At 57.3% G+C, this 57671-nt stretch carries 47 protein-coding genes and 1 pseudogene (1 of these 48 running past the window's edge); 20 read left to right on the top strand and 28 right to left on the bottom strand.

Annotated elements, in window-relative coordinates; all coding sequences use genetic code 11:
• Nucleotides 1-980, bottom strand: partial view of a glycosyltransferase family 2 protein gene (locus tag AC0L23_RS27590; protein WP_473297985.1) — the 5' portion only. The gene continues 28 nt to the left of window position 1, outside the view; the window shows 980 of its 1008 coding nt (coding positions 1-980); the start codon lies at nucleotides 978-980; the stop codon falls past the left edge of the window.
• Between the two features lie 491 nt (nucleotides 981-1471).
• Here AC0L23_RS27590 and AC0L23_RS27585 point away from each other — a divergent pair, with 491 nt between their 5' ends.
• Both AC0L23_RS27585 and AC0L23_RS27580 read left to right on the top strand, forming a co-directional pair.
• A complete protein-coding gene (locus AC0L23_RS27585; protein ID WP_473297983.1) occupies nucleotides 1472-2224 on the top strand; it encodes a class I SAM-dependent methyltransferase in 753 nt (250 codons plus the stop codon).
• Nucleotides 2225-2350: 126 nt separating this feature from the next.
• A complete protein-coding gene (locus AC0L23_RS27580; protein WP_473297981.1) occupies nucleotides 2351-3244 on the top strand; it encodes a class I SAM-dependent methyltransferase in 894 nt (297 codons plus the stop codon).
• Nucleotides 3245-3418: 174 nt separating this feature from the next.
• Here AC0L23_RS27580 and AC0L23_RS27575 read toward each other — a convergent pair whose 3' ends face one another.
• The 19 genes from AC0L23_RS27575 to rfbC form a co-directional block, all read right to left on the bottom strand.
• Nucleotides 3419-4324 carry a glycosyltransferase family 8 protein gene (locus tag AC0L23_RS27575; RefSeq protein ID WP_473298017.1) on the bottom strand — a complete coding sequence of 302 codons (906 nt, stop codon included), beginning with the start codon at nucleotides 4322-4324 and terminating at the stop codon, nucleotides 3419-3421.
• Between the two features lie 80 nt (nucleotides 4325-4404).
• Nucleotides 4405-5385, bottom strand: coding sequence for a glycosyltransferase family A protein (locus AC0L23_RS27570; protein ID WP_473297979.1), 981 nt, complete (start codon nucleotides 5383-5385; stop codon nucleotides 4405-4407).
• 17 nt (nucleotides 5386-5402) lie between these two features.
• Entirely contained in the window at nucleotides 5403-6545 is a 1143-nt protein-coding gene (locus AC0L23_RS27565) for a DegT/DnrJ/EryC1/StrS family aminotransferase (RefSeq protein ID WP_473357554.1), read from the bottom strand.
• A gap of 450 nt (nucleotides 6546-6995) precedes the next feature.
• The gene (locus AC0L23_RS27560; RefSeq protein WP_473297973.1) at nucleotides 6996-7511 is read right to left on the bottom strand and encodes a UDP-N-acetylglucosamine--LPS N-acetylglucosamine transferase; all 516 of its coding nucleotides are present in this window, start codon (nucleotides 7509-7511) and stop codon (nucleotides 6996-6998) included.
• A 186-nt stretch (nucleotides 7512-7697) separates the two neighbouring features.
• Nucleotides 7698-8555 carry a glycosyltransferase gene (locus tag AC0L23_RS27555; protein ID WP_473297971.1) on the bottom strand — a complete coding sequence of 286 codons (858 nt, stop codon included), beginning with the start codon at nucleotides 8553-8555 and terminating at the stop codon, nucleotides 7698-7700.
• Between the two features lie 152 nt (nucleotides 8556-8707).
• Complete coding sequence (locus tag AC0L23_RS27550) at nucleotides 8708-9733, bottom strand: NAD-dependent epimerase/dehydratase family protein (protein WP_473297969.1); 1026 nt, start codon at nucleotides 9731-9733, stop codon at nucleotides 8708-8710.
• Nucleotides 9706-10884 (bottom strand): DegT/DnrJ/EryC1/StrS family aminotransferase, encoded by a 1179-nt coding sequence (locus AC0L23_RS27545; protein ID WP_473297967.1) that lies wholly within the window; start codon nucleotides 10882-10884, stop codon nucleotides 9706-9708. Before AC0L23_RS27545 ends, AC0L23_RS27550 begins: the two co-directional genes overlap by 28 nt.
• 98 nt (nucleotides 10885-10982) lie before the next feature.
• Entirely contained in the window at nucleotides 10983-11480 is a 498-nt protein-coding gene (locus AC0L23_RS27540; RefSeq protein ID WP_473297964.1) for an acyltransferase, read from the bottom strand.
• A 25-nt stretch (nucleotides 11481-11505) separates the two neighbouring features.
• Nucleotides 11506-13008 (bottom strand): oligosaccharide flippase family protein, encoded by a 1503-nt coding sequence (locus tag AC0L23_RS27535; RefSeq protein WP_473297962.1) that lies wholly within the window; start codon nucleotides 13006-13008, stop codon nucleotides 11506-11508.
• 22 nt (nucleotides 13009-13030) lie between these two features.
• A complete protein-coding gene (locus tag AC0L23_RS27530; RefSeq protein ID WP_473297960.1) occupies nucleotides 13031-14095 on the bottom strand; it encodes a Gfo/Idh/MocA family protein in 1065 nt (354 codons plus the stop codon).
• A 290-nt stretch (nucleotides 14096-14385) separates the two neighbouring features.
• Nucleotides 14386-14898, bottom strand: coding sequence for a glycosyltransferase (locus AC0L23_RS27525; protein ID WP_247282838.1), 513 nt, complete (start codon nucleotides 14896-14898; stop codon nucleotides 14386-14388).
• 638 nt (nucleotides 14899-15536) lie between these two features.
• Complete coding sequence (locus AC0L23_RS27520) at nucleotides 15537-16853, bottom strand: HlyD family type I secretion periplasmic adaptor subunit (protein WP_247282837.1); 1317 nt, start codon at nucleotides 16851-16853, stop codon at nucleotides 15537-15539.
• 107 nt (nucleotides 16854-16960) lie between these two features.
• On the bottom strand, nucleotides 16961-19174 hold the full coding sequence (locus tag AC0L23_RS27515; RefSeq protein ID WP_473297957.1) for a peptidase domain-containing ABC transporter: 2214 nt from the start codon (nucleotides 19172-19174) through the stop codon (nucleotides 16961-16963).
• Nucleotides 19152-19475, bottom strand: a complete 324-nt coding sequence (locus AC0L23_RS27510) for a hypothetical protein (RefSeq protein WP_018456747.1) — start codon at nucleotides 19473-19475, stop codon at nucleotides 19152-19154. Before AC0L23_RS27510 ends, AC0L23_RS27515 begins: the two co-directional genes overlap by 23 nt.
• Before the next feature lie 10 nt (nucleotides 19476-19485).
• On the bottom strand, nucleotides 19486-26760 hold the full coding sequence (locus tag AC0L23_RS27505) for a DUF4082 domain-containing protein (RefSeq protein WP_473357553.1): 7275 nt from the start codon (nucleotides 26758-26760) through the stop codon (nucleotides 19486-19488).
• A gap of 112 nt (nucleotides 26761-26872) precedes the next feature.
• The gene (gene rfbA, locus AC0L23_RS27500) at nucleotides 26873-27760 is read right to left on the bottom strand and encodes a glucose-1-phosphate thymidylyltransferase RfbA (protein ID WP_473297953.1); all 888 of its coding nucleotides are present in this window, start codon (nucleotides 27758-27760) and stop codon (nucleotides 26873-26875) included.
• On the bottom strand, nucleotides 27669-28658 hold the full coding sequence (rfbD, locus tag AC0L23_RS27495; protein ID WP_473297951.1) for a dTDP-4-dehydrorhamnose reductase: 990 nt from the start codon (nucleotides 28656-28658) through the stop codon (nucleotides 27669-27671). The genes rfbA and rfbD overlap by 92 nt, the downstream gene beginning before the upstream one ends.
• A gap of 7 nt (nucleotides 28659-28665) precedes the next feature.
• Nucleotides 28666-29724, bottom strand: coding sequence for a dTDP-glucose 4,6-dehydratase (gene rfbB / locus AC0L23_RS27490; protein ID WP_473297948.1), 1059 nt, complete (start codon nucleotides 29722-29724; stop codon nucleotides 28666-28668).
• 14 nt (nucleotides 29725-29738) lie between these two features.
• Entirely contained in the window at nucleotides 29739-30296 is a 558-nt protein-coding gene (gene rfbC / locus AC0L23_RS27485) for a dTDP-4-dehydrorhamnose 3,5-epimerase (protein WP_018456753.1), read from the bottom strand.
• A gap of 347 nt (nucleotides 30297-30643) precedes the next feature.
• Here rfbC and AC0L23_RS27480 point away from each other — a divergent pair, with 347 nt between their 5' ends.
• From AC0L23_RS27480 to AC0L23_RS27470, 3 genes are all read left to right on the top strand, one after another.
• Entirely contained in the window at nucleotides 30644-32977 is a 2334-nt protein-coding gene (locus tag AC0L23_RS27480) for an AAA family ATPase (RefSeq protein ID WP_473298015.1), read from the top strand.
• Nucleotides 32978-33024: 47 nt separating this feature from the next.
• The gene (locus AC0L23_RS27475; RefSeq protein ID WP_473357552.1) at nucleotides 33025-35061 is read left to right on the top strand and encodes a hypothetical protein; all 2037 of its coding nucleotides are present in this window, start codon (nucleotides 33025-33027) and stop codon (nucleotides 35059-35061) included.
• A gap of 105 nt (nucleotides 35062-35166) precedes the next feature.
• A complete protein-coding gene (locus tag AC0L23_RS27470; protein ID WP_473297944.1) occupies nucleotides 35167-36636 on the top strand; it encodes an exopolysaccharide biosynthesis polyprenyl glycosylphosphotransferase in 1470 nt (489 codons plus the stop codon).
• Between the two features lie 68 nt (nucleotides 36637-36704).
• Here AC0L23_RS27470 and AC0L23_RS27465 read toward each other — a convergent pair whose 3' ends face one another.
• Nucleotides 36705-37073, bottom strand: a complete 369-nt coding sequence (locus AC0L23_RS27465) for an H-NS histone family protein (protein WP_473297941.1) — start codon at nucleotides 37071-37073, stop codon at nucleotides 36705-36707.
• 695 nt (nucleotides 37074-37768) lie between these two features.
• On the opposite strand from AC0L23_RS27465, the gene AC0L23_RS27460 reads away from it, so the two are divergent.
• The gene (locus tag AC0L23_RS27460) at nucleotides 37769-38155 is read left to right on the top strand and encodes an H-NS histone family protein (protein ID WP_026233241.1); all 387 of its coding nucleotides are present in this window, start codon (nucleotides 37769-37771) and stop codon (nucleotides 38153-38155) included.
• A gap of 144 nt (nucleotides 38156-38299) precedes the next feature.
• On the opposite strand, the gene AC0L23_RS27455 is transcribed toward AC0L23_RS27460, so the two are convergent.
• The 3 genes from AC0L23_RS27455 to AC0L23_RS27445 all read right to left on the bottom strand — a co-directional run bounded on the left by AC0L23_RS27455 (nucleotide 38300) and on the right by AC0L23_RS27445 (nucleotide 40950).
• Complete coding sequence (locus AC0L23_RS27455; RefSeq protein WP_473297939.1) at nucleotides 38300-39379, bottom strand: nucleotidyltransferase family protein; 1080 nt, start codon at nucleotides 39377-39379, stop codon at nucleotides 38300-38302.
• Nucleotides 39366-40493, bottom strand: coding sequence for a serine/threonine protein kinase (locus AC0L23_RS27450; protein WP_473357551.1), 1128 nt, complete (start codon nucleotides 40491-40493; stop codon nucleotides 39366-39368). Before AC0L23_RS27450 ends, AC0L23_RS27455 begins: the two co-directional genes overlap by 14 nt.
• A 211-nt stretch (nucleotides 40494-40704) precedes the next feature.
• The gene (locus AC0L23_RS27445) at nucleotides 40705-40950 is read right to left on the bottom strand and encodes a hypothetical protein (RefSeq protein ID WP_085358644.1); all 246 of its coding nucleotides are present in this window, start codon (nucleotides 40948-40950) and stop codon (nucleotides 40705-40707) included.
• 696 nt (nucleotides 40951-41646) lie between these two features.
• On the opposite strand from AC0L23_RS27445, the gene AC0L23_RS27440 reads away from it, so the two are divergent.
• The 8 genes from AC0L23_RS27440 (at nucleotide 41647) to AC0L23_RS27405 (ending at nucleotide 49379) form a co-directional block, all read left to right on the top strand.
• Nucleotides 41647-41862, top strand: a complete 216-nt coding sequence (locus AC0L23_RS27440; RefSeq protein WP_085349052.1) for a hypothetical protein — start codon at nucleotides 41647-41649, stop codon at nucleotides 41860-41862.
• 2391 nt (nucleotides 41863-44253) lie between these two features.
• Nucleotides 44254-45648, top strand: a complete 1395-nt coding sequence (locus AC0L23_RS27435) for a coiled-coil domain-containing protein (protein WP_473357550.1) — start codon at nucleotides 44254-44256, stop codon at nucleotides 45646-45648.
• A gap of 119 nt (nucleotides 45649-45767) precedes the next feature.
• Entirely contained in the window at nucleotides 45768-46787 is a 1020-nt protein-coding gene (locus AC0L23_RS27430) for a TAXI family TRAP transporter solute-binding subunit (protein WP_473297934.1), read from the top strand.
• The gene (locus AC0L23_RS27425) at nucleotides 46784-47335 is read left to right on the top strand and encodes a hypothetical protein (RefSeq protein WP_473297932.1); all 552 of its coding nucleotides are present in this window, start codon (nucleotides 46784-46786) and stop codon (nucleotides 47333-47335) included. The genes AC0L23_RS27430 and AC0L23_RS27425 overlap by 4 nt, the downstream gene beginning before the upstream one ends.
• A 34-nt stretch (nucleotides 47336-47369) precedes the next feature.
• Nucleotides 47370-47966 (top strand): DsrE family protein, encoded by a 597-nt coding sequence (locus AC0L23_RS27420; RefSeq protein WP_085349057.1) that lies wholly within the window; start codon nucleotides 47370-47372, stop codon nucleotides 47964-47966.
• 482 nt (nucleotides 47967-48448) lie between these two features.
• The gene (locus AC0L23_RS27415; RefSeq protein WP_473297929.1) at nucleotides 48449-48745 is read left to right on the top strand and encodes a hypothetical protein; all 297 of its coding nucleotides are present in this window, start codon (nucleotides 48449-48451) and stop codon (nucleotides 48743-48745) included.
• A 135-nt stretch (nucleotides 48746-48880) separates the two neighbouring features.
• Nucleotides 48881-49168 carry a DUF7662 domain-containing protein gene (locus tag AC0L23_RS27410; RefSeq protein WP_433994716.1) on the top strand — a complete coding sequence of 96 codons (288 nt, stop codon included), beginning with the start codon at nucleotides 48881-48883 and terminating at the stop codon, nucleotides 49166-49168.
• The gene (locus tag AC0L23_RS27405; RefSeq protein ID WP_204510837.1) at nucleotides 49137-49379 is read left to right on the top strand and encodes a hypothetical protein; all 243 of its coding nucleotides are present in this window, start codon (nucleotides 49137-49139) and stop codon (nucleotides 49377-49379) included. The genes AC0L23_RS27410 and AC0L23_RS27405 overlap by 32 nt, the downstream gene beginning before the upstream one ends.
• Here the strand turns inward: AC0L23_RS27405 and AC0L23_RS27400 are convergent.
• A complete protein-coding gene (locus tag AC0L23_RS27400) occupies nucleotides 49360-49890 on the bottom strand; it encodes a hypothetical protein (protein ID WP_240543176.1) in 531 nt (176 codons plus the stop codon). The genes AC0L23_RS27405 and AC0L23_RS27400 overlap by 20 nt on opposite strands.
• Before the next feature lie 180 nt (nucleotides 49891-50070).
• On the opposite strand from AC0L23_RS27400, the gene AC0L23_RS27395 reads away from it, so the two are divergent.
• Nucleotides 50071-50229 carry a hypothetical protein gene (locus AC0L23_RS27395; RefSeq protein ID WP_018456767.1) on the top strand — a complete coding sequence of 53 codons (159 nt, stop codon included), beginning with the start codon at nucleotides 50071-50073 and terminating at the stop codon, nucleotides 50227-50229.
• Nucleotides 50230-50901: 672 nt separating this feature from the next.
• On the opposite strand, the gene AC0L23_RS27390 is transcribed toward AC0L23_RS27395, so the two are convergent.
• Entirely contained in the window at nucleotides 50902-51117 is a 216-nt protein-coding gene (locus tag AC0L23_RS27390; protein WP_018456770.1) for a hypothetical protein, read from the bottom strand.
• A gap of 80 nt (nucleotides 51118-51197) precedes the next feature.
• On the opposite strand from AC0L23_RS27390, the gene AC0L23_RS27385 reads away from it, so the two are divergent.
• From AC0L23_RS27385 to AC0L23_RS27365, 5 genes are all read left to right on the top strand, one after another.
• Nucleotides 51198-51623: a hypothetical protein gene (locus AC0L23_RS27385; protein WP_157642985.1), complete on the top strand. Its 426-nt coding sequence runs from the start codon at nucleotides 51198-51200 to the stop codon at nucleotides 51621-51623.
• Between the two features lie 770 nt (nucleotides 51624-52393).
• Nucleotides 52394-52762 carry a hypothetical protein gene (locus tag AC0L23_RS27380; RefSeq protein ID WP_473297926.1) on the top strand — a complete coding sequence of 123 codons (369 nt, stop codon included), beginning with the start codon at nucleotides 52394-52396 and terminating at the stop codon, nucleotides 52760-52762.
• Nucleotides 52762-52974 carry a hypothetical protein gene (locus tag AC0L23_RS27375; RefSeq protein WP_085409711.1) on the top strand — a complete coding sequence of 71 codons (213 nt, stop codon included), beginning with the start codon at nucleotides 52762-52764 and terminating at the stop codon, nucleotides 52972-52974. Before AC0L23_RS27380 ends, AC0L23_RS27375 begins: the two co-directional genes overlap by 1 nt.
• A 321-nt stretch (nucleotides 52975-53295) precedes the next feature.
• Nucleotides 53296-53469, top strand: coding sequence for a hypothetical protein (locus AC0L23_RS27370; RefSeq protein WP_162847236.1), 174 nt, complete (start codon nucleotides 53296-53298; stop codon nucleotides 53467-53469).
• Nucleotides 53470-54351: 882 nt separating this feature from the next.
• Complete coding sequence (locus AC0L23_RS27365) at nucleotides 54352-54564, top strand: hypothetical protein (protein ID WP_018456774.1); 213 nt, start codon at nucleotides 54352-54354, stop codon at nucleotides 54562-54564.
• 99 nt (nucleotides 54565-54663) lie between these two features.
• On the opposite strand, the pseudogene AC0L23_RS27360 reads toward AC0L23_RS27365, so the two are convergent.
• Together AC0L23_RS27360 and AC0L23_RS27355 are read right to left on the bottom strand one after the other, a co-directional pair.
• Nucleotides 54664-54859 (bottom strand): annotated as a pseudogene (locus AC0L23_RS27360) (cold-shock protein).
• Between the two features lie 396 nt (nucleotides 54860-55255).
• Nucleotides 55256-55555, bottom strand: a complete 300-nt coding sequence (locus AC0L23_RS27355; RefSeq protein WP_026233247.1) for a hypothetical protein — start codon at nucleotides 55553-55555, stop codon at nucleotides 55256-55258.
• Nucleotides 55556-57671: the final 2116 nt, after the last annotated feature.

Here is a 57671-nt window from a genome sequence, read left to right as displayed (position 1 = left end):
AAGAAGTCACGACGTAGGCGGCTCGTTACGCCGGGTGGAATCAGCGCATAAGCAAGCGCCTTGTAATAGTGTGGATCCGCGGGATGCAAAGAAGCACATTGCCACCCCGTCCTTAGCGCCGACACACGATGGTTTGACCGACGCAAATCCAGCACGCTCCTGATGAAATGGGCGGCAATATTGTTATCCAGCAAGCTATTGCGGGACCTGTGGCCTCTATCCTCGCATTCTGGCTCGAACCGTAAACCTCGCCGCTCGCAGGCCCGCCTGAAGGCCTCAGATTCAAATCGTTTGCGCCACGCTGGCGCACGTCGGGTAAGTGAATTGGGAAGAATGCGGTACGCGTAAAGGCACTCACCCAATACAATCATCGGATGCTCTTCGCCAATTCTCAATATGTAATCGTAAGTCTCGGCGACCTGCAATGAAGGCTCGAACCGCAAATGGCCGATCAATGACATCCGAAACATTCCTGTGGGATCAAGGGCAGGCATTCGAAAGGCTCGGATCTCAGAGTGGCAGTCGTCCTCTCCTTTCGGTGCAAACACGGGGGCCATGGCTCTTCCGTCAATGATAAGCTCGTTACCGCAGAATACGGCGGCCAAATGCAGCCCGTTGAGCAGCGCACGAACCTGTCTTTCAATTCTCGTTGGATAGCTGATGTCATCCGCGTCTTGAATTGCGTAGTACTCGCCGCGGATCTGATCGAGCGCTCGATTGATCGCCACGGGCTTGCTTGCGTTCGCTTGATGGATCACGCGAACACGCTCGTCTGCCAGCAAATCTTGAACTGAGTCGAAGCAGCCGTCAGTGCTTCCGTCGTCGATAATGAGGATATCTAAATTGGTATACGTCTGATCAATTATGCTCAACAACGAAGGCCGCAAATATTCCCCTGCGTTGTAAACGCACATCACGACCGTGACGAGGGGACCTTCAGCTCCCCCTTCAGCATTGGGCCGACGTGCTTGGGACGTCATGAAACGCTCCTGGTCAGCCGAGGCCAGTGCATTGGCTTCGACAGGCTAGCATGTCCCGCAAAAGTCCGGCTGTGGACCGCGAGACGGTGATTGACATAACCTCGCACACAGGCTCCGACCGGGATTTAATAAACCGACGTTAATATTCCGACTGACCGCAATTAAATCACATTAATCGATCAAAGAAAACAGGCCTGCGCCGCCACGATCCAATTAACTCCCCGAGCCGATTGAGGGGGCATCGGGCGGCGAGGTGCCGGAACTTGGCAGCTTTGCTGCCCGCCTCCCCTCCCATCCGAGCCGTCACCTCCAGGACATTAGCTGTTCACGCTCCGGTTCCGCTGGAATCTGCCGCCCGGCCCCGTAGAAATGCGCATGGACCCGACAACACGAGATTCGACGCCGGGGTTAATATTCCGATTAATTCGTGCTATATTGAGGTCGCTCGCAGTAATTAGTTAACGCGCGCGATTAAATATGGAGATAATGTGATGACCACGGTTTCCTCGCGAACTTTAGAGATCGCGCACGATTGGAAGAGCACAGATTATTACGATAAAGCGGAAGCGGATGCCTGGACCGACCCGTTTTGGAAGCCGGGGACGCCATTCCGGCGTTTGTTCGAGAGATTGGATACGACGTCAACCGTCGAACTCGCGTGCGGGCACGGTCGGCATTCCGCTCGTTTTTTGAGCACGAAACGCGACCAGACCACGCTTCGATCGCTCGTCCTGATGGACGTCGTTGAGGAGAATGTGCGGCATTGCAAGAGAAGATTCTCGGATGTTCCTGAAGTAAGCGCGCATACCAATAGCGGCTACGATTTCCATCCCGTAGAGGACGGGTCCGTCTCCGCGATATTCTGTTTTGATGCGATGGTGCATTTTGAATATGATGCGGTTTTTTCATACCTACAGGATGCTTCCCGTATCCTGCGACAAGGCGGCCGCGCACTGTTCCATCATTCAAACTTAGACACATATCCAGGCTCGGATTACAGAAACAATCCCCATTGGCGCAATTTTATGAGCAGAAATCTGTTTGCCCACGCTGCGAGTAGATCTGGTTTGCGTGTGCTCGAGCAAGTTACCATAGATTGGGACGAAGCCCGGAATTTGGACTGTCTGACCCTTGTCGAGAAGGCTTCAGATGGCTCGCCGGGCATAGAAAAACCGAGAGCGCGCAGCGGAAGCAGCCGGCTTACTCGCCTCGCGGACAGAGTTAGGTTCATCTTTCTAAAATAGAAAACGACTGGCGGGTTTGGTTGACGAACCCGGCCTTCTTACACCCGTTCCGGCTTTTCCGATGCTGGCTAAGCCGGATTGATACTCTGCTATGGCTAGGTACTTGAGATGATTTGTAAAGCTTGCTTGTCAGACGGCGAACATCCTCGCCACGTATTTGTTGAGATGATGTTTGGCACAAGAGAGCGGTTTGAATACCAGGAATGTATTGATTGTGGGACGATTCAGCGCCTGTCGGAAATAACAGACGAGAGTCATTTTTACCCCAGTGGCTATTATTCGTTCGCCACGCCCCCGCGAAATTCGCGGCTTACCGCAATCAGGGATGCGCATGCATTTGGCATGAAAAGCGTATTGGGAGCCGTGGCTTCCCTTGTGAGGTACGATCCCATCGTAGGGGTCATCGGAGATTTTGGAATTGATCCTGGCTCTCGAGTGCTCGACGTTGGCTGCGGCTCTGCGAGGCTCCTTCATAGAATGTCTGCGGCAGGCTTCAGGAATCTTACCGGAGTAGACCCTTATATTTCCAAACCAGCATCAGGCGCCGTGACGATTCACAAATCGGAACTTCAAAGTATGTCCGGCGAGTTTGATTTCATTATGTTCAACCACTCGTTAGAACATGTCCCTGATCCGGACCAAAGTCTTGCCAATGCAAGAAAGCTACTTGCGCCAGGTGGTCGCATCCTGGTTCGCATCCCGACGTCGTCCTCGCATGCATGGATCGAGTACGGCCCGAATTGGGTCCAACTGGATGCACCGCGCCACATTGTAATTCCCTCTCGCAAGGGAATGAACGCATTAGCAAAGCGCTGCGGCCTGTCTGTTAAACAATCGATTGACGATTCTACTGCGTTTCAGTTCTGGGGCAGCGAAATGTACAGAAAGTCCAAGCCGCTCACATCTGGGCCAAGCGATTTATTTAGCGGGCACGAGTTGAGAAGGTTTGCCAAACAAGCGGCGAAGTTAAATCTCGAACAACAGGGAGATCAGGTAGCTTTCCTCTTGACCGCTGCTTAGATGGCCCGAGTCGGCGGCCCCACACACACGTTCAGGGCGAGCATCGACTTCAAAGGTCCAACTAGTCGGTTCCGCCCGGAACGCGGCCTCACCAGAGCATTTTTTAGTCAGCCAACATCGCGATCGAATGGTTAAAGAGGACACCGTTCGATCATTTGAGGTACTCCGATCAATCTAGGGATCGACCACCCCTTCCGAGCGAGTTGATTTGCCTCGTCTCCCGTCCTGGAAGCTTTTAATGCGGGACCAACCGATACGCAGGGTGCTTTCCATTTTGTCCATAGAGTTACGCGCGAACCGCGTGCGGCTTCGAAACGAGTCGTACAACGCGGCATTAGCGTTTGGAATACCAGGTCTCCAAGGTTTGTTCCAGGTCGTGAAGTGAACTATGCTGGGTTTGTACTCGCCTGCCAATTCAGAGACGTCAAGTTCGGTGTTGTAAGCTAGATAATTCCATCGGGAAGCGAGCCCTTTCCAAAGGCCATCGCACGCAACATTCAGTGCGTCTTGATCCGAGTAGGGCGATCCAGGATAGCGCTTGAGATAATCTAACGCCGTTTCGGAGATTTTCGCCTCTCGCCATTGGTGGAGGTCTATCAGAAGTACGCCCGCGTTAAAGTAATCTTGCACGCGAGGTACCGATACGCGAACAGTTTGATTTTTCAGCTGAGAATCGAGACCGTCCAGAACCGCGCCAAGAACTTTTCCCTCGAGATCTGTTGCCCAGAGCGGCTGCAAGTCATCAAGAACGAGGAGATCGGAGTCTAGATACAACACCCTGGAGACAGTGTTCGGAAAGATGCGGGGGATAAGGAACCGAGCGTAGGTGACTTTTGAAATGTACCTAATGGTCGAGAAATCCCGAAACATTTCCAGGTCCACTTCGATCCATCGGATCGACGCAGAACCATGGGGGAGAGAGTCGAATATTCTCTTTCGAATACGCTCGGAAACACCGTCGACAAGTACATGAAACTCGAACGGTTCGCCGCGTCTATCCGTTTCCACAATTGACCGCAGGGTCGTTGCAAGTGGCATAGCATACCGCCGGTCACAAGCGAGGACGATCGGGCATCGCATCTGGTTTGATTCCATAATGACCTAGATGGTTCCTAAAAACGAAATGATGTTTATCGACCTCACGCGCCGAAAGGTATCCATCACTCCGATAGCTTGCCCGGCGTTCTTCTGATCACGGACAACGCCCATCGACGGCCATCCTTGCCCGGAAACTTCAGCACTCGCCAAATTGGAGGAAAGTATCGCAACCGGCGATCCATCGTCATGGCTTCGCGTAAGTGGCAAAGGCCGTCGCTAAGGCGCCCACGTCGCAGCAATCCGATCCCGCTGCGAAACATTTGGTGGGCCAATGTATGGCGCGCCAGGGCACGTAAACTCCGCGAATTTGGAACGCGATCCTCGCATTGATCGAAAAAGCTGTCGAACGCGAGCAAGCACTGCCGATAATCTAGTATTCTCTTGGCAAAGTAGGCGTTGGACATCGCCGACGAATGCTTGCGATAGATTGCCTGCACCGCATTAATCTGGGCAACTGTGCCGTGCGCAGCGAAACGTAGCCACATCTCCATATCGCCTGCGTGAGGAAGCGACGTGCGATAGCCGCCGATCGCCTTCTGCGTCCGTGTCCGCGCAATCGCGGTCGCAGAGGGAACGTCATTTCTGGCTGTGGCGCACATCTCCGTTATCAGATCTTGCCGTGTCCAAGAATGGTTCTCGTCCGCAGGTAATTTAGGCAACGGTAAATCGTCAAACCAGAGGATGCATTCTCCATATGTAAGAACAACGTCGGAGTTTGCGTCCAGGATCTCCGTTGCCCGCTGGAGGGCTCCGGGAACCAGCAAATCATCAGCGGACAAGAGCAAGAAGTATTCGGATGATGCCCACGCGATTCCTTCATTGAACGTATTGATGTGACCGTGATTGCGCGAATGCGCTCTCACCGTCACCCTCGGGTCGCTTTGCTCCAATTTCCTTGCGACTGACACCGAATCATCCGAGGAGCAGTCGTCGATGATAAGTACGCGCAAATCCGAAACGGATTGGCTGAGAATGCTCGACACGCAAGCCTCAAGGAAGCGCCCATAATTGTAACAGGGGACAACAATATCGACCTTCGCCATTCCCGTTATCCTGAGTATCAAGCTATTCGGATATGATGCAGCAGGGCATCGATGACTCGATTGATATCCTCCTGGCTCATTTGCGCGTAAATCGGCAGCAGTATCGATCGATCCTGCGCGAGTTCGGATTGACGGAGATCATGGCGCCGCTTCCCATTGGCGTAAGCGGGTTCGCGGTGCGAGCACATGATCCCCCGTCGTGTCGCGATTCCCTTATCGAGCAGGCCTTGCATCACGGTGCGCTGGTCGAGGTGGTCAGGCAGACGCACGCAATAGCTCTGCCAATTGGACCTGGTCCACTCGGGCTCCTGCGGCACGCGCAGACCCTCGAAATTGGAGAGTAGCTCGGTGTATCTGGCAGCGATGGCGCGGCGGCGCGCCACCAGTTGCGGAAGGCGTTCGAGCTGTTTGCGACCGATCGCCGCTTGTATGTCGGTCATGCGGTAATTGTACCCGACGACCAGATAATCCTCGAAGATTACTTGAGGCGAACCATGCCGCACCGTGTCAGGGACGCTCATGCCATGTTGGCGCAACAGTCTGAACCTGCGATGGAGCTCCGGATCCGCGGTGGTCAGCATCCCGCCCTCTCCAGTTGTGATCACTTTCCGAGGGTGAAAAGAGAAGCAGGCAATGCGGCCATGCGGTTTTCCAATCGACTCCCATTGCCCATTCATGCAGATTTTACTGCCGGCAGCACACGCCGCATCCTCAATCAGGACAATGCCATAGCGGTCAGTTATCGCGGCAAGCGCTGCAAGATCGCAAGGCATGCCCATTTGGTGGACGGCGATGATCGCGCGCGTTCGCGGGGTTATTGCTTCCACCAGACGGGCGGGATCGACGTTGTAGGTTAACGGATCGATGTCTACAAAAACGGGTGTCGCGCCTTGAAACCGGACCGAATTGGCCGTTGCGATGAAGGAATGACTCGGTGTGATCACCTCGTCACCGGGTCCGATGTCCAGCGCCGCCAGCGCGAGCTGCAGGGCTGTGGTACAATTTGATACAGCGCATGCGAATGGTGCGCCGACAAGGGTGGCGAATTCTTGCTCGAAGGCGGCGACTTGCGGACCTTGCGACACCCAGCCCGATAGAACGGCTGCGCGCGCGGCATCAGCTTCTTCATCGGCGAGGAGCGGCAGTGCGATCGGAATCATGACGCAACCGCCTCTCGCGGGCTGACCGCAACGTGCTCGCGTTCTACGCGCCGCCACTTAACGAATTGCGCCGGGGCCTGCTCAAGCGCACTGCTGGCCGCCTGGACTTTCAGCAGGCGCTCCGCGTCCATTACATGCGCGCCGGCGTGAGTTTCTTTCATTTCCACTTCCTTTAGCGAGGTCCGTTGTCTATGAACTACGTTGTACGCGCGGCGCCACGCTGCGGTTAGGCTCAGATTTGAAGGCGCGCGCCGCGGATATCTGCGTCTCTGCCACCCCACATTGCTCGCTTCCGCCCACAACAACAGTTTCTATCCGACAAACCAATGCGTGCGGTCTCGATAAAGGCGTGCGATGCTTGTGTGCCGATTCGCTCAGCCCCGCTGGCCCACTCATCAACCGTGTGGATGAAGCGCTCAAGATATCCCGGCGTTCCGACCGTCGCGAAGCTCATAGCACCGCGCCTGTGTAGTAAGGTCCATCGGGTCGCGCGAGATGAGGCCACTGCGTTAGCCAGAGGTCGGCGCAATGGCCAATTCGGTCTCCCGACATCGAAAGCTGCTCGACGTTTGCGATACTGTCGAGCCAGATGGTGCGCGCACCCATCATTTGTCCGATCCGCAGCGCCAAATATCCCGGAGCGGCACCCGTCGAGACTACGATGTCCGGCTTTTCATTCCAAACGATCCACGCGATTCTGCGCGCTGCTTTCAACAGTGCGATCTTGGTCCAGCGGTTAGCATCGTTGACGAGGTAGAACTTGTGGTCGGGCACCTGCGTGCGATAAGATTTATGGATGGTGACGAACGTAACATCGCAATGCTCGAAAGCGGGTTTGATCCGCAACAGCTGCACCCAATGGCCCCCACCCGAGGAGACTGCCAGCACTTTTGGCCGTACGTTGCGTGACCGCTCCGTATTGGGGTTCAGCACCGTGTTGTGGTGAAAGACCGGGCTCCGAAGCATTGGCTGGCCTCCCTAAGATGCTGCAAGATTCGCGAGCTCCCCCTGAACGAGCGGATCGAAAGCCTCGAATTGCTTGCATTTATTATTAAATTACTATTTAAATTAACAGGCAGCTATTTAAAATCAAGCATTTTATATGCGCGACCCGTTCGATTTTCCTATCACGCGCCCAACCGAACTGGCGCCTCATTTGATCGAATCCGGCAGCGCCACCCGCGAAGTCTCGTCTCGTTGCCAGAGATGATCTCCACGTCGGCCGCCTGTGGTAGCGTTACATCGAGCAGCAATGTTGACCCAACAATAGATCAACAAGCCGAGCCACAAGCGAGGTTCTTTGAACAGTGTGAGGAGTGTAGTGTTATTGGCCGGTCCCTTGTTTGCGCGCAGCTCGGGAAAGCGCCGGGCGAGCTCGAATGTTCCCCTATAGGCCCGTGTTCTGACGGTGACGAGCTGCAGCAGAGTGCGTGGGGCGAACACCGTGGACCTCACGCAGGCCAGAGTCTCCCGCTCTTCCCGTCTGAACTGAAGTCTGACATAGGTGTCATCAGCAGTGATGTCTGGAAATTGGCCGAACCGCCTGCGTCCAGCCTCCGACAAGGCGTACACGCCTGAACCGCCGATTCCCTCGCGCGAGGACGGCAGCCGTGACCGAATTCCGAAGTATTTGCGAACCAGCCAGGAACAGCCTGCCAGATTGATCTCTGCCGTAGGCGCCACCGCCAAAACGTCACCTTCATTCAGGCGTCTTGCCAAAGCTAGAATGGCATCAACGGTAATAACGATATCGGCGTCAGCATAAATCCGCGGAAAGACGTTCGCGACTTGATCACCAAGATTCAGAGCGTGGGTCTTCCTTGCGGTGTCCGACTCCACAACCTTGATGGTCAGGCCGAAACGCCGGGCGATATTCGCGGTGTCGTCCGTACAGCCGTTGCAAACGACGACCACGCGCAGCTCGTCCGAACCTGGCTTGCCGACCCATTGGCTCAACGTCCGCGCAATCACGGAACTCTCGTTGTGGGCTGGGACGACGATCGAAATCATGGCTGGCCCGGTGGAATGGATCAGACTTCCGTGCCTCTCTGAGGCTGCCGCGGGGTCCGTCAGTCTCAGCGCGAACCCCTTCTAAGCTGCCATGGGCGGCACCAACGAAATCTATCCGGACGGTCCGGCCGCGCGTTCCGCCTCGGCCTCAATCACGATGCCGCCGCCTGTCGCTGGCGGTCCGAAGCGAGATCGCGCTCGGATCGCCACCATTTCACGAGATCGGCGAGCCCCTGCTCAAGCGAGACCGTGGTGCGGAAACCCAGCAAACGCTCTGCCTTGCCCGTCGATGCCAGCCGTCGCGGCACCGGATTGACCGAGCGCTCCGGCGCGAATTCGGGTGTCAAGCCGCGGTGTCCCATCACGGACGCAAGCACAGTCGCCAGCTCGGTCAGACTGGTTTCAGTGCCGCTCCCGACGTTAAAAACCTCATCAGTAATCTTGGCCCTGGCCGCAAGGATATTGGCACGCGCGATGTCGCGGACATGGACGAAATCCATGGTCTGGCGGCCGTCACCAAAAATAATCGGAGGCAATCCGGCTTCCAGGCGCTCCATCCAACGGATCAAGACCTCGGTGTAACGTCCGTGGATATCCATTCGGCTGCCGTAGACGTTGAAATATCGGAATGCCACATAGTCGAGGCCGCTTACATCGTTGAAGGCCCGCAGGAGCCCTTCGTTAAACGCCTTGGCAGCCCCATAGAGAGTTCGGTTGTTGTACGGATTCTGCCGCTCGGTCGTCGGAAACTCCTCGGCCATGCCATATACGGACGCCGACGACGCTGCGATGATCTTCTCGATATCGTGCTTGATGCACAACTCCAACAGGTCATAGGTGGCATCCACCATGACCTCCTTGGCAAGGCGTGGTTCGGCCGCACAATGAGTGATGCGGAGTGCGGCCTGGTGGAAGACCATATCGGCAGCCTTGACCAACGCTTCCATCAGCTTGCGATCTCGGATGTCGCCGTGAACCAATCTCACCGGCCCACGCCCGAGCGCGCGCCGGAGATTTTCCGGCCGGCCTCTTATCATGTTGTCGATGGCAACAATCTCGATGCAGCCCTCATCGCAGAGCAGATCAACGATGTGGGAACCAATGAAACCTGCGCCGCCGGTGACCAGAACGCGTTTTCCCTTGAGATCGATCAAGACGCCCTCCTGCTGTGGGACCATGTCATGACATGTTGTGGATGCTCCGCTCGATTGCTGACGGCTTCGCTGGGCTGCAGCGCCGCCGCGTTCCTCAATGTGGAGACAACTTCAACAGCCTGTTCCGGCAGCAACTCCGGATAAATGGGAAGAGAGAGGAAGTCGTTGGCCAGCATCTCAGTGACGGGGAGATCACCGGCACGATAACCGAGGTCCGCATAGGCCGTCTGCAGATGCACGGGAACGGGATAGTGGATCCCGGCGCCGATGCCGGCGTCACGCAACAGCGTCAGCCCCTCATCGCGGCACGGCAATCTGAGCGCATAGACGTGGTACACGTGACGGGCGTGGTGGGGAGGCTGGGGACGCGCGAATGGCAGATCAGACAGCAGTGCATTGTATCGCGCGGCGAGCGACCGACGCGCTTCCGTCCAGCGCTCGATGTAGTCCAGCTTGACGTTCAGTATCGCACTCTGAATTTCGTCCATGCGATAGTTGTATCCGGGAATGACGTGATTGTATTTCGTCTCCTGTCCCCAATCCCGCAGCAGTGACACGCGGCGTGCCAATTCAGGTCGATCGGTTACGACGGCCCCACCCTCGCCAAAAGCTCCAAGATTCTTGCCGGGGTAAAAGCTGAAGCATCCCAGATCGCCAATCGAGCCTGCGCGACGTCCGCGGTATTCCGCGCCATGCGCCTGCGCGGCGTCCTCGATGACGACCAGACCGTGACGACGCGCGATCTCCATGATGGGATCCATGTCGGCCATCAGCCCGTGGAGATGGACCGGCAGGATCGCTTTGGTTCGTGGTGTTATCGCAGCTTCGATCGAGCCGGGATGCATCGTCCATGTTACCGGGTCAACGTCGACAAACACGGGCCTGGCGCCGCTGTAGAGAATGGCTGCGGTTGTCGCAACGAACGTCATGGACACCGTGATGACTTCGTCGCCGGGTCCGATGCCGGCCGCCAACAAGGCAAGGTGAAGCGCCGAAGTTCCGCTGTTCACCGCGCGGCAATGGGCGGCCCGGCAATACTCCGCAAAGCGTTCCTCGAAGGCAGCCACCTCTGGGCCGAGCACAAAGTGACCGCTGCCCACGACTCTCGCGACCGCGGCGTCGATCTCCGGCTTGATCTGGCTATATTGGGCTTTCAGTTCCAGGAAGGGTATCAAGATTCAACACCTTGGATTGGAGCAACATTATATAGACAAATTAACTAGACATATTACATTAAATCAAGCATTAAATTAGACACCTTACACCTCTCGATTTAAACTGGTTTATCGCTCAGAACGGTGTTCTCAGCTCCGAACAGAAGCCGAGCGGGCACTCCGGCGACGATGGCGCCGGGCGGAACGTCCTTCGTCACCACCGCACCCGCGCCTACGGAGGCACCCGCACCGATTGTCACACCGCACAGAATGGTCGCGTTCGATCCGATGGAAGCTCCCCTACCGACATGAGTGCGCTGCAGTGTCCAGTCTGACGCTTGCTGAGGACGACCATCCGCGGTCGTTGCCTTCGGGAATTTATCGTTCGTGAACATCACACCATGACCAACAAACACTTCATCCTCGATTGTGACGCCCTCGCAGATGAAGCTGTGCGACGATATCTTGCAACGCGCGCCTATCTTTGCCCCCTCCTGGACTTCGACGAAGGTTCCGATTTTGCTCTCGTCACCAACCGTGCAACCATACAGGTTGACTAGATCGGGATGAAAAATCCTGACGTCCCTACCGAGCTTTACGTCGTTCGTAATGGGCATCTCCGCCTCCAAGAATCGCAAGGCCTCACAGGGCCGAACGCGATGGCCTCAGCTTCGGTGCAACACGGGCCAGACTAGCTGCAGCGAGATGGAGCTGATGCAGCAGCGGGTGGCCGGTCAGCAGCAGCCCTAGGCACCAGCAAAGCGCCGCAGCACACAATCCCGAGGCCAAACCGGCAAATGACGTCAGGATTCCCTGTTCCGTCAGCGCCGCGCAGCCGAATGTGCCCAATGCTGTTATCGCTGTGACGACCCCACTCTTCATCAGCGCTCGAGCAATGTCCGTTGGTTTAAGGCCTAGGTGCCGGCCGATAAAATAGATCGCAACTGCAGCTTGGAAGGGCAACGTCAAAACGGCGGAGGCGGCGACAGCCTGCACACCGAAGAAGGATGCGCAAAAAATTACAAGAAGCGACGGAGGTAGGGAGATGAAGGAGGAGATCAAAGCGTCCCGCACGCTTCCAACCGCTACAAGCATGGGATAACTCAAGCACGCTGCAAAAAGCGCCATGTTTGCGATGCAGAGCAGCCGCACGAGAGGCACGACCTCCAGCCACGTCTCGCCGAGCCAGATCGCGATGATCGGTCGCGCCATAAGCGCCACGAATATCAGGAACGGCCAGTGCGCGGCGGAAAGCAGCTCGATCGCCTCGAGATAGATGGCCTTCAGGTCGTCCCCCGCTTCGCGCCTTGCGACAATCGCCGGCATGATCACAGGGTTCAATACTTGCGTAACGAGCTTGTCGAACGTTTGCGTTAGGTTAATCGCGCGGCTGTACAGACCGACGGACATAAAGTCCAGAGTTCTTGCAAGGAATAGCTGGGGCGCCAGATTGTAGAACACGTTGATGACGCTAACCCCGCTGGCATAAAGGCCAAAGCTGACGATCTCGCGGTATTTGAGGAGCGAGGGACGCAGTGCGTTTAAGTCCCGATGACTGGCGAGCAGCGCCAAGGTCAAAATCACGCTTCCCGTCAGGGCTCCCCAGACCGGCGCCATATAGCTGAATCCCGCCATCGCTAGCCCGATCGAGACCAGAGCAACAGCCACACCCGCGGCGAAGTTGCAAATGGCTAACGTGCCGAACTTCATGTCCCGGCGCAGCAAGGCCGAAATTGTCCCTGACACTGGTGCCAGGAAAAAATTCATCGCCGACACCTCAATGCCCCTCTTGAGACCGTCCTGGGCGAAAAGATCTGAGAGCGCGCCTGCAAGAACAAACAGAAGAAGCGCTATGGCCACTGAGATCCCGAGCGAGATGGTGAAAGCTGAGCGAACATCGGCTGGAGATAGATCACGCTTCTGAATCAGATAGTTTCCGCCCCCGAACTCCTGAAAGGATGCACCAATTACCGCGGTGACGGCATTGACGACCGCGTACACTCCGAATTCCGCGGGCGACAGCAGACGAGAGAGAACCGCGGTAGCGACCAGGAACAGCACAAGACTGCCATAGCGATCGACCGCCGAAAACAGGATGGAGCGTTGTACCGCACTAATCGCAAGACCGTCGCGCTGTTCGCGCATTTGAATATCGCCCGCCAATGATTCAGACCGTTGCCGTCGCACGTTCCGGGGCCCTGCGCGGCTGGCGTTTCAGCAGGACCGGTTTGCCATGCTCGGCGATCGAGCGGGATGCAGCCTCCAGGACCTCGATCACCCGCAGTCCGGACATGCCACTTGAAATCGGTCGCGTCCCGCTGCGCACACAATCGATAAAGTGGTCGACCTCGACCTGCAGCGCTTCCTTCGGGGACACGTGGGGAGCCCACATATCGCCAGCCCGATAACCGATCCGGAATTGATGGGCTTTGTCGGAGGGGCCATCAACTGTGATGCCCTTGTCATATACCTTGATCTTTTCCGTCGGTTCAAGATCGTCGTAAACGATCATCTTCTTGCTGCCTCCGATGAACGTCTGGCGGACTTTGATTGGCGAGAGCCAGTTGACGCTAATGTGGGCTACACACGCGCTATCGAAGAACAACGTTATATGAGCCATGTTTTCCGGCGAGCCGACCACATGGCATGATCCTGTCGCCGAAACGGCAACGGGCTGCTCATCGAAGATATAGTGGATGATCGAAATATCGTGCACCGCCAAGTCCCAGATCACATTGACATCGCTCTGGAACAAGCCAAGGCTCGCGCGTGTGCTGTCGTAGTAGTAGACATTACCGAGCTCTTTCTTGACCAAGAGTTCGCGGATTTTCCGCACCGCGGGCGTGTAGATGAAAGTGTGGTCCACGCTCAATATCAGGCATCGCCGAGCCGCCTCATCGATCAGGCGTCGGGCCAGATCTGAATTTTGTGCAAGCGGCTTCTCCACCAGAACGTGCTTGCCCGCCTTCAGTGCGGATAGAGCCAGTTCATAGTGTGTATTAACCGGCGTAGCGACGGCGACGGCATCGACGGCAGGGTTCTTGAGCAGCTCGTCGCAGGAGGACGTCGTTATCACCCCCGGATAAAGCCGCTTGCTTGCCGCGAGCTTTTCCGCATCAAAGTCGCATACGCCCACTAGACGAACCGAGGGATGAGCAGCGAAATTGCGGACCAAGTTCGGTCCCCAATAGCCGTATCCGATAACTCCAATTCCTATTGTGTCGTTCGACATAACTGCACCAGTGGTTTGAAATCGGGTGAAATGTAGAATTTACTTGGCTATGGCTTTCGGTTGCTCTGGCGATAGCCGAACTGCTGGCCAATACCCAGTCGAAAATGAACGCCGGCACACGCGCAGTGTATCTCCGACATTCCATCTCACGATCATGGAGGATACGTCGAGCATGGCTGCGCGTTCATTCGGCAGTCCTCGTTGTTGGTAAATGCACCCCTTCCATCATCGTTCCGGCGTGACCGGCGAGGAGAAGAGGCTCGACCGTCTTGTAGCTCCATATTGACCGCCTAAGCTGAAGCGCTGGTAGGTTGTGAACGGATATGTCCTGTTTCAATAAAAGTCCGAATTGTCAGGATCAGCTGTGGTGATGCTTCACCACCAAGGCGCTCGCACCGGTTGAGGACGTCCAATTGATCGAGTTTGTCGGATAATTCCCTTTCCTCGAAAGCGACCTCAATCCGGCCCTGTGCGGCGAACTGTTTTGCCGTTGCGACCTGATGATCGTTTCGGTGTTCGCCCAAGCTCGCACGACGCGGCATGACAATGATTCGCTTTCCAAGTTCGAGGGCGGTGATAATGGAGCCCATGCCTGCATGAGCGATCACGAGGCTTGCCGCCTCAACGCAATTCCTGAATCCACCGGGGTCAACAAATCGTTCGGTGCGGATGTGCTTGCACTGATGCTTTGATGGCCCGATCTGAGCGAAAACATCGCTTCTCGCCCGTGCACCGGCCCAATCGTCGACCGTTTGGATCAGACGGTCAAACTGGACTTGCGTACCGACGGTTACGAAGATCATGACACGCTCCTTCATAGCTAAGCGCTTGGCAAGCAGTCTTGGTCCTGATGTATCGCCGCCACATGCGCTGCCGGCTGCGCATGGCCTCTCTCGCGAGAGCCACGGTCTCGGTGTCATGTTTCGAATATCGACGCTGCGCGCGCATCACGGCTCCTGCGAGGAAACACGACCATTCAAATTATTTAATTTCGGTATTTGATTTATATTTTCATAATACAGAGGCGACTTTTATTTTCAAGTGATTAAATTACCGGATTTTTAAAATACATAATCTCCTGCAGACCCCGGGTATATTTGAGTAATTTCGCGTAAGGCGGATTAATCGAGGCCAGATAAGCCATGTTCTCGATTATTATTCTGCACCTCAGCGGCCGACGCGCTTTGCAGTCTCGATGCGCAGAACATTCCAGGCGATCGGTTCGCCGCAGCACGTGGCTCTGCCGGGTGTCAGTCCCTTCGCAACACCGGTGTGGCGCGGACCAGGCGACGTTCGTCTTCGTCGGCCCCTGGCTCGCGCCGTGAGCCCTGTGCAAAGTGAGACAGGCAGATCGCGCATTACCAATCGTCTGCAATTCATGCGAAGCGTGCTGCCATGCCGTTGGAATTGCTTTCATTGAATCGCTGTTGGCGCTGAATGCCTAGTACTCCCGGATGCTTTCATCCAGACCGCGAAGCAAGGGGTACAGGAAATAAGAAATCACGGTGCGCTTGCCGACTTTCAGTTCGGCCGTCACCGCCATACCCGGAATCAGTTGAATGCGCTCAGCCGGCAGCCGAAGGTGCGTGTCGGACAAATCGACCAGTACGCGGTAATAGGGAGCTGGCGCGCGGCGCGCACCTTCGGCCTTCGGATCGGGCGAGAACGTGTCCTGGCTGATGACGCGGACCTCGCCCGTTGCCGTTCCATATTTCTGGAAAGGAAACGCTTCGAACTTGATCCGGACCGCTTGTCCAAGCGCCACCTGACCGATATCCCGACCCTCGACATTGACCTCCGCCTGGAGAGGCACATCACGAGGAACCAGGACAAACAGCGTTTCCGCTTCGCGAACCACCGAGCCGACTGTGCGGTTTGCGATGTCCAGCACCACGGCATCTGCCGGCGCCTGCAGGACGATCAGCTGCCGACGACGGTCGGCTTTCTTCAATTCCTCTGCTGCGCTGTTGCGCTTCGGCAGCGTCTCTGCCAGTTCCTGATAAGTGGTGCGACGAAACTCCTCGGTGAAGACCTTCTGGTCAGCGCGGGCCTTGTCCAGCCGATGGGTCGTATCGGCGATACTGCCACGAACGCGCGCCAGATTGCTCTCAACCTCGAGCCGTGCATCGCGAGACAGTAGAAAGTTCAGCCTCGAACCGACCTCTTTGTCCATCAGCGTGGTGCGCATGGCTTCAATTGAACGCATCGTATCGAGTCGCTGAAGGAGAACCGTCTCTTCGTCCTGCGCTGTCTTCAGATTGGCTCGAGCGGAAGCGATCTGTGCGTCATAGTTCTGGATCTGCGCCTCATAGGCGGCTCTCCTCTGCAAGAACAACTTGCCCTGCAGGATTTGGTCAGCATTTGTGAGCTCCTTGGCGGCATACTCCGTTCCATTCACTTCGGCGCCCAGGCGATCGATCGACGCATCGAAACCAGCCACCCTGCCGCGCAATTGATCGAAATCAGCCTGCGAGAAGGTCGGATCCAGCGTAGCCAGAACGTCGCCGCGGTTGACGCGATCACCGGCCTTGACGTGGATCTCGCGTATGACCGACGTTTCCAACGGCTGTACGACCAGGTTTGGACGTGTCGTGGTCAATTTCCCCTGCGCCGTGACGATCATCTCCACTTGCGAAACGGATGCCCAGGTGACCGCGAAGGCAATTAGCCCAAGCACGCTGTAGAGGGTAAGACGCGCGAGCCGCGGCGGCGCTTGCTGCTCGACTTCGGTTGCATCCGACTGGAATTCGGCGATCACAGGCGCTCGCCTCGGCACCGGCCTGAATAGCTTCCGCCGTCGCTCGACCGTTCTGGCCAGGACCAGACCGTTCGTGTTCGCGTCCGTCCGTGGTTGCCTTGGCTCCATCATGCAATCTGTTTCATCTGTTGGTTCCACAAATGCCTGTAGATGGTGCATTTCGACAGGAGGTGGTCGTGGCGGTCCACGTCAACGATTCGGCCGCGGTCCATCACCAGGATCCGGCTTGCTTCAGTCAGCATTGACAGCCGATGCGAGACGATGATGACGGTGCGCCCTGCTGCCAAACGGCGGAGGTTGCGCTTGATGATCATTTCGCTTTCGGAATCGAGGGCACTCGTCGCCTCATCGAAAATCACGATCCGTGGATTGACGATCAGAGCCCTCGCAATCGCGAGCCGCTGCTTCTGCCCGCCGGACAGATTCGAGGCATCTTCCTCGAGCATGGTGTCGAAGCCACGGGGCAACCGCTCGATGAACTCGTCGGCGCCTGCGAGCTGTGCAGCAGCGACGACTTCGGCGAATGTCGCGTCCCGTTTCACGCATGCGATATTGTCGCGGACCGTCCCTCGAAACAGGAAATTATCCTGCAAGACGATTCCGAGGTTTCGGCGCAGGTGTGCCAAGTCGAGTTCCCTCGAATCGTATCCGTCAACACGGAGCAGCCCCTGTTGCACCGGATACATGCCCGAAATCAGCCTTGTGAGCGTCGTCTTGCCGGAGCCGCTTCGGCCCACGATCCCGAAGATCGAACCTGGCTCGACGGTGAAGGAGACATCATCGAGCGCCGGCGCTCCCTCAGCTCCGTAGCGAAAAGAAACACCTTCGAACTCGATTTTTCCGGCGAAGTCGGGCCGCAGCCCATCTTTCTTGCCATCTCGCTCAGGCTTCTGATTCATCACCTCGCCGAGCATTTTCACCGCAAGAGCAACTTCCTGGTATTCGTGCACCATGGTCACGAGTTGGACCAGTGGTCCGGAGACCCTGCCGGCCAACATGTTAAACGCGACCAGCGCGCCGATTGTCATTTCTCCAGCGAAGACATCGAGTGCTCCGACAGCGATGATCCCAAGTGTCATGATCTTCTCGAGAAATCCGGTGAGCGCCTGGGCACCGGCGGAAATCTTCTCGACACCGAATCGCATGGTAATCGACTGTGCACAGCGGCTATCCCAAATCCTGCCCTGCACGGGCTCCATCCCCAGCGACTTCACCGTGCGCATACCGTGAACTGTTTCGACGAGGAGAGCCTGCCGCGCACCTTCCGCCTGGTAAAGATCGTAAAGACGTCGCCGGAAAGGGCCCATGAGCAGGCCGACAACAGCACCGCTCGCGGCAGTGAAGGCCAAAACCATAAGTGTCAACTTGACGCTGTAGATCGCAAGTACCGGCAGGAAGACGAATAGCGAAAGCGCGTCGAGGGTGGTTAAGAATAGTCGGCCGGTCAGAAACTCACGGATCCGCGCCGCTTGCTGCATGTGCTTGACTAAGACCCCCGCTGCCATGTGCTCGAAGAAGGTGACCGGCAGCCCGAGGAGATGACCGAACGTCTTTGTAGCAACTCGAATGTCGACCTTATTGGTCGCATAAAGTAGCAGGTAGCGCCGCAGAAAGCCGAATATCGCGTCAAAGACGAGTGCTGCGGCCGCGCCTGCCGCGAGTACGTAGAGCGTGGTGTAGCTCTCGTGAACCAGAACTTTGTCGATGACGAGCTGGAAAAAGATCGGGACGACGAGGCCCAACGCATAGAGCATGACGGCGGCAATCGCGACGTCCCTGAACAGTCGCCATTGAAGAAGCAATTCCGGTACGAACCACCGGAGGCCGAAATTTCTGCGCCCATCCTGTGTCAACTGCTCGCGCTTGATCAGGATGGTGTCCCCGGCCCATTGGGCACAGAATCGGTCCCGGTCGACAACCAAGACCTCGTCCTTGCGGTCGGCGAGCGGGTCGAAGACGCTGACGACCTCAGTGCCCTCAGCTCCCTGTCCTGCACCAAGGACAACGATCCAGTTGCCATTGGTTAGCCGCGTCAACGCCGGATAGGCTTCTCCGAGACGGATCAGCGCACCCCACTCGATTTTCGTGCTTCTCGCGCGCAGACCTGCATCCTTGGCCATGCGCAACAGAAGGTTCAACGAGAGCGGAGCGGCTACGGCATAGGCGTGCTTCAGACGCTCGACCGGCAGGTCGATCCCATGATAACCGGCAATCTTGGACAGGCACTCCAATGCCGTCTGCGTCGCCAATCCAGACGGGTCCACAACCCGGCCTTTCGCGCCACCAGCGGCGTCGATTTCACCGGAAGTTCGAAGAGACATTATGAGACCGTGGCGTGCTGGGCGCGAGCGCATCGCGTACGACCGACGTACTGTTGTGCGACTCAGCTGGCTGATTTCGCCGGACTACGCCGGCGTCGACCAACCCTTGAAGCGCCTTCTGCATCACATCGACCGAATTGGCGAAGGATTCGACCGAAAAGATCAGCCGCTGAGAAAACACGCGTTTCGGGACATTGTTGGCGTCACGCTCCGTCGGTGAAAGACTAACCAGATCGACGCGGACGATGGTTCCGCTAACGGTAATTTCTTCGATTCCGTCGGTATAAAGTTCGGCGTGCATCTGGTATCTCCTATGCTGCGAGCTGCTGCCTGAAAACCACATCAACGCCGTAGCTCGTTGCGTTGTAAGTGTTGTTTGGAAATAGGCTATCCGTCCCATACGCAAACACACCGTTGCCTGCGATCGATGCCGAGGATGGAGCCGTCAGAGGTCCGTTGGTAATTGCGCTGGCGAGGAGGCCCGGATCAGCCGCGTAATTTCCCGCGGTGTGATAGGAGGCGACGTAGGTGGTTCCCGGCATGATCGTCACGGGCGTGGCAAAATTGACCTGCTGCCAGCCGCCGGCCGTTTCGCTGGTAAATGTCGCGGTTGCCAGCAAATTCCCAGTGCTGCTCCAAAGATCCGCAACGTGGGTGCCCGTGTTGGACGGCCCCTTGTAAAAGCGAATGCCGACAACATCGCCTGGGGTAGACGTCTGAAACTTGACGCCCAGTTCCACTGAATTTGGATCATTGGCTGCCACAATGCTAGGCACCTGACTTGCGCTGAACAGGCCCACAGTCGTCGAAGACGCAGCGGTCACATTGAGAGCGACGGATGTACTGGCGGTGCCACCATGGCCGTCGGAGATGCTGTAGTTGAAGGACGCCGATCCCGTGTAGCCGGTCGTCGGAGTGAAGCTCACGCTGTTGCTTTGGGCGTTGAAGCTGGCAACGCCATTCACACCGCCGCTCGCGCCCGTGATCGTGAGCTTATCGCCATCGGGATCGGTGTCGTTGGCAAGCAGTACCGAGGTCGGTATCGCGAAGGGGACGTTCTGCGTGGCGTAGAGGCCGCTGTCGTTTGCAGCGACTGGTAGCTGGTTGGCGCCGCCGCTCAAGCTGTTGAACATGACATCCACCCAGTAGTTGGCGGCTTTGTAGGTGTTGGTCGGGAACAGATTGCTCGTTCCGTAGGTGTAGACGCCATTGATGTTGGCAGGAGCCGTGAGCGGACCACTGGTGCGAGCGGTGGTGAAGTAGCTGGTGCTGGAGGCATAGTGGCCGTTGCTGTGAAAGCTCGCGACGTAGGGGATGCCAGCGGCGATCGACACGGGATTGCTGAACGTGACGGTCTGCCAGCCACTGCTACCCTCGTTGGTGAAGGTCGCGCTCGCCAGTAGCGTGCCGGTGCTGCTCCACAAGAAGCCCGTATGAGTCCCGGTGTCATTTGCGCTCTTGTAGTACTTGATGCCAGTGATCGTGCCTGCCACGGAGGAGGTGAATTGCACGCCAAGGTTGACTTGCGACGTATCGGAATTCGACAGAATGGCCGGCGTGTCCGAGTTCGAGAACAGGCTCACGGATGAGGACGCTGTCGTCACCGCGAGATTGAACGTCTCGCTGGCTGACAGACCGCCGAAATCGGAGACCGATGTCTTGACGCTGAGGGTGCCAGCACTGGTGGACGTTGGTGTCCCGCTGAAGGTCCGAGTCGAGGCATCGAAGGTCAGCCATGCGGGAAGTGCCGTGCCATCGGCGGCGGTCGCCGTGTAGGCCAGCGAATCCCCGGAATCGACGTCGGTGAAGGTGCCCGCAGGCAGCGTTAAGGAGAATGACGTGCCGACTGTCGCGGTCTGATCGCCGGTCTGGACGGCCAGCACTGGTGCGTCGTTGGCGCCATGAATGGTAACGGTGAGCGTTGTCGATGACGTGGCGCCGGCGGTGTCGCGCATCGTGTAATTGAACACGTCGGCGAGCGTGTTGGTCGACAGCCGCAAGGCCTGCACGGCCGGATCCGTCTCGCTGACCGTGTACGTGAAGGTGCCCGAGGCATTGAGCACCAGGCTGCCATGCGCTCCAGAGAGCGCTGAACCGAGTGCACCACTGGTCGAGCCGAAGCTAAAGGCGGTGACCGTCTTGGTATCGTTCGCATCGGGATCGGTATCGTTGGTCAGCACGTTGCCGGTGGCCGCCGTGCCACCGGTGCTGTTGTTCACGCCGCCCTTTTCGGTGGCGTCACCGACGTCAGCAACCGCGGTTGGCGGTGTATTGTTGGTGGTCGAGGATCCGCTGAACACGATGTCGACCCAGTAGTTGGCGGCTTTGTAGGTGCTGGTCGGGAACAGATTGCTCGTTCCGTAGGTGTAGACGCCATTGATGTTGGCAGGAGCCGTGAGTGGACCGCTAGTGCGAGCGGTGGTGAAGTAGTTGGCGGTGGCAGCATAATGGCCGTTGCTGTGAAAGCTCGCGACGTAGGTGGCGCCAGCCGCGATCGACACGGGATTGCTAAACGTGACGGTCTGCCAGCCACTGCTACCCTCGTTGGCGAAGGTCGCGCTCGCCAGCAGCGTACCGGTGCTGCTCCACAACGAGCCCGTATGAGTCCCGGTGTCATTTGCGCTCTTGTAGTATTTGATGCCAGTGATCGTGCCTGCCACGGAGGAGGCGAATTGCACGCCAAGGTTGATTTGCGACGGATCGGAATCCGAAAGGATTGCCGGCGTGTCCGAGTTCGAGAACAGGCTCACGGATGAGGACGCTGTCGTCACCGCGAGATTGAACGTCTCGCTGGCTGACAGACCGCCGAAATCGGAGACCGATGTCTTGACGCTGAGGGTGCCAGCACTGGTGGACGTTGGTGTCCCGCTGAAGGTCCGAGTCGAGGCATCGAAGGTCAGCCATGCGGGAAGTGCCGTGCCATCGGCGGCGGTCGCCGTGTAGGCCAGCGAATCCCCGGAATCGACGTCGGTGAAGGTGCCCGCAGGCAGCGTTAAGGAGAATGACGTGCCGACTGTCGCGGTCTGATCGCCGGTCTGGACGGCCAGCACTGGTGCGTCGTTGGCGCCATGAATGGTAACGGTGAGCGTTGTCGATGACGTGGCGCCGGCGGTGTCGCGCATCGTGTAATTGAACACGTCGGCGAGCGTGTTGGTCGACAGCCGCAAGGCCTGCACGGCCGGATCCGTCTCGCTGACCGTGTACGTGAAGGTGCCCGAGGCATTGAGCACCAGGCTGCCATGCGCTCCAGAGAGCGCTGAACCGAGTGCACCACTGGTCGAGCCGAAGCTAAAGGCGGTGACCGTCTTGGTATCGTTCGCATCGGGATCGGTATCGTTGGTCAGCACGTTGCCGGTGGCCGCCGTGCCACCGGTGCTGTTGTTCACGCCGCCCTTTTCGGTGGCGTCACCGACGTCAGCAACCGCGGTTGGCGGTGTATTGTTGGTGGTCGAGGATCCGCTGAACACGATGTCGACCCAGTAGTTGGAAGCTTTGTAGGTGCTGGTCGGGAAAATGCTTCCGGATCCGTAGCCATAGACACCATTGCCGCTAGCCGGAGCCGTTAACTGGCCGTTGGTAAGCGACGTCGTGAAATAGTTCTGCGTACCGGAATAATTATCGTTCGTGTGGTAGGACGCGACGTAGGTGGTGCCTGCCGTGATGGCCACAGGAGTGGAGAAGTTGACCTGCTGCCAGCCGCTGGCTGTCTCGTTCGTGAACGTGGCAGTCGCAAGCAGGGTACCGGTCGAGCTCCAGAGATCCGCAACATGGGGACCGGTATTCAAAGATCCCTTGTAGAAGCGCAGGCCGGTTATTGTCCCGTTCACGGATGAGGTAAACTTGACTCCAACTTCGACGGGGCTGGTATCGCCGGAATTGGGGGCCCCTGGCGCATCATTGGTGCCGAACAGACTCTGCGCAGAGACTGGATAACTGACGTTGAGCGATACCTGGCCAGACCCGCTTTGCCCACTCGTGTCCGTGATCGTATAGGTGAAACCCGCTGTCCCGGCATAACCATTGGCAGGGGCAAAAGTCGCGGTCTGATTTTGCGAATTGTAGCTTACGCTTCCATTGACCGGATTACTGACGCCACTAAGTGAGAAAGCCAATCCGGACGGGTTGGTGTCGTTCGCGAGCAGCGTTGATGCCGGAATGTTCAGCACACCATTTTGACTAACCGTGAAGCCGCTGTCCCCGTTAGCTTGTGGTGACGTCGTGCCGGAATCAGAGAAAACGACGTCGACCCAGTAATTTGCGGCCTTTGTAGAGGAAACGTCGTCGGGGAAGATCGGGCCACTGCCATAGGCAAAGACGCCGTTGAGGCTGCTGCCAGGCGCAGTGAGCGCCCCTTTCGTAAGGCCTCCATAGTTGATGAAGTAGAAATCAGTTGAGGAATAGTGGCCGGTGTTCGTGTGATAGGAAGCAACATACGTCACGCCAGCGTTCACACTGATAGGCGTGGCGAAATTAACCTGCTGCCAGCCGCTCGCCGTTTCGTTGGTGAAGGTGGCGCTCCCAAGCAGGGTGCCGTTTGTGGTCCAGAGATCACCGATGTGAGTGCCAATGTTCTCAGACGCTTTGTAGAAACGAATGCCGGTGATCTTGCCCGACACGGTGGGGACGAATTTGACACCAAGCTCAACTGAGCCGGAATCGTCGTTCGAGATCACCGTGGGCGTATCGGCAATGCTGAAGAGTGTCAGGTTGGAAGACGGATTGACGGTGTAAGTAACACCTGCAGCGGGTGTTTCCAGGTTCAGGCTATCGTCTACCGCCCTGGTCTTGAGATTATATGTCCCCTGAGCGCCTGTGACGAACGTGTATGACCACGTCGCGTTCGCCGCACCGACGTTGCTGGTGGAGGGATGCCAGGTTGCGCCACCATCGGTGGAAACCTCGACTCCGGCAATCTTTCCACCTGCGTCAGTGGCCGTCCCCGTCACTGTGATCGATTGCCCCGCGGCAACGGTGGCAGCCGAGAGATTCGTGATGCCGGAGGTCGGCGCTGTAGCGTCTGTCGATTGGGTCGCGATCGTCAAGCTCGCTTGCAGCGTCCCCGGCTGAACCCCCATGTCGGCGAACAGATTGACCATCGCCTGCTGTACATTGGGATCCACCGGAGTCGCCGGCCCGTCGTGGTCGCTAGCAAGCCCCCACGACCAGTTGATTGAACCGGCCGAGAATATCAGTGCACCACTAACGGGATCCCGATGCACTACGAGATTGTGGGTCGCTGTGCCATTTGCGAACGTGTTGCCATAGTCAAGGAGATACTGTCCATTCACCTGCACTGTTGAAGATGAGACATTGACCAAACCGGCTGGGCGGAATCCGTTGTCGGGTGCGACGTCCCATTCGACGCCTAAAAGGCCCGGTACGAGCGAGGCGGTCTGCCCGGGAGCCGTTTGCCCGACAGCTGTATTGCGCCAGAAACGCAATTGGGTCATCGGATACGGTATCGTGATAGTGTCATACCGAAATGCGTTGACTGCGAACAATGTACCGGTCAACTCATTCGCGGGAAGAGGCGGACCGAACCGCGGATCAGCGAAATTGCCGGTCGCCCGTCCTGTCGGATCAATCAACGCATTTGCATGCGTATCCTTGTAGCTGATGAGTGTGCGGTTGGCTGATCCGCTCCCGTCGATGCTGGGCGCCAACCTTGTTTTCCAGAAGATCTCGTTGCCTGTGAGAAACGCAAGGTTCACGCCGGCATGCGCCGCGGCCTCTACGTTAGCGCGCTGAGCTTCGGTCCAATACTCGTCATGCCCCGCGTCCATGAAGATCTTATGGTTCAGCAACAACGAGCCGTTTGTCGCAGCGTCGATTCCAGAAATGTAGGAGACATCGTACCCGTTTTGCTCGAGCCACTGAATGGCCGCAAACTCGGCCGTGAACGGGGAGTCTCCCCCCTCGGAAAAGGTTCCCTCGCCGTCACGCGTTACTAAGGGGCGATTGTAACTGACCGCGAAGGCTGATCCGTTGATGCCCGGGCCGTTCCCGAAATAAAGGTTGGCCCCTCCCCAGCCGTTGTAGGCTTGCCAGTCTTCATCACTTGTCTGGAGGACGATGTCGCTGTGCGAAGCGTCGTTCCTTATGATGAACGGGATCTGGAAAATTTCGGTGCCGTTGACGACGTTGGCGATGTAGACGCCCGAGACCGCATCGGTTGGCACGCTCCAGGAGTCGGTCACGCTCCAATTGCCGGCATCTACTAGGCCCTTAGATGGGTCCGTCAATGGAGCGGGTTGGACGACGGAAGCTGCGGCCTGATGCTGCAGGCTCGTAACCATCCTGGCACCATCACCGCCGTAATAGCCCAGCCGGTAAACATCGACGCGATAGTTCGGATTGCCGGTCAGGTTGTTGATCTTGAATTGGACCGTCCCGCCGACATTGGCGCTGATTGCTGTCGCAAATCCCTGGGTCAGATGCGAATTGCCGCCCGGCTGGATCTGCCAGACACTTTTCCGCGTACCTGGCTTCTGGTTTTCCAGTACGATGGGATTTGTGGGTGGATCGGAGACAATGGTGCCTCCCTGCCCGTCGCTTCTGAAATTCCAATTCGAGTCCATCCCCGAGAACAGCAAGGTGACATTGGCCGCACCATTGCTGAAATCGACCACGCTGATATTCGAGCTGTTGTCATAATGGACAGTCGCCGACATCGACGATGTGAAGGGCAGATCCTTCAAGTCGATGAAGTTCTCTGGCGAAAGCGGTGCCCCCGGCGATGAACCGGCAATCAACCCCTGGAACTTGGCCGACTGGTCGAGGACAAGTGTGCCAACCCCCGTATCGAACGACACGGTTATGCCAGAGAACGATCCATTCAAGAATTGCCCGGAAACCGAACCTCCGATCTCCAGGATCGCCTTGTCTGAAATTTCGAAAGATCCCGTGCCGCTGACGTGACCCTTGATGTCCCCCGCAGCAATGCGATTGCCAAGGAATGCCCCAGCGTCGACAGTCCCATTGTTCACTGCATCGTCTTCGACGATAAAGGGCGACCCGGCACCGAACGAAAGCGTCGCGCCGGCATCAACGACCAGGCTCTCGATATCAACGAGGGCCGTGCTGGTGCCGACATACGCTCCCGCCGCATCGAGGAAGGCAGAGTCAATGATGCCCCGGACGCCGGCGCTCCAGTTCGTAGCGACATTCCAGACTCCGTCCCTCGAATTGTTCCAGTGAGTGGTGCCCGGTGTCGAAACCGATGATGATGTCGGCGGCGTCCCTTCGTTTGCCACAGATGGGAACGTCGGGACCAAACCCAGATGGCGGCTCGTCAAAGACGTCGAAGACAGCAGAGCAGACAATCGCGACTGGGAAGATGCCGCGAAGAGGCGGGGCACAACGCAGCGTAGGTCCGGCGGGTCGCCCGGACTGGCCCGAGACGATTGCGGGAAGAAAGTGGCGTCACTTGGTGGCAAATTAGCAAACGGCGGATCCCACCGGCCGGGCGGATCGGAGCCATCGAATGCATTCCCGAACGAGGCTTCTCGCCAAAAGGCGGGAATATCTTCCCCTGGAAAAACGGCCCGGGCTCCCCGACCGAAGACGCTCGCCTTTTGAACCAGCATGGCTATACCGATTAAATAAATCGCCAATATATATTTTAATTCTATTTTAAACTGCCAGTCAATTCAATGCGCGTAGATTTTAACATAACTCCAAATATGGACTGAGGGCCATTTAGTGCGAAACGAAATGCGGTAGCCGAGTGATTTCGTTCAGATATTTGCCGTAGCCGCTCTTCTCCAACGGTTGCGCCAGCGCGAGAAGTTGATCACGATTGATGAAGCCGAGTCTGAAGGCGACCTCCTCGAGACAGGCGATCTTCATTCCCTGCCGCTTTTCCAGGGTCTGTACGAACGTCCCGGCATCGATGAGCGACTCAACCGTGCCGGTATCCAGCCAGGCGAACCCCCGCCCCATGCGCTCAACATGTAGCGTTTTGGCCGCAAGGTAGCGCATCTGAAGATCGGTAATCTCGAGCTCTCCGCGCGACGATGGCTCGACGCGACGAGCGTAGCGGATAACGCGATTATCGAAGAAATACAGCCCGGTGATTGCCCAATTCGAAGCTGGCCGTCTGGGTTTCTCCTCGATCGATACTGGGCGGTCCGCCTCATCAAACGCGACGACGCCGTAACGTTCTGGGTCCCGCACGTGATAAGCAAAAACTGTTGCGCCTTCCTCACGTCCTGCCGCCCTGGCAAGCAGTTCGCTCAGGCCATCGCCGAAGAAAATATTGTCACCAAGCACCATCGCCACACGATCGCTTCCAATGAAATCGGCACCAACAATGAAGGCGTCCGCGAGACCGGCGGGACGGGTTTGCTCCGCGTAGCTGAGCCGAATGCCCCACTGGCTGCCGTCCCCCAGCAACAGCTCGAACTGACACCGGTCTGAAGGCGTGGTGATAATCAGAATTTCGCGGATCCCTGCCAACATCAGCGTCGACAGAGGATAGTAGATCATCGGCTTGTCATAGATCGGGAGCAACTGCTTGCTGACCACGCGCGTGATCGGATAGAGGCGCGTTCCGCTGCCGCCAGCCAGCACGATTCCCTTCAACATCGGTTTCTCCTTCTCCGACTAGCTGGTCGAGACAGGCTTCGAGCGAATGGCGCCAAGGCGGCAATCGAATCCCGAACACGCGTTCGGCCTTGGATGAATCCAGGCGCGAGTTTCGGGGTCGACGCGCAGCGGTCGGAAACTCTTCCGTCGTGATCGCCTCGAGCGCCGGAACCCGCGCTCCACGACGGGAAATCTCGTCGAAGATTGCCTTCGCAAAGTCGTGCCAGCTTGTCTCGCCCTGCCCGGTGAGATGAAAGATGCCGGCTGCTGCCCTGCGATCGACTGTTACTGACCGTTCTGCGATCTGAAGGATAGCCTCCGCGAGGTCGTATGCGTAGGTCGGATTTCCGTGCTGGTCTCGGACAACCCTTACGATGGGCTGCGTCCCGCATAACCGCAACATCGTTCGAACGAAATTGCAGCTATAGGGGCTGTAAAGCCACGAGCATCTGATCACGGTCGCGAGCGGGTGCGCGGCCAATACAGCAGCTTCGCCGGCAAGCTTCGACACGCCGTAGACATTTAACGGCGCGGGAATGTCGCTTTCGTCGTACGCATCCGGTTTTGCGCCGTCGAACACATAGTCGGTCGAGAGATGGATGAGTGGAACATTCATCTGCCAAGCGACATTTGCCAGCGTTGCCGCACCATCGCGGTTGATGCTGAACACTTTCGCCGCTTCAGATTCGGCCCGATCAACAGCCGTATAAGCGGCCGTATTGATTATTGCAGACGGCGCGATCGACGCGATGAGCTTATCGATCCCTTCGCGGTTCTCCAGATCGAGTTCTCGGTGCCCGAGAGCCACCGCGGGCAGACCGCGCATCGCAGCGAGATCACGAAGACACTTTGCCAACTGACCGTTCCGCCCGGCAATGAGGATGGGTCGATCTGTCATCTTCACCTCAATGTTGAGCAGCGAGCAGACCCAGACGCGAGCCGTCATAGACACCGCAGCGAGCACGCTGCCACCATGCACGATTGTCGAGATACCATCCGACTGTTTCGGCCAAGCCCTGTTCGAAGGTCCTCGTCGGTTCCCAGCCTAGTTCGCGATGTGCCTTCGACGCGTCGATCGCATAGCGCGCATCATGTCCTGGACGATCCGGCACGAACCTAATGAGAGATCGTCTCGCTCCCGCGCCCGGGGACAACCGATCCACCACGTCACAAATCCGGGTGACCACCTCCAGGTTGGATCGCTGGCCATCTCCGCCGAAATTGTACTTCTCGCCCGGTCTTCCTTCGTACAGAAGTCTTATCAAGCCAGCGGCATGATCATCGACATGAAGCCAGTCGCGAATATTTCTGCCGTCGCCATAGACCGGTAGCGGCTTCCGGTCGAGCGCATTGATGATCGTCAGCGGGATGAGCTTTTCCGGGAACTGGTACGGCCCGTAGTTGTTCGAACAATTCGATACGATGACCGGAAGACCGTAGGTTCGAAACCACGCGAGTGCGAGGTGGTCCGAGGCCGCCTTGCTCGCCGAATATGGCGAACTCGGGCTGTAGGGCGTGTCCTCGCGAAACAAGTCCTCCGGGCCCAATGACCCGTAGACTTCGTCGGTCGATACGTGGATGAAGCGGAACTGCTTGCGCCGCGGAAGCGGCAGACGTTCGTAGTAGGTCCTGGCCGCCTCCAACAGCGTGTAGGTACCAACTATATTGGTGCTGACGAAGGCCTCGGGTCCGGTGATCGAACGGTCGACGTGGCTTTCGGCGGCCAGGTGTATGATCGCATCCGGCTCGTAGTCGGCGAACGCGAGATCCATAGCGTCTCGATCGCAGATGTCGGACTGCAGGAATGCATAAGACCCCAGCCCCTCGATGCTCGTCAGCGAAGTCAAGTCGGCTGCGTATGTCAACTTGTCGATGTTGACCACAGCGGCACTGGTCTGCAGCACCAAACGGCGACACACAGTAGAACCGATGAAGCCCGCTCCGCCGGTCACTAGGATACGCATTCTACTCATCTCCACTATTCGAAAATGCAAGCAAGCTGGTTGAGCGTAGGCAAAATCTGGTCCTTTGGCGATATCTGAGCCTCTGACGGTGTGACGGGCCACTTGATCGCTAGTGCGGGATCAGCCCAATAGACGCCGCCGTCATGGCTCGGGGCGTAGACCTGATCGACCTTGTACAAGACCACGGTCTTGGGCTGCAGCGTACAGAAACCATGCGCGAATCCCTTCGGAATGAACACCTGCTCACCGCTTTCGCTATCCAACTGGATGGCGATGTGCTTGCCAAAGTCGGGCGATGAACGTCGGAGATCAACGGCAATATCGAGAATGGCCCCATTCAACACCCGTATGAGCTTGGCCTGGGCGAAAGGCGGTCGCTGGAAATGCAAGCCGCGCACCGTGCCGATCCGATCTGAGCTGGACTGATTATCCTGAACGAAGTCATGCAAGATTCCCTTCTCGGCAAAAGCCGATCGCTGAAAGGTCTCACAGAAGTAGCCGCGGCCGTCGGAAATGCGATCTGCTCGAATTACTTTGACATCGGGGATAGCCAAGGATCGCAGTTCCAGCATTAGGCACCTCCTGCCGGCCCTTAATTTCAATCGGGTTTCAAGCAGCGGACCATAATCATCGATAGAATTAATTTTTACGTCCGCCAATCCGCCTTTGAACGCTCACATTATTTTCGATCCAAATACGATGTGCTGCAAGCTACGGAAATATCGTCTGTTTTGTCGGCACCGCGCCGGGGCGACTGCCTCGTCCCTGTTTGTATCTCCCCTAATTAATATAAGATTTATTTAATTTGGCAAGCAGATTTTTTTAATGTATATAATCTCCCAGCGCCCGGACGTCCTGCCTGAACGTTGGTCTACGGGCGGGCGGCCCCAACGTGACCCCACCGTCGGACAGGTACGTGATGCTCCAGAACAATCTTCAACACACGGATAGACTGCGGCTGCCGGTGAACCTGGCTCAACCCGCTCAGGCAGACGGCGGAGGAATCAGCGACGTCATCAATTACGGCATCGGGCTTCTACGACGCCAATATTTCGTAATCCTTGTCACTGCTGCACTCGCAATTGCGGCCAGCATGCTCTATCTCCGTTTGGTGACTCCAACCTATACGGCGCAGGTTCAGATCCTGTTGGCTAATCCAAGGCCCCTATTTGTCCAGCAGCAATCACTGCTCGCCGAGACGGCTTTCGATCTCAATCAAATCGAGACCCAGCTTCAGCTCCTGAGATCAAAGGCTACCGCGGTCGCGGTCATCGACCAGTTGAAACTGGCTGACGATCCGGACTTTAGTGCGTCAGGGCTATCTCTACAGTCGCTCTGGCAACGAATTCGGTCATGGGCACCGACTGGATCGAGGAAAGATAACCCGCCCGATACGAAGGGCGAACCATCGGACGCTCTCGTAGACGCATTTCTGAGTCGGCTTTCAACAGGGCGTGTCGGGTTCAGCAACGTCATTGAGATCAATTTCAGTTCGAGCAACGCAGCCCGAGCCGCGGAGATCGTCAACGCGGTAGCCAATACCTATGTTGCGGACCAGCTCAATGCAAAATTCGATGCCAATCGCAGGGCAACAAGCTGGCTGCAGGAGAGGCTGCGCGATCTCGGTGACCAAGCCCTCGCTGCACAACGTGCCGTCGATGTCTACAAGGCCCAGAACAATATCGTGTCTTTGGACGGAAAGCCCATCGACGAGCGGCAGATCACAGAAATCAACAATCGACTGGCTGCCGCACGCGCCCAGACCTCTGAGGCCACGGCCAAGTTGGCTCGGTATGAATCTCTCCTTACCTCCGATCCGCAAAAGCCGCCCCCGATGATCAATCTGGATGCTATCGGGGCCGATGCAACAAACAGTCAGATCATTACGGGGCTCCGCCAACAATATCTGGAACTCACGCGGCGAGAGGCCGAGTTGACAGCCAGGGTCGGTCGCGACCACCTGGCGGTTGTCAGTGTCCGTAACCGCATCCGGGAATTTCGCGCCTCCATCTTCGACGAGGTCAAGAGACTTGCCGAAGTCAGCCGAAGCGAATTCGAGTTCGCCAAACAGCGGCAGGAAGAAATCGAAAAGCAGCTGGCCAAGGCCGTCTCTCAGTCCCGTTCAGTCAATTCTGCTGAGCTGACTATCAAGGATCTGGAGAGCCGAGCAAAGGGCTTGCGGAGCTTGCACGAGACTTTCCTGCAGCGTTACATGGGCTCTGCACAGCAGGAGACATTCCCCATCTCGGAAACGCGGGTCGTTTTTCCTGCTTCGCCGCCGCCGAGCAAGAGCAAGCCTAAGACAAGGTTGGTGCTGACGCTCGGGATCCTCGGCGGTCTCGCGCTGGGCATCGGCTTGGCGCTGCTCAGAGACGTCATGGACCGCGTCTTTCGTACCTCTTCACAAGTGGAAACCGTGCTGGAATTGCCTTGCATTTCTTCGGTCCCATTGCTACCGGCCCGCAAATCCCCGAAGCCATCGGTTCGTCTCCAGCAAACCGATGATGATGTTCAGCAACGGATAGTTTCGTCGCCGACCGCAGTTCATCGGACCGTGGTCGGGATGCCGCTTTCTCGATATACCGAGGCAATTCGCTCCATCAAGCTAGCCATCGACCACAATCCGGCAAAAATCTCCTCCCAGGTCATCGGGATTACCTCGGCCCTACCGAATGAGGGCAAGACCACGATTGCTGCCTCGCTCGCGCAATTGATCGGGCACACGGGCAAGAAAGCCATCATCGTCGATTGCGACCTCAGGAATCCCTCGCTATCTGCTATCTTTGCGCCCAAAGCCCTCGCCGGAATCATCGAAGTTGCAAACGGCAGCCGCTCCCTCGCGGACGCAATTTGGCGGGATCCGACAACCAATCTTGCATTTCTACCCGCCGTGCGGCGGGGACCTCTGCTTCACACCAGCGAAATTCTTTGCGCCGACGCGATAAGCAAGTTGTTCGATCGTTTGCGAGCTGACTATGACTACGTCATCGTCGACCTTCCTCCCCTGACCCCCCTAGTTGATGTCCGAGCCACTTCATCTCTAATAGACTGCTACATTCTCGTTGTTGAATGGGGCCGGACCAAAATAGATGTCGTGCAGCACGCATTGCACACGGCACCCAACATTCACGAATCGCTGATTGGGGCGGTTCTCAGCAAAACGGATACCAAGGCCATGGCTCGATATGACGGACATCGGAGCTACTACTATCATGATAGCCACTACATCCGTTATGGTCTTTCCGGGTCTTAAGGCTGTCTCGTAGCGGCTCCACGTTCTCCGGCTAGCGGATCAGCGGAGTGGCCGCACCACAAGATGGTGTTTACATGATTATCCGGCTTGTCATGTTAGCCGAGTTAGTGGCGATCATCGCGGCGCTCGCCATGCCAGAAAGCCTGCAAATCAGGATATTGGCGTCGTTCGTACTTGCAACGGCTGCGCTGGTCGTTGCGATCGTTCCATCATCCGCCTCCCTCGGGCTCGCCAAGCTGCTCCGGCCTGGTCTCGGCGTTGTGCTTGCGGCTCCGGCGCTCTGGATGGCGTCACAGGCAGTGCCGATGCCTATGGGCACACTCGGCAATGCCATCTGGGCAACTGCATCGGCGGCCTTGAACGAACCCCTCGCCGAAATAATCACGGTCGATACCGGGGCGACGATGTTCTCGTTCGCCCAGTATTGCGCTGTGCTCGCCGCTGCCCTTGTCACTGCCGTCGTCACACTTGACCGATATCGTGCAGCGCAAGTCCTGCATATCCTGCTGTTGATAGCCACGATCACCACAGCTGTGTGGTTCGGTAAGGAAACTGCTGGTGTCGCCGGGCCCGATGGCTCAACCGTCGCAGTGCTCGGCCTCTTGCTCTCCTGCGCGACGGCAATACGCGCAGTCGATCAATTTCGGCGCCGCAGTCGGCCAGGAACAATTGGGCCAGCCCCGCTCCCAGCCCTGTCCGCCGCGATCATCGCAATGACTGTCTGCATGGCCGCGCTGCTCATTCCGACCAACTCGACCGCCGTCGTTGCCGCGCTCCTCGGATCAGGAATTCTGCTCTCGGTGTTCGCAATTCGCAGGTGGTTCTTCGGTTTGTGGGGTACCGCTGGCGTTCTCGCAACCGCCGTAATATTTCTTATTGCCAGCGCGACGGTCATTCCGTTCAGGACGAACACCGATCTGACGATCGCTTTGTCAACGAGCAGCCAGATCGCGACAGAACGGATGCTACAGGACGTCCGACCGGCGGGATCCGGTGCAGGCGCTTCGGCCGTTCTTTTGCCGATTTATCGGGACATCGGAAGCGGTGCGCTGCGAGAAAGGCCAACGGCCGCCGCCGCAATTGTTGTGGATATGGGGTGGGCGTTCCTTTGCAGTCTCGTGGTTGTAGCAATGCTCGGCGCTTGTATTCTGATCAGGCGGTCTCTGTCGCGAGCTTACGATTACGTGTACCCAGCCTTGGGCGCTGGCGCTTCGATTACACTGACGGTACTGGCCTTTGCCGACCATGAAATTTTGGATTTGGGCGCATCACTTTTGATCGCCGCGGTTTTTGGACTGGCGTTCGGTCAAAGCGTCCCCGGCGCAGGCCGTGATGCCATATCCCCGGGATCGAAAGAGACTTCAGATTGGATGGGCGGTCCAGCTCCGGCATCTCGTCCAAGATTCGCGTCAGCGCTTGTCACCGCCTGGCCCCGCGTTGCTCTGATGGTTCTTGGTATCACACTGCTCGTGCAGGCAATTTGGATGGTCTTGCCCGCCTGGTATCTCGGTGGTCATTCTTCTTTGCCGACAGGCGTATTGACCGCAGCATGGCCGAATGCGATCTCGAAACCGGCTTCAGTTGCGGCAGCACGTGAAGACCTATGGATCCGAGGGGAATCGAGATCCAGCTGGGATCCGGCATTATCCGCAGACGAGCAAAAGACGGCTCTTCCGGTGGCTTCGAATGCGTTTGCCCGTGCATTACGCTCTTCGCCGTTTCGCGGCGACATTTGGCTCATGCTCGCGGCGGCATCGAAGCACGATTTGACCCGGTCTGGGACGGCAGCGATGCTCAAGATGTCGTACTATACCGCGCCGAATGATTTGGATCTGCTTCCGTTACGGCTATCCGTCGCGTTCGCCACAGACGCTGTGGTATGGGAGCTTGAATTCCGTGACTTGATCAAACGCGATGTCAGTTTCATCGTTACGCATCGGCCTGCCCTCAGGCCGGCGCTTGTGGCTGCATACCGGTTAGCCTCAGCCGACGGGAAGGTCTATCTCGAGAACCTGATTTCGGAGCTGGATCCGTCGTACCTCGACAGCATGCGCGCGCGGAATTCCCGACAGGGATCTCGATAGGTCTCCGAGCAGTGCGACACATTAAATAGCCAAACGAGTATTTTTTCTCTTGAAAGATCTGGTTAATTAATAATATATTAAATATTAACCGCAGGTGTCCTGACAATGAATTTCGTGAACCGACATTTCCCCGATCGGGAGGTTACGGATCGTGTCAGTCCCGAGCCGTCGGTATCCCGCCAGCACAAATGGCCCCTTCGTTACGACTCGATCGAATACGTGGCGCTCTGCGCGGATATTGCGACCATTCTTTTTGCGAGCATCGTTTCGACGTGGCTGAGCAAAGCTCAGAACGGGTGGGCTGCAGGCGACTTAAGCAACGCACTTGGCCTGGCGCTAGTCAGCGCAACATGTCTCGTTTGCCTCTTGAAGACGCACGGCCTTTATCGGCCAGCCGAGCTTCTCGTCCTGCGAAGTCAGATGCGCGCCGTCTGGATTGCATGGGCGTCATTGTTGTTCCCGATATGGGCCGGGTACGGCTTTGCAATTGGCTCGGGCTCTTCTCACCAAGCGGGCACACTTTTCGCTGTCCTGGGCCTGGCCTTGCTGATGGCCGAGCGGTGGGGAGCGAGAGCGCTTCTCGGGAAGGGCCTGAGCGGCAGAAAATTCGCCAGCACAAACATTGTTCTGGTGAGCGACCAGCCGCCATCGAAAAACGCCGGGCTGTCTGAAACGCTCGCGATGCATGGTTATTGCGTCCGAGGCCGGTTCAGCTTGCCCCCAATCGGCTTCGGTCCTGCCTGTCGAAGGCGGCTCACGGCTCGCGTGATTGACTACATTCGCAGCTCCGAGCTCGACGAGGTGGTTGTGGAAGCGAACCCGGAACGATGGCCCGAACTCCGGGCCTTCGTTGCCGATTTGCGGGTCTTGCCGCTACCGGTTGTGTTCGTGCCGGTCGGTACGACATCCGAATTGCTTCGACACCCCACGCGAAGCCTTGGAAGTGCGGTTTGTGTTGAACTCCAGCGTGGTCCGCTTACGCAGCTGGACTGTGCGACCAAACGAATCATTGATCTTTTCGGCGCCGCGCTCGCCTTGACGATACTTGCCCCGCTGCTTGTGCTGGCCGCACTTGCAATCAAGCTGGACTCGCCCGGCCCCATATTCTTTCGACAGCAACGCTGTGGTTTTAATGGCCGGATCTTCCTGATCCGCAAATTCCGGACGATGCATGTGCTCGAGGACGGGCCCGCGATCCTTCAGGCCCATCGCCTCGACCGACGCGTCACCCGCGTCGGCAAATGGCTGCGTCGGACAAGCTTCGACGAACTGCCACAGCTGCTAAATGTTCTCGACGGCAGCATGTCGCTGGTCGGTCCCCGTCCTCATGCCTTGGCTCACGACGGAGAATTCGACAAGCTCGTGCGGAACTACGCCTTGCGCCGCAGGGTCAGGCCAGGATTGACCGGATGGGCCCAAGTCCATGGCTGCCGTGGTCCAACCCCCACATCCATCACGGTCGAAACACGCGTACAATACGATCTGTGGTACATCGACAACTGGAGCCTTCGGCTTGATCTCGTAATCCTGCTGCAAACTCCCATCGAAGTGCTGCGGGGACGCAACGCCTACTAGGCGCACAGGATCACGGCGCTGCGCCGGCCACTTGACCGCAACCATCCCGTCGATCAATGCAGATTAGGTTATGCGCGCTGACGAAGCTTCGGACTTGCATCCCGTATGCGAAAGTCCTCAATTCTCCGGCCAGACTTCATAGCAGCAACCAACCACCGGGGCTGCTTGCCGCGCCCCGACCAGGTCTCTGACGTCTGGGGGTTCCGGTATTTCGGCAGCACCCGCGGATATTTGCGTCTCGCTTTGGCGGCCGGAGACACGCCGGACCCGCTTGAATCCGCCAAAACGGCCGTCCCGCCCCCGAGAACCGCCAGGCGCTTCTCCAATTCGTGCTTTTCTGCCTTAATCCGATCCGATAGGATCCCGCTAATTTCCTCATGAAGCGACCAGAGATCGTCAAGGGACATTGATTCTAATTCGAGTTTCTTAGCTGGCATGCTCGCATCCTGTAGTTGCGCCAAACTTAATATGTCCCAGATCGACATTAATCAAGATGGTGAACTCGGTTTACCCAACAAAATGTATGGAACCGTACTTAAATCCGCGTCCCAGATAACTGCGTCGCAACAGTCAATCAAGCCAAAACAATAGGCCATCCTCATAATTTAATCTCGGAGGGGTAAATTTCACACGTCCAGCGGGCAGCCGTGGAACCATTCAAGCGAACTGATATGACGGGATCACATCAAGCGCCCTACGCGTCATCGCGACGCAATGTTCTCGATGGCTGTCCTTTGTTCTGGGCAATCTCGATATTGCAGCCTCGAATATGCGCCAGCGCCAACGAACTCAATGTCCCTCAGCGCTAGCTGCCTGACCGCGATTTGAGCTTCACGTCCCGAATATCCGAGGGTACAGCCGGGGAAGGATGCCCCGAGTTGAAGACGCCGGGAGGAACTCGATTGAGATACTCCCCTTTCCTGCTTTGCAGCAAGTCATTGGGCTGCAAACCCTCCATTTAATAAAATACCTCTAGTAAAAATTATTAAATCATATATTATTTATTTATTGTGACGTGATTTGAAACACTGGCTTTGGTCCATCGTTTGATTTGGGCGTTCGGGCAATGATGTGCTCGTAAGCTGAGGATGACAGATGGATCAGGCGTCAGTCGAACGGTGACGAGAATGCTATGCGTCGGCAAGATCTCGAAGCCATGGACTTTGAGGAACTCTGGCTCCTTCACGAAGAGCTGACAAAGATACTTGCCGAAAAGATCACAGTCGAGAAGCGAGAGCTCGAAAAACGTCTTGCGCAACTCAACCAGCCGGATCAATTCGGTGAAGCTGAAAGCCGGGCCGCCAACGCCGGAACGAGCGAGCCGCCGCGCCGCAAATACCCGAAAGTCGTGCCAAAATACTTCAATCCACTCCGCCCGACAGAGACTTGGTCGGGACGTGGTAAACAGCCTCGCTGGCTAGTTGCCGCGCTCCAATCGGGGCACACGCTCGAAGAGTTCAGGATTCGCGAGAACGACGAGTCGTCTGATCGGAATGCGGGTGGTCAAGGGCATTCCTAGCACTGCGCAACTGCACAAATGTTGGGCCCTGAGGATTCCGAAAATCTGCCACCTGATGCGCGCTCTGGAGGCGGCTGATGGAAAACTCCGTTCCGTTGAGGAATCTCCAATCCCCTGAAGGCGCTCGTGTGACCGTTACTGGCCTTAGACTTTTCCGGCACGAACCGTCGTGGTCGCGCTCAACAGAAACTGTAAAGTGGACCCTCTTGGCACAGACCACAGTCCACGCCCGCGCATGCCGGCTTGCGCGTAGCCAGAGGTCATCCTCCTCCGGTAATTTCTGAGGTCCAAGACCGTCATTGCGAGGAATGGCACACGTGTGGTCGGAAAGCGTGCTTGGATCAATTGTCGCATGAACTGCAGACGAGGAATCAGTCGGCACCGCATCGAGTGCGGGACCTCGACTCCAAGCAGCGCAGCGAGAGCAAGGAGCTGGGTTTCGACTGCGTTCTTCATCAATCCGCCCGAGATATGAGAGGTAAGCTCACTCCAATCGATGCCCCCGACGGAACTGTTCAGATCTCGCAATTCAAGAAGATGTCGCAGATCGAGGTCACCGAGCCAATAACCAAAGTCTTGAAACTGATCGTGGATGATCAACATAAGCGCTCGGTAGGTGGGCGTGGGAACATACGCGCTCCCCCGCCCCAAGCGCGCAGGGACGCAATGGTTCAGAGCATTTCCCGGGCCACGGTCAAAGTACGCCGGGTCTGAAGCGCCCTGCTGCAGATCAATGGTTCCGACATCCCGGGGCCGGTTCAACTCGACATACCATCTCTTGCTGTTGGGAAGGGTCCGCTCATGAATTTGATAGCCAATTGCGCCCAGAGCGGCGACCGCCCTTTCAGCTTCGTCCGGCACGACCATAATATCCAGATCACACATCAGCCGAACTCCTCGCCGCTCGACAGGTGCTGTGGCTAGCGTTGCCGCCCCCTTGAGCAACACCGGCGTAACTCCCTGGCCGTTCATCGCAATAACGGCCTCTTCCAGTTGACCGGCCAACCGATCGTTGCGCAGCACGTTTCGGCGATGGATCTGGCGGATATAGGTGCACACGTCCTCTGGCAACACCGATGCAAATTGATCAACGAAGTCAATGAGCGCAGGCGTCGTCAACGTCTGGTTTGCGAGCCCGATGACGGAGGTCCACTCCACGTCGACGGGCGGCAAGCCTCGCAAGCAGTTGCATAGGCTTGTCAGTGCCGCACTATGCCTTGTCATCGCACAAGTCCATCAGCAGCTGTCGAGCCTGCGCCGATTCCGAATAGATGAGTTGGAAAGATCGTGCGCCCGCAACAATCCGCTTCAAAGCGAAAAAGCCGGACTGCGACAGCTTCCCGTCTGCGGCAAAAGCGCCCTCAATGAGCCGCTTGATCGAATCAAGCTGATCTAGGGGGGTCAGCTCGACGGGGCCGCTTGCAACCCGGTTCAGAAAGATGATCCAGTTGGCAGCGAGGCTCCCATTGTGCGCATCGGGAATCGGCAAATACCGCACTTCGGCGCCATCGGACCGGCGGTGCGTCACGTCGTTCCAATCGCTATACAGTCGGGATAGCAACCGCCACGATCCCTGCTTGAGGGTGAGGGCAAATGGGATGCCGCAGATCGTTCCGTCAGCCCCAATCAGCGCAACGTCATCGCCGGCATACTGAAATCCAGCGTCTACCAGTTCTAGTGCAAGAGTCGACTTGCCGGCTCCCGGTTGGCCGCACAGCAGCAAGCCCATGCCGCACTTTGCAAGAGAAGCGGCGTGGAGCGCGAAAACCCACCGATTGTTTCGAATAAGTCGCTCGGTGATGTGAGCTTTGATTGTAGGGGCCAGAGCTGCGGCTTCACATCTTTGGATGCTCGCGTCATTCCCACGGAAGAATACTCGGTCGCCGAGCATCATTGTCTCGATCGCAATATCCTCCTCCTCCTCCTCCTCCTCGCCGCTGTCGTCCGTAACACAAAATAGCGAAATCAACTGTTGCGAGAGCTCCCGATTTGCAGCCCGGACGCTGATCCTGCGCTGAGCAAGAACCGTTGAGAAGGCACAATCGGCCGACATTCGCCAGTCGAGATCGAGCACCCCTCGATCGATCCAGACGTTCATCGCCTGCCACGTGAACTCGCGCGCTGCGCGCTCGCCAATGCCTAGCTGCCCAAGCTCCTGATGGACGTCTTCCAAAGAAGCACCTTGTGCCAACTTGCACCAAATGAATGCCCCTAGCTGGTCCAACTCATAGAGCTTCTGCCTTGTCTCGCTGAAAAGCACTGATCGACCGTCCACCAGCGCGAAGATTGCACCCGCGGCGGGTCTCAACGCCAACTCTGCCGATGTTTTTTCCAGCATGGCTATTCCCGATAGCAACGATATCTGTTTCGCCGCCGTGTCGACGCGGTGGCGACAACATCCGGCAATGTCCTGTCCACGGCGCGTTCAAACGAGCTGCAGTTGCCGAGGAAATTCGGCTTGATCGCCGTGCTACAACGGCGCAAGTCCACCTCAGTGCGGATGCACATCGCCTGACTGGGATTCATTTCGAATGACCATACGGCCCCGGTCACGCCGCCAGCTGACCACCCTCGTTCACCCCAGATAGAGAAATATTCAACACTTGTCCTCCGAGAAAGGTCGCCGGCGCGGTCAACCGGTGAGAGTCCAGCAGATAGCGGTAAACTTCGCGAGCAGCACTCCGCTCTCCTAGAACGCGCTCCCTCTCGCTGATGCTCGCTAGCTTCTCGCGCATTTGAGCCAACTGCTTCGCAGCCGAGGTGGAGTTGCGCTTCTTCTGGACTGATTCCCGCATCGTCTCCTCCGACCAAAAAAATTGACGAAAACAGCTTACGTCATTGACAACAATTAACAACGAGATTTATATGATAACAATATAATCAATATTTATTTCATGTTTGAACCGGATGCAACCATTCAAATACCAAGAAGCGGGCCCTGCGTCGAAATAACAGCCGACCGAGAAACAGCGTCGCAGAAATCGCTGCGATGATCTTGACCTCCTGCGTGCGGGACAGCGAAAAATAAAACTCGACGAGAGTCGCAAACCAGACCGACAGCGCAAGGCTTAATTTGCAGGATTAAATCCTAACGAAAAATATTTCGCTGACGAGAGTGGAGTGAAACCGGTGATCGAATTAGCCAATTTGCCCATCACGGGCGATATGATCGTCTTCGTCGCGAGCGGCATAGCACGCGCAAAACTCCCACCCGCTCAGATTGGCCCATTTTCAGTGGCGCCTAAGGAGCTTTCGAGAGACGCATAATCAACGCCCGCGCTGCCGAGCCAAAGAGCGGCGGCGTCCAAGGAATCGCTCAAGCAGCGATCCGGCCGGTTGGAAAAACGTCGTCACGAGCAACCCGCCCTGCTCGAACAAGCACTCCCAGTGTGCGATGCCCCCCAAGTAACCCACACTGAGATGACGACGCACTCCAGCCGGCCGGTTCTCTTTCGTTCGACAACGAATAATAATTTCCTAGGGAGGCTCGCATGGGAATGATCATGGTCAAATGTCCGCAAACCGGTCGCGCGATTCCTACTGGTATTAGGTCGGACCGTGAGGCTTTCCTGCGGAGCGTTGTGTTTTATGGCAATACTCGTTGCCCGGTCTGTCGCGCCAATCACAACTGGTTCGCTCGCGAGGCCTGGGTCGATGAGCCGGTCGTGCGGCCCGGGGAGATATTCGAGGAAGCGCCGCTGTGCTGATGCGTAGCGGGCTTCGGTACAGACGCGGAGCCGAACTGACTAGCATTACACGAATTTGGGCCGACCGCCTCATTTGACGCCCCGTGTGCGGAGTTGACCTGTTGCGGCATGGTTGCCGCACCGATTAGTCTTGGTACGGGCTGGATGCGCTCAATCATGGCGCAGCGTTCATCCAGATTCCTGTCTTGGCGGCTATTTCTGCCAGGGCTTACTGGAGGGATGCGAAATATTTTGGCCTATCGTCGTAAAGCGAACTGACGCCCTCATGAACCGCAAGTTAAGCGTCACACCGGCAGGTCGGCGCAAACTAACGCTTCCGATCGCTGATCCTGCAAGGGCCTGTTTGGGGGTATTGTAGTGAGTAGTGGGGTTTGCAGCCGCTTGGCTGTTCTGCGTCAAACGGCGATGGAGCTCGTTAGCCTGCTTGCCCAATTGCACAGGCTACGAGAGCAAGTGCGAAGGGCGGAAGGGCGAAGCCTCGGAGAACGAGCGAGACTAGGGCCGGCGTCACGGATGCGTAGGCCCCGGTTTGGGACGAGTTGCCGCACGCGGATTCAATGATGGCGAGCGGCGCGCGTAATTTCAGCGAACTCGAAGACGATCGTTTCACGGATCGACCTTGAAGCCTCCGATAACCCTTGCACAGCTCCAAGCCGCCCGATCGCTCCCCAATGAGGCGTGCGCACAGTGGGGTTTCAAGGCAGGCCGATGCGAGTGAAGGCTCTGTGTCAGGAAAAGTGCTGCACTTGGATCCGGCGTCCCTTTCCGGCTCTGACCGAGATCATCCACGAGCGGCATGCTGCGGATCATGTCCCGCACCTGAGTTGGTTTAAGCCTGACTTTTTATCTCTTTTTAGTCTTATGAAGCAGCGCTTCATCTGAAAGACAATTTGAAAGCAAAGCCGAAAGTCGTTCGCGTCAAATCGTTTCGGTAGTCGCGCCACGGAAGGCAAATTTGATTATCCGGTATAATCATAATTAATATGACGCAAAACAGAAAATAAGGTGGGGAAAAATAATGGGAGGAGTGGATGGAGACCGTACGCCGCTTGCGCGCGATGGCGTCGCTGTGCCGACAGACTTCTGCGCATCATCCAGATCGAAGCTGGAAGCTTCTCGCCGAAGCTGAGTTCTGGGAGCACTTGGCTAATGACATGCTTCGCGAGCATTTCGAACAATGCACGGCTGGCTCCTCGCTCCGACCGATCGGACGTGATCCGAATGCCGCGGAATCGAGCGCTCGCATAACCGCGTGAATGCTCTCGCCTAGCCCAAATCCCACTCGGCCGTGTGCGGGGCGTCAGTCCTCTTCAAGGCGCCCCATGGAGAACCAAGCCCTGCCGGCGCCTTCGTCGGGCGGCGCGCAGACCTGAGCAGGGACGCCAAAGCGCGCTCGGCTGCCCGGCTCGGTCCGCTCAGACTACCGAGTTCTGTTTTCTGAGTCCGGAATGCGCTTGTGCGAATCTGTCGTTCGCCGTTGGACTTGCACTTTGGCGTCCAGCACTTTTTCCCTAGTTCGTGCGGCGCGCGGCCGGCTCACTTGGTCCGAAAGGCTGGAGCCCTACCAACTATTCCAGCGATATTTCCGTCGACCTTCGCTGCCGGTATTTTTCGGTTAGGTGACGGTCCAACGATCATCTGCTCCTCGTTGCTCGTGCCGGTGCCAATAGCTCCGATCGGCAGACCATTTTGAGCGTGGCCAGCGCCGGCATTTCTCTTGGCCTGCGCCGCCGCCCGCGACTTCGACGTGGTGGGTTGAACGTCCGGGCTGTTGGTTTGACTGGTGCGGTTCAGGTTTGCACCGGTACCAACGTCTCGTGTCCCTATTCCTGGAGGCGCCGATGGACCAGGGTTGGCGCTGCTCGCATTTGTACCCATGCCGGACGGAGCTGACCCACCAGTGTTGGCGCTGCCCGTGCCCGTCCCAGTGCCGGCACCCGCGGAGCCCGCCACTGCGCCGCCTGCTTGGGCCAGGCCAGCACAGCTACGCTCGTGATAATCGCAATGATCAGCGAGGGGAGTCGGTGGAGCATTGGACGATCTCCTTCTCAAGCGACCGGCAGTATCGGCCGAACATTTAATTGGCGATAAATGATTGAATAAAATAAAATATGGTTTATTTTTGCCTAAGGGTAAATTGAAATTGAGAAACGGATTGACGCATTAATGTCGCGGATGTGGGCACAAGCGCCGATGCAGGCAGGGTCGGGCCTTGAATCGCCCGTTCGCCGCGCAGGCGTGTGGATTGCCTCGGATTGTGTTCGTAGCTGTGCGCGCACCTGCGCAACAAGGTCGGCGTGGGTTGCACCGACTGTCCTGACGGTAATATCGGTTTTGACCATACCCGTTCTCGCGCAGGAGCCAAATCGGCCGGCGAGCGACGCCCATGTCATGGCGACGCACTTGCGCGGCACGACCGGCTCGGGAGGGTGGCCCGCGGCGCGGCTGAAACCATCTGCCGACACGACGCCCCTGAAGCTCGCACAAGCCACAATCAGCAATACCGAGCGATCGCGGCAAGTGCTCGCCACAGAACAGGAGAGGATACGGGCCCTTGCTGCTGACCTTCGAACATGCCGACGAGAGCAGGATACCGTGCTGGGGCTGTTGCAGCATGCACGCGAGCAATGGACCAGCATTGCGGAGGCCACCGAGAATGAAACCGATGAGCTCCAGAAATCGCTCCGGGAGGAGCGCTTGCACACGCAGCGTCTGGAACGGGAACTTGTCAAGGCGCGCAACGATTTCGAAGTGCAGGCACGGCTAAGCCGCGAAATCGGCGCAGAGGGTCGCGAACGCCGGGCACAGAGCGATCCGAGGGAGCTGCAACAGGCTGTCGAGCGGGAGAAAGATCGGGCAAACCGGCTGGAGCAGAATCTGACAGCCGCTCATCACGACCTGGAGACCCAGTCCGCAGAGGTAACCAGACAAGCCGCAGAGATCAGTGCAAAAGAGGCAGCGGAGGCTCAGGTACAGGCAAGCCTCCGACAGGAGCACGATCGTACCAAACAGCTGGAGGAGACGCTCGCGACGACGCGAATCGAGCTCGACAACCGATCCCAGCAGATCGCGAAGGCAACCGAAGAAACGATGCAGACCAAACGAACAGCGGAGAATACCTCGGCTAAACTGAAGCTCTCATTAAAGGAGGAGCACGAAAGAGCAGATGCGCTGGCGCAAGAGCTCTCGTTGGCGCGTTCCAAGCTGTTCGCCTATGAAGCGCAAGCCGCGGCAAACGATGATCGAGCCGAACAGTTGAAAAATCAGCTCCGGCGAGAATGCAACCAATCCGGCCGAGATGAGCAAGAACTTGCCGCAGCGCGCACGAGTATCGGACCGTGGCTACCCGCCGGGGTGTCGGGTGAAGGCGGAGCCGGCAATTCGCCAACAAGGGAACTGCTCCGAACACTGCTGCTGGGATCGCCGCAGGCGCCGCCCGCGCAATTCGCGCGAGAGCTCGTGGTCACAGCAGCTGAGCCGAAGGCGCCATCCCCGGTTCTCCGGAACGAAAACGCCGCCGAACTCGTGCGATTGATCGCTCGCGCAACCGGATTGCTTCGACAAGGCGATATTGGCGCGGCACGAGTTGTCCTGGAGCGTGCTGCTGAATTAGGGAGCGCACCGGCAAGTTTCGCCCTCGCGGAAACGTATGATCCGAGCCTGCTTGCAAAATGGGGCGCGAGCGGAACGCGCGGCGACACGTCCAAGGCGCGAGAGCTTTACGCCAGAGCAGCAGCCGGAGGGGTCAAGGAGGCAAGGGAGCGATTCGACGCACTTGGTCATTAGCAGCATCGGTGCAGACAAATGGTCGTGCGCTGTATCGACAGATCGAACTTAAACTTAGGTGTCGAAGTGAAGAGCGCAGCGGACAAAACAGAGTAGACGTTCCTAGGGGAGCCGGATCGATGAAGCAGCTGGTTGGAATACGCTCTTGGTTTCTCCTCATCGTGATAGCCGCTCCGCTTTTGATCATGGGCTGTTGCCCAGCAATGGCCCAGCAGACTCCGCGGGCGCGTGCGGATCATGCAAGGGCGGAAATTGCGGCCATGAACGATTGGACTGTCGGAATAGCCGGAGGTCTGCTGGAAGGAGCTCCCATTCGGCTTGCCGCGGAAATGGCGCGAGTGGCCGATGATGGAACGGACCTCCACGTGCTGCCCATCGTGACCCGTGGCGCAACCGAAAACGTCAATTCGCTGCTGTATTTGCGGGGCATTGATGCAGCAATCATCAATTCCGACGCACTTGACGAGTACAAGAGCCAAGTGCCGGACATCCAGCGACGGATCACCTATGTGCTCAACCTGTTTCCATCTGAACTGCACGTATTCGTCAGGCCCGAAATTCAGAGCTTGAGTGATCTGGTCGGAAAGAAGGTCAATTTCAACACCCAAGGTACCGCCGCAGCTTATTCGGGCCCGCTGATCTTCAGCCGGCTGGGGATCGAGGTCGATAAGGCATTCATCCCCCATCAGGTTGCGATGGAACAAATGCGCAGGGGTGAGCTGGCCGCCGTCGTTTTCATAACATCGAAGCCGGTGGATGCATTCATACGTGGTCGCTGGGATGCCGGCTTCAAGTTCTTGCCGGTCCCCTACGAGAGCAAGTTCGAAGATTATTATCTGCCATCTTGGCTGGACGCAGCTGATTATCCAAACTTGATCAGGCAGGGGGAACGCGTGACAACTATTGCCGTTCCAACCGTGCTGGTCGCTTTCAATTGGCCGATGAAATCCAATCGCTTTAATCGTGTGGCGCGCTTTGTCGACCGCCTGTTCTCGCGGATCAACAAACTGCAGGAGCCCGGTTTCGATCCGAAATGGAAGTCGATCAACTTGGCGGCGACGGTCCCTGGCCTGACGCGTTCTCCCGCGGCGCAGGCCTGGCTCGATCGTCTGCCGCGTTCGAGCCAGGCGGCGCAATGACGTTCACCCTGATCGCTCTCGTCGTGACGCTCGCGATCGCAAATGACCTCGCTCGGGCCCGAGGCGCCGAAGACCCTATGGCGCCGGTTCGCGTCTCTGATCGGCCCGCAAATGGAGCCGGGGCGTGGATCGTCAGCGAGACCACCTCGCCAGTTGATTATTCATCGATCATCAAGGCGACACTACCATCTCAAGGGGACGCAGCAATGAGCCTGTCGATACGCTGTCGCGGCGGCCTGACCGAAGTGTTGCTTGATGGAGCCGGCCTGTCGGGCCGTCGCGAGGATTACACCCTATCCCTGCGCATCAATGATGATCCACCTCTTCAGGTCTCATCAATTACGTCGGTACGCGGTGTCGCGCTTGAAGGCGATGTCGTTCGCCTGTTGCAATCGATCCCCGGCCACAGCGAACTTTCCGTGCATGTGTCACGCCGAACGGGGACTAGCGCCGGTGCAGTGTTCGCTCTCGATGGTATCGAGAGCGTACGTGCAAAATTGGCGGCAACATGCAAATGGCCACGCGCGATCGCGAAGCCCAACAATTGATCATGAACCTCAGCTTGCTTGGAGAAACAACATAATGCACAAATTTCCGAAGATTATCACAGCGATGATCGCGACAATCATCTCGCTCCCGGTCGGGCTGTCTAGTTCCGCGGCACAGGAGACTCGCCTGCTCTCGGCACAGCCCAGTTTGCCTGCAGCCTCAACACATGGCGCGGCAAGAACGCACGCGAATTCATCGGCGCGGGCCGCGACGCCAAAACAATTTGAGCTGGCGCGCATCGCGCCATCGTCTGCTGCCAAGAAAGAGCACCGCTTAATCCTTCAGGTCAACACAAGCGACTCCGCGTCAATGAATCTTGCATTGAACAATGCACTCAACGTCGCGCAATACTACAAGGAGGTTGGTGAAGGAGTGAAAGTGGAGGTGATTACCTTCGGCCCCGGCCTCCATATGCTCCGCGATGACACATCGCCGGTGAAAGCGCGAATTGAGGAAATGGCTCTGAGCACGCCGGAAGTATCATTCAAAGCCTGTGGAAACACGCAAGAGAAAATGCAAAAGGCCGAAAATAAAGACATTCCGATCGTTGCCCAAGCCCAAGTGGTGAGGTCGGGCGTCGTTAGGGTGATGCAGTTGCAGGAGCAGGGATGGACCTACGTCAAGCCATGAAATGGCGACCAGACAATGTCTATCGAGCGGCTAGGTGCCGGCCTGCGGTCGCGACACCCCGATCGAGTGGGTCGCCGCAGCCGATGCAAATTGACTGGCCTCGATCGGGACAGATCTATCGCGCGCTATTGACCGGGCAGCGCCAGACCGACTGTCTGATCATGCGCACGAGAGCGACTTCGGGAGCGGGTTGAGCGAACATCGGTTCGTCTCAGTCACTTGCGAGGTCTGGTAGCAATTTTGCGGGGCAGCCCCTGCCCCGCCCATCCTACTCGGCCGCCTGCTAAGGTCGATTGTCCCGTAGCAGCATAGGGTATCGGAGATGCAGGGCGGCGCGAGCTGTGACGCACAGTGCTTCGATTTACGTCAGTTCTGATGACCTCTTTTTCGAGGGCAAGCGATTAAATTACACTGGATTTTATTTTGTTAACGCGTCAGATTTCTAAACTTAAAGCGAGTCGATTTTACGTTGGGGATGTTAAATGGCAAAACCTGCCGTTTCCCGTAATGCCTTTCGAGCGTTATTCGCTCTTTATGCGAAAGCTGATCACAAGCACAATGGCGATTATTGTGTGTTGAAGCTGCCTGGATCCGCTCAAGTCATTCCTGATCGGCTGCTACAGCAGTGGTCGCACCAGGCTGATCTACCCGGCGCTGAAGCCATCGCCAGCACACTGGAGCCGCGCACCCGCGAGATCGTGAATGGTCGTAAACGCTATGACCACGCCAGCGACTTTCTCCACGTGCTGCTGAGAGACCTAGAGCTAAGGGAACACTGAAGAGACGTCGCTGCGTCAGGCTCCGCGAGGTCTTGCAGACCTGAATGATAATGCCTTTTGCCTCCGCGCTCTATATGCACCAGTCTGCTATTCCAATGCCGGGCAGCCGGCCCATTTTGTCGATATGGTGCTCGCATGCCGAGGTCGATTTACCAGCCATTGCATGAAAGGCTGCGAACGGAGAACGGTCAAAGTCTCCGCCTCACCTTTTCAGAAATTGAAGCGATCTTGGGGAAGCCTCTGCCGAGATCGGCCTACACCTTCACTGCGTGGTGGAGCACACTGAAGAGAGCAGGTCCTCAAGCGAGAGCCTGGATATCCGCTGGTTATCGTGTCCGGGTCTCAATGAAGCACCGCATCGTCGAATTCTATCGTTCTGATGTGAACACCAATGATCGTCATGGAACGCCCTGGCTGCATTGAAGCTTCCCATGATGGCGGACCTATCAACCTCGGTGTTCGGGACAAACTGCGAGAACAAGCCGGCGCAGAATCAAGTTGCAATTTCAGGGCCGCAGCGAAAACTGCTGCGGCCCTGTTTTTGAGCGGAAGCCGCGAACCGGATGCTCCGGAACGTGGCGAGAAAACTCTAACGGGAACGCTGCGCGATGGCTTTAAGCCGCATGAGGGTTGACGATGGTGTACCCTCGCAGGGAGCGCGGGTGAATTCGCGTTGCGTGCCCACCTGAGTTGGCATCGTACGCCTTCCAGATGTCACCAGCGATGTGCTGTTCAAGGACGAAGACGTGTCCACGTCGCGCGGCAACCATTCCCGGTGCTGGCGAGGTGCGGGGAAAGCGCAGCCAATTGGCTGCGAGGTTCAGTTCCGGTACTACCCGACCAAACACTCGGATCGCCGCACCACATCCGCAGAACGATCGAGGGCAACCGGCCGGACGACCGCTAACGATCTCGCTACTTAAGGCCCCTGAGCTGGCCACAGACATCCGTAGGCTAGCAACGGCACCTCGCTGCAGGCGCGGTGCCGGTCTCGTGTATCTCTGCGCCTGCACCAGCGAAGATGAAAAGTCGCATGGCATAATCACGTTGCATTCAGGTGGCAAAGCGGCGCGCAAGGGGCGCGCTTCAGATGAAATGGATGTCGCAAAAGCGAGCAATAAAGCTACGACTACTCGAGTGAACATGCAGGACTCCGGGTTAATAGCCCTGCCCCCGACGCGCAGAAAGCGCCTTTTAATTTGACGAAATTAAGTTGCAAAACTAGCATTAAATAGGATTTTATGGCCGAGTTAAATCAAGAAAGGAACGTTTCGATTTGCCTCGAGTCCTTGTGCGACCGATCCCTTGTTGTCGTGGATCGATAGATGGAAAAGGCAGTCGCCTACGCAATCTCAGCGGCCCTCGTAGGTATCGGTGTTTTGATACTGGTCGTTGGCCTGTCCTCCAGCTCGCCCGCTTTGTGGGTGATGGTCGCGCTCGTGCCGATCACGATCGGGATCGTGAGCGCTTTTGGCCCCGTGTAAGGATGGGGAAAACGGCCGATGCGTCAGATCGTCTGCATTTTCCGAATCGCGCCTCTGTGCACGCTCTCAACTGGTTTCAGATTTGCGGGTACACGCGCGTGAGCCATTTCGTCTCTATGCTTCTGCTTGCCCTCGCCCTGACGCTGACCTTGTGCTTCGGGGTGGCAGCCTGGCGCGTGTCGGCCGGCAATGACGTCGAGATCACCGCAACGATTCCGCATGGGGAATACGGATGGAGATCGAGGTCGAGGAACTGAATGCCTTGCGCTCACCCTTCGGCTACATCCTGGCGACTATGAACGTGGACCTTGACGACTCGCCATCGAGCGGAGGCTGCCCCGCGTCTCCTACCGTTCCTGCCTCGGGCTCGCCGACGGGCCTTTAGGACCGCAGGTCGTCCGTTCGCAACATAGCGATCAGGTTCGCGACCGCCAGCTCCAGGTGCGGCAGGGCATCACAGGGCTCTGCGGCATCGAGATCGTCTACGTGCCAATTCTGGACCCGGTCCGCGATGGCCAGGAAAGCGGCGTTCGACCATCGATTGATGCTCCGCCTCTTTTAATCCTATGACGATATCTGCTTGCCGGAAGTCAGGTAAGGTGCACGGCAGCGGAAGTTCATCAGCATCGTTGCCGAAAAATCCCCGACACGCGGCGAGGTCATAGCTTACCGTCAACTATTCTGACGAAGGAGGAATGGCATCAGCTTCTCAAAGATTTCTATCCGAAAGCGATCAATCTCCCAACTGAGCGCATCGCTGAATCCCGCGGCATACGCATGGATGATCGCTCGGTCCGCAGTCACTTTGGTCGTCACGCCATTTACGACCACCGAGCCTGTCAGGATCTTTCCGTCCCATTCAACAGCGCGACCATAACCCACCGACATGGCAACTCCAAACACAAGAAGGGTTGGTCTTATGCCGCACCAGGCGGTTATCTCACACCCACGTCGTCGCTTGTTTGTTCGTGCTGCCGCTCATCGTCCTCATCTCGGATAAGTTTGTGAGATTAGCGCAAACCAAAGCAAGGCACGACTGCGCACCACAGTCAGTTCCTTCCGATTCTCTCGATGAATTCCAACGCGGCTGGCGCAATGTCATCGAACTCGACAAAGCAGCGGCGCAGTTCATCTGCGATCTCTACGGTTACATCACGCGACCATCCCTCAACCGTGTTGAAGACCACGATCCGAGCAGGGTGCTTGTATTGACCTTCCATTATTTGGCGCATCAGCGTCGCTCGACCAGTGTCGTCTTCGGAGGTTTCGCTCCAGGCACGGCCGAGCCCACCTCCATAATCCTCGAGCACAAGATAGACGTCACGTGGATATGGATGAGGCACGATGGACGGAGAATGAGGCATGATCCCAAAACTCTGAAAATCGTCATTTAATTTCTATATTAAACTATATTAAATATGGAATTTCAATCTAATTTACAGCCGTCCGGCTGCGCTTTCGATCGGTCGACACTGCCTATCGAGCGACCCACTCGCCGGCACACGCGCTTTTGGAGGCGAGCAAAAAGCGAGCCGTGGGGTAACGGCGGCGGCGATGGCTGTCCCGACGGCAAGGACGACAGGGGCCGCTAACGTTTTTCGGAGGCACGGCGGTTGGTACGGGCGCCAATTACCGCGTTTGCCCGATTCCTCTCCTCAACTGGGCGATGCAGTCGGGCCCCAGCTTTCCCCACTGCCCCAAGGCAAGGCTCATTTTGTTCGGCTTGGAACGACTTACTGATTGCCAAGTTTTCCCGTGCCTCCCCAAGGGGCAGCTGCCTTCACCAAGGCGGCTCGATAGCCCCAGCTTCACCGCCCTGAGGCTGGGGTCCTTTTGCTGTCTGGATAGCTGCAGACTCAGGAGGGCGTTGATGCAGGGTTATAGCTCGATCCTTCTTGTCCAACGGTTGAACGACCTCGTTTGTCAACTGTCAGAGCTGGAAGATCTGCGGCTTAAAGTCCAAGAGGCGGAGCGACGCGCCTCGGCTGTACCTGCATTGCAGTCGCCTCCGAGCACTCAATCGCAGCGACGGCGAGCCGCGGGGGAGCGGACCCCCGAGGAGTGACTGGAACCCGATTTATCCTGCGTTAGCGAACGAGCGTAGAGGCTGTGCAGCTCGACTGCCCTGAAGGGAGTGAACTTCACGATCCTCGCGTGGTAGGGCTTGAGCAAGGGGCTTCGCATTCCGCATTTATCTTCGGCTTTCTCGCGCGACAACACGCGCCAGTCAATTATCCGCGCAGAGCGACTGGCCGCCGAACTGATTGAAAATATCGATCGGCTGTTTGCCCCTCTTCCTCTCGATGAGGGAAATAGGGCGCAGCGCGCTCGAGCGGTCGACCAGCGCAAGCGTGTATTGGCGGATTGGCGCAGGCCGCACGCGACAGCAATGGCGGTGAGACAGCATGGCGTTCTGAAGCCTTGCCCCACGCTGATGTTCGTCAATGGCGCCAGCGAACTCGACCAAAGCACGACCAGGACTTACGTGATACCTGCGTCATGCTGCTCGATCGGGCTGGCTGCGACTTGCTGATGACCTGCGACATCACTGGGCATTCATACCGAAGCGCGCAGACCATTGTGAAACACTACCGCGCCCGGAAGGCGGCTCAGGCCGAGTCCGGCATCGACTGGCTTGAATTGCAGGTGCGGAAGGAAGGGCTGAACCTGGATCGTCATTCTGTCGGTATTCAGCGGTGCATGGCTCCGGCCAAAGCCTTCGGCTATGCGCGCTCTCGGGCGTGAGAGAGGTGCGCGTGAGCTAGTTCATGTCCGCGCTGCTAGTGGTGACTGCGTTGACGCTGACCCTATGCTTCGGCCTGGCAGCCTCGCGCCAGTCCACCGGCAGGGCAGCCGATTTCACCATTGCCTCCCAAAATTCCAGACTGGGACGCGGATGGGATGCCCCTGAAGACTAATGGCCTCGCCTCGGAAGCAGTAGCATGGCTTCCATTGACGGGGGCTCCCCACCTATCGTGAGCACCGCATCATCAACCGGCAATAAAGGATCTGGAACTATCTTACACGTAGGTTCTTCCGTTCTGATTGGCCACTGGGGGCTAACAGATGACGGATGAACAGCTAGCTCTTCAGGCTGTGAGTGACGCCCAGCGCATTTTGGAAAAATACTTAGAACCGAGGCCCCGGAATAACGAGCGCATCATCTTGGACAAGCTGGTGGAGGTGCTCGAGCGGCCAGATCTTCTGGTCGCTGTTCATCGGATGCAGCGCGGCTCGTAAGCGCGCCGTTGCTGGTCGGCTCGTGCGAATTCGAGCCAGTCCTCAGCAAGCTTTAGCCACGGCTCCGCGTCGACGGGACTGACGGGCTTGCGCCGTCCGTTCCCTGCACACGTCAGCTAACTGGTAGAAGCGAAGTACATCTTCAGACATGCAAAATGACGCGACTAGGCCCATCACCCCGCCTCAAGAGTATCGCCTCTTCCGACACTGCCTGTCGAGTATCTTACATATCATCCTGATTGGGTGACTCCTCGCCCACTGTGCTAACTGGCAACCCCGCCGGCCCGCAGACGCTTTCAAGTGCCGGCTTTGCCGGTTGCCAGCACCATATAGGCAGACGCCGCGTCACAACTCAGCAGGTGGCGTACCAGCCATCAGGAAACGGGAGCGGAGGCCATTCGCCCGCGGTGTCATTCGCGGCCTCCGGCTCGGCGTCGATTGGTCCACCTGCCGAAGGACGCCACGCAGGAGGCGCACTCATAGGGGTGCTGGTCGGAAGGCGCTGTGCTGCCGAAGTGCATAGACTCTATCGAGGGCATAAGTGCACCCCGCGCTCTTGATATCTCGCAATTAAATAGACAATGCATTTATTAAATATATTAAATGTTTGACTTGTTCAATCGCGAAATGATTGAATAGGTTTGTCCTACGGCGCCCGTGAGCGCGGCATTTTGAGGCCAGCGACCATGTCCTTGGCATTCCCGCACTGGCTGATGATCGCAGGGCGGGGTGACGGCTATATTGGTGTCCTCGTCAGCGGAAAGAAAGCGAACCGGGTTGATCGACCGCCAGGCGAGCCGATCGATGTGCCGGCTTTACCGCTCCTCAACTCGCATGACCCGCAGTAGCTCGCGCGCGTTCCGCTAAGAGCGAGGGTTAGCAATGGCTGTCAGAATTGAATGGGGTCCGCTTGAGGCGATAACGAACGTCCGCAACGAAGCGTGCAAGGCCCGAGACTTCATCATCCAATCCCATGATGGACACGTGCAGGGGCAGATTGTCGTGCCTGACGACGCCGATCAGTTCGTCATGGGGGCATGTGAAATCCGGCTTCTCGAGCTGCTAAAGGACGCCATCAAGGAACTGGAGCGGTGAAAGCGCCGAAGATTGCCGCCAAAGCGAGTACTAAATTCGATACGTGGTCAAAGCGCCCGGCCCGCCTGTGCGAACCGGCGGGCCCTGTCCCAGCCACGCCTACCGTCTCAGATTACCTGCGGACTGCTCGCCCCGATCGCTCACGATCTCGTAGCTCACCTTTGCACCTTCTGCCAAACCACTGAAGCCAGCCTTCTCCACCGCTGAAATGTGGACAAACACGTCCTTCCCGCCGTCGTCGGGCTGAATGAAGCCATAGCCTTTGGTTGAGCCACTTCACAATACCTGTCGCCACGCACGTCTCTCCTAAATGACCGTCGCCACATGCCAGAAGCTGATAAAAACGAAAAGCCCACCAACTTAGGATTTAGTTCAAAATGCGAGTTGGATGAATGACCGCCTGCACTGGGACAGGCGTCATGTTGCCTACATGAGGAAGGCAGCCAACGTGAACCGGCGCCCTCCCGTCAATTTCCCACGGTGGACCAGCAGGGAACGAACACCTCGATAGGGAGCTTGAGAATCTTGCCGGCTCCTCGCGAGCTAACTGAGCGGCCGCGGCCACCCAAAATTCGGCCTGAAGCCGGAGCAATCTCACTGCTGGCGCCTACACAGCCGGGACGAACTCGTCGGCTTGGAAATGGCCCGCCGTGTGAGCCGGCGAATTTTTGTCGCAATCAAATGCGACGCGCTAACGCACTGAGCGCAGATAATGGTCTGGTCGGTTGGCGCGATTCATCTCGGCGAAGGCCTTCCCCAACTCTTCCGCCGTATGCTTCGCCTTGAAATTCTCCCATGCGATCATGAACCGCCCCTTCGCTTCATCGAGTGAGCCAGCTTTCCCGAACGGCGGACCGGGAAGCGTCACGATGCACGTCCACAACCAGAACCCCGGGGAGCATTCGTTGGCGTAGCGGATGCGCCCGACTAGCTGCCGGTCCTCGTGAACCGTGTAATCATCCAGGCCTATCATCCGCAGTGTCAGAGGCATTGTGGCTTGCCGCAGGGTAGAAACGAAGATAAAGCGCGGCGGATTACATTGTGCCAATTAAACCTCGCCTGACCTGCGCGGCGAGGAACCCGTGTCCTCACTGCGCCGTTGCTGTCTCGCTAGCTTGCCCAAGCTGGCGGAGCGGCTCCGGCGTACCTCAAAAGCCAACCCTGAAGCCGGGGCCGTCTCTCCGCCATCGGTCTTTTCGGAGCATATGTTGTTGCGCGGCGCACAACGCAGGTCCTACCGCCATAACCCCAGCTTGAGTCACGACCGCGTGCAGGAAACCGTTTCGAGCCTCACACGCAATGACGCGAAACAACGCCCTCCAAGACTGAACGGCATTGACGTCCTCTCGAGTAGAGTAAGATGAGGAAACTATTTTTCGGTGCGGCCTTACTCGCGATCGCATTCGTGGGGTGTTCAACGATTATCTCGGCCGCTCTTTCTGCAGCCCGGGAGCCAAGGCCGCAACATTCTCCGAACGCTTTGCGCCCGCGCTGAAGTCCGCCTCGAGCGGCTAAATGCACTCATAGCCGTTATGAACCTGATCTGGCGGCGCCTTGCTTACATGATACTGGCCGGCATGCGGTCTAAGCTCGTGAGAGCAACGACTAAAACGACCGGTGTGACTGCCGGGTCATTTTTCCACTTTGACAAGATAAATCGACCGCACGATGCGGCGAGCTGACTGAGACGATCATGCGTGATCGCGCGCCGCTTCTCATCGGCTGTTAGTTTCTCGCGTCAGTCAAATCGTGACGAGAACAATAATAATTGCGATTTCAACCAGTAACACCGCTGCTGTCATGGTGGGGACGATAAAAACGTAGCCATGCGGAGGATGATCCGCCTCACCATCGGCCAAGAAACGGCCCCTCACATCTCATGGCGTAAGCAGGGGCGGGATGCGGGAGCCGTTTCTCGGTGGCCAGACGCGTTCGTCCGGCGCCAGGCACTCTCAAATTAATTCTATTTTAAATATCGGTCAACATTTAAATTGGCATTAGATTATTTATTTATTTAACAATGGCCCTATGCTTTAAAATCGCCGGCTTGCCTTAGAGCGAGCGCATCCGTCGTTCCCCATCCTTTGCTGCCTCGCAAGAGAGCAGGACGTATCCGCGGACAAACGCGTGCCGGCTGCTATCGCGCATGGCACGGATTGGACCGAGCATTACCCATGGATTGCCGCAGCCGCTCTGAAGAACCGCCAGAAGCACTTCGTTGTCGAGGGTGAGGAGGTAGTGCTTGGCGTCGATGACGTTTCCGATTTCAACGCCCTGCACTCTCTGCCAGGCAGCTTCAATTTCCCGCGTCTCCGTTGGATTTTTTCAAAGATCCGGTGGCTATGGGCAAGCAGATCCTCGCGCAGTTCGACCCGTCGAAGATACTCCCGAAGGCACCGAATCTGCCGATGCCTGACCCCGCCCAACCCTACTGAAGCGGGCCGCGACCTGGACCAGGCTCAATTGCGCTTTCAGCACGAGGACGAGAAATTGCTTCCTCGCTTCTAGTCAAGCAAAACGGCCTCGGGACTTAATGGGGCGGTTTCTGCATCCAGGCTCATTTGTTTTAGGGACTGACCGCTCGATAAATCTCCGGCTCCATGCCTATGAACTCACTTCGGAGAACGACACGTATGGCGCACGAACTGCAATTTCTCTTTCTCCACGAGATCACGCAGGAGCAGCCCACTGGAGAGGTTCCGAAGCACGACCCAATCCCGCTCCTGATACTCATTCTTGATCCTCCCAACCGTGTTTGCTGCAAAGTCTTGCGCAACCCGTTGGCTCCTTCGCTTAGGCCGCCCACATACGCCATGATGAGAACTGTCGGAGCGAAGCCCAGCAGGCACGCGACATCTATTGCTTCTGACCCTGTTGATGCTGTCTTGGTTGCCATCACCTTGAAAGCCAAAGAAAGATAACTGTCTCGGTAGCCGTCGCACGTGCCCTTGACGGCGGCGAGAAGAGTCCTCGGCTAGGATTTCTGACGTTCCGATGCTCGCGCACGAAGCTTCGTTTCTCGTGTAGCTGGTCGTCCGTGAACAAGGTTCTAAGCGATTGAGCAGGAGTCTCTTTTTCGGATTCGAGGCGGTTTGAGATTGCAGGGA

The sequence above is a fragment of the Bradyrhizobium sp. MI1.4 genome (genome assembly GCF_055811315.1).
This window is presented reverse-complemented; position numbering and strand designations above follow the sequence as displayed.

What these genes read in the sequence shown, in the direction of transcription:
- AC0L23_RS27585 (WP_473297983.1), top strand. Translation starts at nt 1,472, where the DNA reads ATGACCACGGTTTCCTCGCGAACTTTAGAGATCGCGCACGATTGGAAG.
- AC0L23_RS27575 (WP_473298017.1), bottom strand. Translation starts at nt 4,324, where the DNA reads ATGCGATGCCCGATCGTCCTCGCTTGTGACCGGCGGTATGCTATGCCA.
- AC0L23_RS27570 (WP_473297979.1), bottom strand. Translation starts at nt 5,385, where the DNA reads ATGGCGAAGGTCGATATTGTTGTCCCCTGTTACAATTATGGGCGCTTC.
- AC0L23_RS27565 (WP_473357554.1), bottom strand. Translation starts at nt 6,545, where the DNA reads ATGATTCCGATCGCACTGCCGCTCCTCGCCGATGAAGAAGCTGATGCC.
- AC0L23_RS27560 (WP_473297973.1), bottom strand. Translation starts at nt 7,511, where the DNA reads ATGCTTCGGAGCCCGGTCTTTCACCACAACACGGTGCTGAACCCCAAT.
- AC0L23_RS27555 (WP_473297971.1), bottom strand. Translation starts at nt 8,555, where the DNA reads ATGATTTCGATCGTCGTCCCAGCCCACAACGAGAGTTCCGTGATTGCG.
- AC0L23_RS27550 (WP_473297969.1), bottom strand. Translation starts at nt 9,733, where the DNA reads ATGGTCCCACAGCAGGAGGGCGTCTTGATCGATCTCAAGGGAAAACGC.
- AC0L23_RS27540 (WP_473297964.1), bottom strand. Translation starts at nt 11,480, where the DNA reads ATGCCCATTACGAACGACGTAAAGCTCGGTAGGGACGTCAGGATTTTT.
- AC0L23_RS27535 (WP_473297962.1), bottom strand. Translation starts at nt 13,008, where the DNA reads ATGCGCGAACAGCGCGACGGTCTTGCGATTAGTGCGGTACAACGCTCC.
- AC0L23_RS27530 (WP_473297960.1), bottom strand. Translation starts at nt 14,095, where the DNA reads ATGTCGAACGACACAATAGGAATTGGAGTTATCGGATACGGCTATTGG.
- AC0L23_RS27525 (WP_247282838.1), bottom strand. Translation starts at nt 14,898, where the DNA reads ATGATCTTCGTAACCGTCGGTACGCAAGTCCAGTTTGACCGTCTGATC.
- AC0L23_RS27515 (WP_473297957.1), bottom strand. Translation starts at nt 19,174, where the DNA reads ATGTCTCTTCGAACTTCCGGTGAAATCGACGCCGCTGGTGGCGCGAAA.
- AC0L23_RS27510 (WP_018456747.1), bottom strand. Translation starts at nt 19,475, where the DNA reads ATGCACGCCGAACTTTATACCGACGGAATCGAAGAAATTACCGTTAGC.
- AC0L23_RS27505 (WP_473357553.1), bottom strand. Translation starts at nt 26,760, where the DNA reads ATGCTGGTTCAAAAGGCGAGCGTCTTCGGTCGGGGAGCCCGGGCCGTT.
- rfbA (WP_473297953.1), bottom strand. Translation starts at nt 27,760, where the DNA reads ATGTTGAAGGGAATCGTGCTGGCTGGCGGCAGCGGAACGCGCCTCTAT.
- rfbD (WP_473297951.1), bottom strand. Translation starts at nt 28,658, where the DNA reads ATGACAGATCGACCCATCCTCATTGCCGGGCGGAACGGTCAGTTGGCA.
- rfbB (WP_473297948.1), bottom strand. Translation starts at nt 29,724, where the DNA reads ATGCGTATCCTAGTGACCGGCGGAGCGGGCTTCATCGGTTCTACTGTG.
- rfbC (WP_018456753.1), bottom strand. Translation starts at nt 30,296, where the DNA reads ATGCTGGAACTGCGATCCTTGGCTATCCCCGATGTCAAAGTAATTCGA.
- AC0L23_RS27480 (WP_473298015.1), top strand. Translation starts at nt 30,644, where the DNA reads ATGCTCCAGAACAATCTTCAACACACGGATAGACTGCGGCTGCCGGTG.
- AC0L23_RS27470 (WP_473297944.1), top strand. Translation starts at nt 35,167, where the DNA reads ATGAATTTCGTGAACCGACATTTCCCCGATCGGGAGGTTACGGATCGT.
- AC0L23_RS27465 (WP_473297941.1), bottom strand. Translation starts at nt 37,073, where the DNA reads ATGCCAGCTAAGAAACTCGAATTAGAATCAATGTCCCTTGACGATCTC.
- AC0L23_RS27460 (WP_026233241.1), top strand. Translation starts at nt 37,769, where the DNA reads ATGCGTCGGCAAGATCTCGAAGCCATGGACTTTGAGGAACTCTGGCTC.
- AC0L23_RS27455 (WP_473297939.1), bottom strand. Translation starts at nt 39,379, where the DNA reads ATGACAAGGCATAGTGCGGCACTGACAAGCCTATGCAACTGCTTGCGA.
- AC0L23_RS27450 (WP_473357551.1), bottom strand. Translation starts at nt 40,493, where the DNA reads ATGCTGGAAAAAACATCGGCAGAGTTGGCGTTGAGACCCGCCGCGGGT.
- AC0L23_RS27445 (WP_085358644.1), bottom strand. Translation starts at nt 40,950, where the DNA reads ATGCGGGAATCAGTCCAGAAGAAGCGCAACTCCACCTCGGCTGCGAAG.
- AC0L23_RS27440 (WP_085349052.1), top strand. Translation starts at nt 41,647, where the DNA reads ATGGGAATGATCATGGTCAAATGTCCGCAAACCGGTCGCGCGATTCCT.
- AC0L23_RS27435 (WP_473357550.1), top strand. Translation starts at nt 44,254, where the DNA reads ATGGCGACGCACTTGCGCGGCACGACCGGCTCGGGAGGGTGGCCCGCG.
- AC0L23_RS27430 (WP_473297934.1), top strand. Translation starts at nt 45,768, where the DNA reads ATGAAGCAGCTGGTTGGAATACGCTCTTGGTTTCTCCTCATCGTGATA.
- AC0L23_RS27425 (WP_473297932.1), top strand. Translation starts at nt 46,784, where the DNA reads ATGACGTTCACCCTGATCGCTCTCGTCGTGACGCTCGCGATCGCAAAT.
- AC0L23_RS27420 (WP_085349057.1), top strand. Translation starts at nt 47,370, where the DNA reads ATGCACAAATTTCCGAAGATTATCACAGCGATGATCGCGACAATCATC.
- AC0L23_RS27415 (WP_473297929.1), top strand. Translation starts at nt 48,449, where the DNA reads ATGGCAAAACCTGCCGTTTCCCGTAATGCCTTTCGAGCGTTATTCGCT.
- AC0L23_RS27410 (WP_433994716.1), top strand. Translation starts at nt 48,881, where the DNA reads ATGCCGAGGTCGATTTACCAGCCATTGCATGAAAGGCTGCGAACGGAG.
- AC0L23_RS27405 (WP_204510837.1), top strand. Translation starts at nt 49,137, where the DNA reads ATGATCGTCATGGAACGCCCTGGCTGCATTGAAGCTTCCCATGATGGC.
- AC0L23_RS27400 (WP_240543176.1), bottom strand. Translation starts at nt 49,890, where the DNA reads ATGTTCACTCGAGTAGTCGTAGCTTTATTGCTCGCTTTTGCGACATCC.
- AC0L23_RS27395 (WP_018456767.1), top strand. Translation starts at nt 50,071, where the DNA reads ATGGAAAAGGCAGTCGCCTACGCAATCTCAGCGGCCCTCGTAGGTATC.
- AC0L23_RS27390 (WP_018456770.1), bottom strand. Translation starts at nt 51,117, where the DNA reads ATGTCGGTGGGTTATGGTCGCGCTGTTGAATGGGACGGAAAGATCCTG.
- AC0L23_RS27375 (WP_085409711.1), top strand. Translation starts at nt 52,762, where the DNA reads ATGACCTGCGACATCACTGGGCATTCATACCGAAGCGCGCAGACCATT.
- AC0L23_RS27370 (WP_162847236.1), top strand. Translation starts at nt 53,296, where the DNA reads ATGACGGATGAACAGCTAGCTCTTCAGGCTGTGAGTGACGCCCAGCGC.
- AC0L23_RS27365 (WP_018456774.1), top strand. Translation starts at nt 54,352, where the DNA reads ATGGCTGTCAGAATTGAATGGGGTCCGCTTGAGGCGATAACGAACGTC.
- AC0L23_RS27355 (WP_026233247.1), bottom strand. Translation starts at nt 55,555, where the DNA reads ATGCCTCTGACACTGCGGATGATAGGCCTGGATGATTACACGGTTCAC.